This is a genomic window from Enterococcus sulfureus ATCC 49903, from assembly GCF_000407605.1.
GTDB classification, from domain to species: Bacteria; Bacillota; Bacilli; order Lactobacillales; family Enterococcaceae; genus Enterococcus_G; species Enterococcus_G sulfureus.
This window is the reverse complement of the sequence record NZ_ASWO01000006.1, coordinates 1-57,671: the sequence shown is the minus strand read 5'-3', so window position 1 is coordinate 57,671 and position 57,671 is coordinate 1. Positions and strand designations below refer to the sequence as shown.

The 57,671-nt window shown below is 39.2% G+C and carries 50 protein-coding genes, 2 rRNA genes and 1 other RNA gene (1 of these 53 running past the window's edge); 40 read left to right on the top strand and 13 right to left on the bottom strand.

Annotated features, from left to right (window positions below; all coding sequences use genetic code 11):
- From I573_RS09855 to I573_RS09840, 4 genes are all read left to right on the top strand, one after another.
- Positions 1-589: the end of a beta-galactosidase gene (locus I573_RS09855; RefSeq protein WP_016186545.1), read on the top strand. 1,457 nt of this gene lie to the left of the window's left edge; only the last 589 of its 2,046 coding nucleotides appear in the window; its start codon lies beyond the left edge, outside the window; it ends in the stop codon at positions 587-589.
- A gap of 85 nt (positions 590-674) precedes the next feature.
- Positions 675-1,415, top strand: a complete 741-nt coding sequence (locus tag I573_RS09850; protein WP_016186544.1) for an alpha/beta fold hydrolase — start codon at positions 675-677, stop codon at positions 1,413-1,415.
- Positions 1,416-1,521: 106 nt separating this feature from the next.
- A complete protein-coding gene (gene trhO / locus I573_RS09845; RefSeq protein WP_016186543.1) occupies positions 1,522-2,475 on the top strand; it encodes an oxygen-dependent tRNA uridine(34) hydroxylase TrhO in 954 nt (317 codons plus the stop codon).
- 90 nt (positions 2,476-2,565) lie between these two features.
- Entirely contained in the window at positions 2,566-3,444 is an 879-nt protein-coding gene (locus tag I573_RS09840) for an SPFH domain-containing protein (protein WP_016186542.1), read from the top strand.
- A 25-nt stretch (positions 3,445-3,469) separates the two neighbouring features.
- Here I573_RS09840 and I573_RS09835 read toward each other — a convergent pair whose 3' ends face one another.
- Both I573_RS09835 and I573_RS09830 read right to left on the bottom strand, forming a co-directional pair.
- Complete coding sequence (locus tag I573_RS09835) at positions 3,470-5,164, bottom strand: sensor histidine kinase (RefSeq protein ID WP_016186541.1); 1,695 nt, start codon at positions 5,162-5,164, stop codon at positions 3,470-3,472.
- A 1-nt stretch (position 5,165) separates the two neighbouring features.
- Complete coding sequence (locus I573_RS09830) at positions 5,166-6,635, bottom strand: response regulator (RefSeq protein WP_016186540.1); 1,470 nt, start codon at positions 6,633-6,635, stop codon at positions 5,166-5,168.
- A gap of 134 nt (positions 6,636-6,769) precedes the next feature.
- Between I573_RS09830 and I573_RS09825 the strand changes: the two genes are divergently transcribed.
- From I573_RS09825 to I573_RS09810, 4 genes are all read left to right on the top strand, one after another.
- On the top strand, positions 6,770-8,059 hold the full coding sequence (locus tag I573_RS09825) for an ABC transporter substrate-binding protein (RefSeq protein ID WP_016186539.1): 1,290 nt from the start codon (positions 6,770-6,772) through the stop codon (positions 8,057-8,059).
- A gap of 61 nt (positions 8,060-8,120) precedes the next feature.
- Positions 8,121-8,993, top strand: a complete 873-nt coding sequence (locus I573_RS09820) for a carbohydrate ABC transporter permease (RefSeq protein ID WP_016186538.1) — start codon at positions 8,121-8,123, stop codon at positions 8,991-8,993.
- Position 8,994: 1 nt separating this feature from the next.
- Positions 8,995-9,825, top strand: coding sequence for a carbohydrate ABC transporter permease (locus tag I573_RS09815; protein WP_016186537.1), 831 nt, complete (start codon positions 8,995-8,997; stop codon positions 9,823-9,825).
- Between the two features lie 22 nt (positions 9,826-9,847).
- Positions 9,848-12,031 carry an alpha-galactosidase gene (locus I573_RS09810; RefSeq protein WP_016186536.1) on the top strand — a complete coding sequence of 728 codons (2,184 nt, stop codon included), beginning with the start codon at positions 9,848-9,850 and terminating at the stop codon, positions 12,029-12,031.
- A 32-nt stretch (positions 12,032-12,063) separates the two neighbouring features.
- Here I573_RS09810 and I573_RS09805 read toward each other — a convergent pair whose 3' ends face one another.
- Together I573_RS09805 and I573_RS09800 are read right to left on the bottom strand one after the other, a co-directional pair.
- Entirely contained in the window at positions 12,064-13,041 is a 978-nt protein-coding gene (locus I573_RS09805) for a LacI family DNA-binding transcriptional regulator (protein WP_016186535.1), read from the bottom strand.
- A 15-nt stretch (positions 13,042-13,056) separates the two neighbouring features.
- Positions 13,057-14,532, bottom strand: coding sequence for a sucrose-6-phosphate hydrolase (locus tag I573_RS09800; protein ID WP_016186534.1), 1,476 nt, complete (start codon positions 14,530-14,532; stop codon positions 13,057-13,059).
- A 215-nt stretch (positions 14,533-14,747) separates the two neighbouring features.
- Between I573_RS09800 and I573_RS09795 the strand changes: the two genes are divergently transcribed.
- From I573_RS09795 to pcp, 7 genes are all read left to right on the top strand, one after another.
- Positions 14,748-16,697 (top strand): sucrose-specific PTS transporter subunit IIBC, encoded by a 1,950-nt coding sequence (locus tag I573_RS09795; RefSeq protein WP_016186533.1) that lies wholly within the window; start codon positions 14,748-14,750, stop codon positions 16,695-16,697.
- Between the two features lie 142 nt (positions 16,698-16,839).
- A complete protein-coding gene (serC, locus tag I573_RS09790; RefSeq protein ID WP_016186532.1) occupies positions 16,840-17,925 on the top strand; it encodes a 3-phosphoserine/phosphohydroxythreonine transaminase in 1,086 nt (361 codons plus the stop codon).
- Entirely contained in the window at positions 17,926-19,107 is a 1,182-nt protein-coding gene (locus tag I573_RS09785) for a phosphoglycerate dehydrogenase (RefSeq protein WP_016186531.1), read from the top strand.
- 2 nt (positions 19,108-19,109) lie between these two features.
- Complete coding sequence (locus I573_RS09780; RefSeq protein WP_016186530.1) at positions 19,110-20,333, top strand: DUF1015 domain-containing protein; 1,224 nt, start codon at positions 19,110-19,112, stop codon at positions 20,331-20,333.
- 140 nt (positions 20,334-20,473) lie between these two features.
- Complete coding sequence (locus tag I573_RS09775) at positions 20,474-21,160, top strand: DUF969 domain-containing protein (RefSeq protein ID WP_016186529.1); 687 nt, start codon at positions 20,474-20,476, stop codon at positions 21,158-21,160.
- Complete coding sequence (locus I573_RS09770) at positions 21,160-22,089, top strand: DUF979 domain-containing protein (RefSeq protein WP_016186528.1); 930 nt, start codon at positions 21,160-21,162, stop codon at positions 22,087-22,089. The genes I573_RS09775 and I573_RS09770 overlap by 1 nt, the downstream gene beginning before the upstream one ends.
- Before the next feature lie 18 nt (positions 22,090-22,107).
- On the top strand, positions 22,108-22,755 hold the full coding sequence (gene pcp / locus I573_RS09765) for a pyroglutamyl-peptidase I (RefSeq protein ID WP_016186527.1): 648 nt from the start codon (positions 22,108-22,110) through the stop codon (positions 22,753-22,755).
- Positions 22,756-22,795: 40 nt separating this feature from the next.
- Here pcp and I573_RS09760 read toward each other — a convergent pair whose 3' ends face one another.
- The 4 genes from I573_RS09760 to I573_RS09745 form a co-directional block, all read right to left on the bottom strand.
- Positions 22,796-25,126 carry an ABC transporter ATP-binding protein/permease gene (locus I573_RS09760; RefSeq protein ID WP_016186526.1) on the bottom strand — a complete coding sequence of 777 codons (2,331 nt, stop codon included), beginning with the start codon at positions 25,124-25,126 and terminating at the stop codon, positions 22,796-22,798.
- A 120-nt stretch (positions 25,127-25,246) separates the two neighbouring features.
- Positions 25,247-26,107 carry a sugar ABC transporter permease gene (locus tag I573_RS09755; RefSeq protein ID WP_016186525.1) on the bottom strand — a complete coding sequence of 287 codons (861 nt, stop codon included), beginning with the start codon at positions 26,105-26,107 and terminating at the stop codon, positions 25,247-25,249.
- A gap of 4 nt (positions 26,108-26,111) precedes the next feature.
- Entirely contained in the window at positions 26,112-27,461 is a 1,350-nt protein-coding gene (locus tag I573_RS09750) for a carbohydrate ABC transporter permease (RefSeq protein ID WP_016186524.1), read from the bottom strand.
- 109 nt (positions 27,462-27,570) lie between these two features.
- A complete protein-coding gene (locus I573_RS09745) occupies positions 27,571-28,833 on the bottom strand; it encodes an extracellular solute-binding protein (protein WP_016186523.1) in 1,263 nt (420 codons plus the stop codon).
- A gap of 261 nt (positions 28,834-29,094) precedes the next feature.
- Between I573_RS09745 and I573_RS09740 the strand changes: the two genes are divergently transcribed.
- From I573_RS09740 to I573_RS09705, 8 genes are all read left to right on the top strand, one after another.
- The gene (locus I573_RS09740) at positions 29,095-30,873 is read left to right on the top strand and encodes a glycoside hydrolase family 13 protein (RefSeq protein ID WP_016186522.1); all 1,779 of its coding nucleotides are present in this window, start codon (positions 29,095-29,097) and stop codon (positions 30,871-30,873) included.
- Positions 30,866-32,491, top strand: a complete 1,626-nt coding sequence (locus I573_RS09735; RefSeq protein WP_016186521.1) for an alpha-glucosidase — start codon at positions 30,866-30,868, stop codon at positions 32,489-32,491. Before I573_RS09740 ends, I573_RS09735 begins: the two co-directional genes overlap by 8 nt.
- Positions 32,492-32,594: 103 nt before the next feature.
- On the top strand, positions 32,595-33,650 hold the full coding sequence (locus I573_RS09730; RefSeq protein WP_016186520.1) for an aspartate-semialdehyde dehydrogenase: 1,056 nt from the start codon (positions 32,595-32,597) through the stop codon (positions 33,648-33,650).
- A 122-nt stretch (positions 33,651-33,772) separates the two neighbouring features.
- Positions 33,773-35,452 (top strand): ribonuclease J, encoded by a 1,680-nt coding sequence (locus tag I573_RS09725; protein WP_016186519.1) that lies wholly within the window; start codon positions 33,773-33,775, stop codon positions 35,450-35,452.
- Positions 35,453-35,570: 118 nt separating this feature from the next.
- A complete protein-coding gene (locus I573_RS09720) occupies positions 35,571-36,257 on the top strand; it encodes a metal-dependent hydrolase (protein ID WP_016186518.1) in 687 nt (228 codons plus the stop codon).
- Complete coding sequence (locus I573_RS09715; protein ID WP_016186517.1) at positions 36,257-37,588, top strand: DRTGG domain-containing protein; 1,332 nt, start codon at positions 36,257-36,259, stop codon at positions 37,586-37,588. The genes I573_RS09720 and I573_RS09715 overlap by 1 nt, the downstream gene beginning before the upstream one ends.
- Positions 37,589-37,601: 13 nt before the next feature.
- Complete coding sequence (locus I573_RS09710; protein ID WP_016186516.1) at positions 37,602-38,558, top strand: DHH family phosphoesterase; 957 nt, start codon at positions 37,602-37,604, stop codon at positions 38,556-38,558.
- A 15-nt stretch (positions 38,559-38,573) separates the two neighbouring features.
- Positions 38,574-39,224 (top strand): DUF1361 domain-containing protein, encoded by a 651-nt coding sequence (locus I573_RS09705; RefSeq protein ID WP_016186515.1) that lies wholly within the window; start codon positions 38,574-38,576, stop codon positions 39,222-39,224.
- 12 nt (positions 39,225-39,236) lie between these two features.
- Here the strand turns inward: I573_RS09705 and dapD are convergent, their stop codons facing one another.
- Genes dapD through dapA form a run of 3 tightly spaced genes read right to left on the bottom strand, consistent with a single transcriptional unit; the run spans position 39,237 to position 41,619 of the window.
- The gene (gene dapD, locus I573_RS09700; protein WP_016186514.1) at positions 39,237-39,953 is read right to left on the bottom strand and encodes a 2,3,4,5-tetrahydropyridine-2,6-dicarboxylate N-acetyltransferase; all 717 of its coding nucleotides are present in this window, start codon (positions 39,951-39,953) and stop codon (positions 39,237-39,239) included.
- Positions 39,954-39,968: 15 nt separating this feature from the next.
- Positions 39,969-40,727, bottom strand: coding sequence for a 4-hydroxy-tetrahydrodipicolinate reductase (gene dapB, locus I573_RS09695; RefSeq protein ID WP_016186513.1), 759 nt, complete (start codon positions 40,725-40,727; stop codon positions 39,969-39,971).
- Positions 40,728-40,737: 10 nt separating this feature from the next.
- The gene (gene dapA, locus I573_RS09690) at positions 40,738-41,619 is read right to left on the bottom strand and encodes a 4-hydroxy-tetrahydrodipicolinate synthase (protein WP_016186512.1); all 882 of its coding nucleotides are present in this window, start codon (positions 41,617-41,619) and stop codon (positions 40,738-40,740) included.
- 168 nt (positions 41,620-41,787) lie between these two features.
- Here dapA and I573_RS09685 point away from each other — a divergent pair, with 168 nt between their 5' ends.
- The 11 genes from I573_RS09685 (at position 41,788) to I573_RS09640 (ending at position 50,433) form a co-directional block, all read left to right on the top strand.
- Entirely contained in the window at positions 41,788-42,942 is a 1,155-nt protein-coding gene (locus tag I573_RS09685) for a M20 metallopeptidase family protein (RefSeq protein WP_016186511.1), read from the top strand.
- A 12-nt stretch (positions 42,943-42,954) separates the two neighbouring features.
- Positions 42,955-44,253, top strand: coding sequence for a diaminopimelate decarboxylase (lysA, locus tag I573_RS09680; RefSeq protein ID WP_016186510.1), 1,299 nt, complete (start codon positions 42,955-42,957; stop codon positions 44,251-44,253).
- Positions 44,250-45,068: a diaminopimelate epimerase gene (dapF, locus tag I573_RS09675; protein ID WP_016186509.1), complete on the top strand. Its 819-nt coding sequence runs from the start codon at positions 44,250-44,252 to the stop codon at positions 45,066-45,068. The genes lysA and dapF overlap by 4 nt, the downstream gene beginning before the upstream one ends.
- Positions 45,069-45,153: 85 nt before the next feature.
- Positions 45,154-45,846: a zinc metallopeptidase gene (locus tag I573_RS09670; protein ID WP_016186508.1), complete on the top strand. Its 693-nt coding sequence runs from the start codon at positions 45,154-45,156 to the stop codon at positions 45,844-45,846.
- Between the two features lie 79 nt (positions 45,847-45,925).
- Positions 45,926-46,240 (top strand): hypothetical protein, encoded by a 315-nt coding sequence (locus I573_RS09665; RefSeq protein WP_016186507.1) that lies wholly within the window; start codon positions 45,926-45,928, stop codon positions 46,238-46,240.
- Positions 46,241-46,287: 47 nt separating this feature from the next.
- The gene (tadA, locus tag I573_RS09660; protein WP_016186506.1) at positions 46,288-46,812 is read left to right on the top strand and encodes a tRNA adenosine(34) deaminase TadA; all 525 of its coding nucleotides are present in this window, start codon (positions 46,288-46,290) and stop codon (positions 46,810-46,812) included.
- 14 nt (positions 46,813-46,826) lie between these two features.
- Positions 46,827-46,913, top strand: an RNA gene (gene ffs / locus I573_RS11425) — signal recognition particle sRNA small type.
- A gap of 111 nt (positions 46,914-47,024) precedes the next feature.
- A complete protein-coding gene (locus tag I573_RS09655; protein WP_016186505.1) occupies positions 47,025-48,401 on the top strand; it encodes a bifunctional metallophosphatase/5'-nucleotidase in 1,377 nt (458 codons plus the stop codon).
- Between the two features lie 23 nt (positions 48,402-48,424).
- Positions 48,425-49,033 carry a YutD family protein gene (locus I573_RS09650; protein WP_016186504.1) on the top strand — a complete coding sequence of 203 codons (609 nt, stop codon included), beginning with the start codon at positions 48,425-48,427 and terminating at the stop codon, positions 49,031-49,033.
- 3 nt (positions 49,034-49,036) lie between these two features.
- Entirely contained in the window at positions 49,037-49,804 is a 768-nt protein-coding gene (locus I573_RS09645) for a TIGR01457 family HAD-type hydrolase (protein ID WP_016186503.1), read from the top strand.
- Positions 49,801-50,433 (top strand): TIGR01906 family membrane protein, encoded by a 633-nt coding sequence (locus I573_RS09640; RefSeq protein ID WP_016186502.1) that lies wholly within the window; start codon positions 49,801-49,803, stop codon positions 50,431-50,433. Before I573_RS09645 ends, I573_RS09640 begins: the two co-directional genes overlap by 4 nt.
- Before the next feature lie 55 nt (positions 50,434-50,488).
- On the opposite strand, the gene I573_RS09635 is transcribed toward I573_RS09640, so the two are convergent.
- Complete coding sequence (locus I573_RS09635) at positions 50,489-50,977, bottom strand: phosphatidylglycerophosphatase A family protein (RefSeq protein WP_016186501.1); 489 nt, start codon at positions 50,975-50,977, stop codon at positions 50,489-50,491.
- Positions 50,978-51,064: 87 nt separating this feature from the next.
- Between I573_RS09635 and I573_RS09630 the strand changes: the two genes are divergently transcribed.
- Positions 51,065-51,307, top strand: coding sequence for a DUF1450 domain-containing protein (locus I573_RS09630; RefSeq protein ID WP_016186500.1), 243 nt, complete (start codon positions 51,065-51,067; stop codon positions 51,305-51,307).
- Positions 51,308-51,349: 42 nt separating this feature from the next.
- On the opposite strand, the gene I573_RS09625 is transcribed toward I573_RS09630, so the two are convergent.
- The gene (locus tag I573_RS09625) at positions 51,350-52,327 is read right to left on the bottom strand and encodes an NAD(P)/FAD-dependent oxidoreductase (RefSeq protein WP_016186499.1); all 978 of its coding nucleotides are present in this window, start codon (positions 52,325-52,327) and stop codon (positions 51,350-51,352) included.
- Positions 52,328-52,449: 122 nt separating this feature from the next.
- Between I573_RS09625 and I573_RS09620 the strand changes: the two genes are divergently transcribed.
- The 5 genes from I573_RS09620 to I573_RS09600 all read left to right on the top strand — a co-directional run.
- The gene (locus I573_RS09620) at positions 52,450-53,037 is read left to right on the top strand and encodes a peptidylprolyl isomerase (protein WP_016186498.1); all 588 of its coding nucleotides are present in this window, start codon (positions 52,450-52,452) and stop codon (positions 53,035-53,037) included.
- 104 nt (positions 53,038-53,141) lie between these two features.
- Positions 53,142-53,507, top strand: coding sequence for a CvfD/Ygs/GSP13 family RNA-binding post-transcriptional regulator (locus I573_RS09615; protein WP_016186497.1), 366 nt, complete (start codon positions 53,142-53,144; stop codon positions 53,505-53,507).
- Positions 53,508-53,539: 32 nt separating this feature from the next.
- Positions 53,540-53,902, top strand: coding sequence for a hypothetical protein (locus I573_RS09610; protein WP_016186496.1), 363 nt, complete (start codon positions 53,540-53,542; stop codon positions 53,900-53,902).
- 359 nt (positions 53,903-54,261) lie between these two features.
- Positions 54,262-55,818 (top strand): 16S ribosomal RNA (locus I573_RS09605).
- A gap of 227 nt (positions 55,819-56,045) precedes the next feature.
- Positions 56,046-57,671 (top strand): 23S ribosomal RNA (locus I573_RS09600); the annotation flags it as partial.

Sequence of the window (57,671 nt, the reverse complement as noted above, 5' to 3'; positions counted from 1 at the left end):
CAACGGTGGAAAATTAGTGGGGACGTATTTGACAGGATGTGTGAATGAGTATGATTTGACTTACTTAGGAGGCTGGCCAAAAGAATTAGCAGAATTATTTGGCATTCAAGTCCTTGAAACCGATACCTACTATCCAACCCAACGTAATGAAGTCGTATTTTGCAATCAATTATTTGAAACCAAAGACTATCAGACACGGATCCAACTTGATACTGCAGCTACATTAGGAACCTATACTCAAGATTTTTATGCACAAGAACCTGCGTGTACAGTGAATGATTATCAACAAGGAACTGCCTATTTTATTGGTGCAAGAACCGAACCACGTTTTTTAAAAGAATTTTATGAACTTTTGATTCGAGAATGTCAGTTAAAGAATCCTTTTATTTTAGAATCTTCACCTGTAGTGTCTGTTCAGACGAGAGAAAATGAAGAGGCTATCTACGTTTTTTTATTAAACTTTTCAGAACAACCATCAGACGTTACGTTGATGAAATCAGGATATGAGTTACTGTCTAGTCGTGAAATCGATAAAAAAGTATCTTTAGCTCCGTATGAGACAAAAGTCATTAAATATCCGCGCACGTAGCTTGTCTACGTGTGTTTTTTTATTGGGCGTATTGTTTGTACTTTTATTAACTTCAGTGTTAAATGAGTTTGAGGAGTTGATTGCAATGAAAATTGCTGTGCGAAAACGAAAAATTGGAAATATCCCGATATTAGAAGTGGTACAAGAAACTAAGATTTATGAAGCATTACCTATGATTGTATACTATCATGGATGGCAAACAGCTAAAGAATTAGTATTGACGCAAGGAAGAAAATTAGCCACAGCAGGATTTCGTGTGATTTTACCTGATGCGATGAATCATGGTGAACGCAAAACAGAGCGTTCTAAAATTCCATCCTTGACCTTTTGGCAAAGTATTCATACCAATCTATTTGAATTTGATACGATCATCGCTTACTTTGAAAAATTAAACCTAACTACTGGAGTATACGGAGTTGGAGGTGTATCGATGGGAGGGATGACCACAACAGCACTTGTGACTCAACACCCAGAAATCAAAGCGGCCGCGTGTATTATGGGGTCACCAGATCTATCGATGTATAAAAAAAGAATTGCTGCAAATGCTAAAAAATACGGATTGATGTTGCCTAAAGATTATGAAGCCTTATTAAGTTGGACAGATCATTATGACTTGATGCAACGTTTTGATACCTTAGGGACACGCCCAATGTTATTTTGGCATGGAACAGAAGATGAGAAAATTCCTTTTGAAGATGTCGAACAGTTTATCAAATCCCATCCGGAGTTAAGGCTTGAGTTTATTCAAAAAGAGGAACGTCATTTAGTGAAAACAGAGACGATGGATCTCGTCACAAATTTCTTTGTGAAACATTTATTAGATTAAAACGGAATCTATAAAGAAAACGAAAAAAATTGAACAAAAAACTAGTTTTTCATTAGACTCTTCTATATAATGGACAAGGTATAAATTTAAGGAGGAGACACTATATATGGACTATCGTGTTTTACTATACTACAATTATACAACTATTGAAGACCCAGAGGCTTTTGCTGCAGAGCACTTAGCATTTTGTAAGTCACTGGATCTAAAAGGACGTATTTTAGTAGCAAATGAAGGAATCAACGGCACACTATCAGGAACAATCGCACAAACAGAGGCATACATGGAACACATGTTACAAGACCTTCGTTTTGCTGATACTATGTTTAAAATCGACGAGTCAGAAGGTCATGCATTTAGAAAAATGTTTGTTCGCCCTCGCCCTGAATTGGTGTCATTAAACTTAGAACAAGATATTGACCCGCATGAATTAACTGGAAAATATCTAAAACCAACTGAATTTAAAGAAGCATTATTAGATGAAGATACAATCGTAATCGATGCCCGTAATGACTATGAATACGATTTAGGTCATTTCCGTGGCGCGATTCGCCCAGACATTCGCAATTTCCGTGAATTGCCACAATGGATCCAAGACAATAAAGAACAATTTATGGATAAAAAAGTGGTTACATATTGTACAGGTGGAATTCGTTGTGAAAAATTCTCTGGCTGGTTATTAAGAGAAGGAATCGAAGATGTAGCTCAACTTCATGGTGGAATTGCAACGTATGGTAAAGATCCTGAAGTACGTGGCGAATTGTGGGATGGTCAAATGTATGTTTTTGATGATCGTATCGCAGTTGAAATCAATCAAGTCGACAAACAAATCGTTGGGAAAGATTGGTTTGATGGTACACCTTGTGAGCGTTATATCAACTGTGCCAATCCTGAGTGTAACCGCCAAATCTTAACTTCTGAAGAAAATGAAGCGAAACATTTAGGCGGCTGTAGCTATGACTGTGCAGCAAGTGAGCATAATCGTTATATCGTCAAACACAATATTTCTGCTGAAGAACGTGTCGCACGTCTAGCGGCTATTCAAGAAGAAGTCACTGCATAAAAAAGAACTCGCACATTGCGAGTTCTTTTTTTGTATTTTTGTCAGCATAGTGAAAATGTGCGATACTAGATAAAAAGGGAGGTAGAGTATATGAACGAAAAACAAACATTCCATATCAATGGATATCTTGGATTACTCTTTTTATTCATTGTGTTAGTAGGCGATGCATTTTTAGTGTATACGGGGGTAACGAATGACAATCCAACATTAGTGATCCTAAGTATTCTGATTGCCATCATTATTTGCTTATTTGCTAGCTCACTGACAATCGTCAGTCCAAATCAAGCAAAAGCGATCTTATTTTTTGGACAATACTTAGGAACCATCAAAGACAATGGATTATTTATCACGACGCCATTGACACAAAAAATCAATGTATCATTAAAAGTACGAAACTTTAATAGTGCCACGTTGAAAGTCAATGATTTAGATGGAAATCCAATCGAAATTTCTGCAGTTGTGGTATTTAAAGTAGTCGATACTGCTAAGGCATTATTTGATGTAGATTATTACAAAGAATTTGTAGAGATTCAAAGTGAGACAGCGATTCGTCATATTGCATCTCAATATCCGTACGATACATTTAATGAGGATGATCTAACTCTTCGTGGCAATACTAGTGAAATTTCCGCAGAACTGGCAAAAGAATTACAAGAACGTTTAGCCGTTGCAGGTGTTGAAGTAATCGAAACACGATTAAATCATTTAGCGTATGCGACTGAGATTGCGAGTGCGATGCTACAGCGTCAACAAGCACGTGCGATTTTAGCTGCGCGTCAAACGATTGTTGAAGGAGCTGTTTCCATGACACAAATGGCTCTAGAGCAAATCCAAGATGGACAAGATATCGTCTTTACCGATGATCGTAAAGTCCATTTGATCAATAATTTACTGGTGTCGATCATTACCGATAAAGGAACGCAGCCAGTTATCAATACCGGAGATATCCAAGAGCGATCTGGGCGATAAAAAAAGAGGGAGTGACAGAAGTCTGTCACCCCCTCTTTTTTGGTAAGATCAATAACACGATTGTTCCTTGATTTGGGATGCTAGTAAGGGAAAAACTTGCTCTTTCTTTATACGCTAACCATAAGCGCTCTTTGATATTTGTAAGCCCGATCCCAGAAAAGCGTTTATGGGGATCTGTTTTTTCTTTCATTCCGATTCCGTCATCAATGATCTCGATTTTAAGCTGCGTATCGGTTTCCGATAACAAGAGATTGATTTGTCCAACGCGTTCATTAGGAAAGGCATGGATAAAGGCATTTTCAACGATTGGTTGTAGTAAAAGTTTTGGTACGATCAATTGGTCACTGACAAGATCTTGATATACATGAACATGAACATGCGTACCAAAACGCATTTGTAAAATTTTAATATAGTCTGCTAATATGGCTAATTCTTCTGCTAATGGAATCATTTCAGCGCTTTGACCGATCGTGTATTGCAATAGGCGAGTAAATGCCTCGATCGCATCTACAGCAGTGTCATTTTCCTGTTTCATAATCTGAAATTTAATCGCAGTGAGTGTGTTGTAAATAAAATGCGGTTGGATTTGCAGTTGTAATGCACGCATTTCCATTTCCCGTTTTATTTCTTCTTGCGCCATAATCTCTGTTAACGAATCGTTTAAATCATCGAGCATTTTGTTGTAAGCCATTTGTAGGGAACGGATTTCTTGTGTTCCAGATACCGGTATTTTGGCAGGTAAATCTCCATAAGCTACAGATTGCAAGTGATCTTTTAGCTCATACAACGGTTGAATTCGTTTTTTGATCAACCAAAAAGCCATTCCAGCACTCAAGCTGATCATTAAGGCGAGCAAGCTATAAATCAAGGGTTGTAAAAATAATTCATTTGCTACGACCTGATTATTGGTGACTAATTTCAAGGTATATCCAAATGTAGCAATGGGGAAATTTTGGATCGTCAAGCTTGCGTCAGATATCATTGAGTTTAAATCGATTAACTTTGTTGCTTTTTGGTTAGATTGATTGCTTGTAATCATTGTTTTTTTTGTATCATAGATAACGATTTGATCGACATCTTCATTGAAAATCGAACGATAAAATTTAGAAAAATCAGAAGAGGAAACAAATAGTAAAGCAACCCCAACAATATGATCTTGGTCATCAAAAATTGCTTTTGAAACGACTAATCCATCTTCATTTTTGACATAAGAAAAGTAACCACGATCAATTTTTTGATAATGTATCTGATACGGCTTGGCAAGTGTGGCCTCAAAAAAAGAACGTGTTTGTAACTCATTCGCAGAGTCGATTGGGTAGACACCATTTTGGGAAAAGAACTTTCCTTTTAAATTGACCAATAATAAGTTAGTAGGGATTTTATCATAGAGATAATTACTTGTCTGAAGACTTTTGGTCAATTCAAATAACAATTGATACTTAGCAACCGGATCTAAAGGATTATCCACTAAATAAGTAGCGATATAGGGATTTTTTTGGAGTTCCAAAAATTGATTGGTGATGCTATCGTTTAATTTAGTGTAATCTTCTTGTACTCTTTTGATACTATTGGTTACGCTTTTCGTATGTGCTTGAACATAGACTTTTTCAGCGCTTTTTAATGTAATGAGGACACTGATCAGTGCAACGACTAAAATACTAACTAAAAAAAGCAGAAAGAACTGAACGAATAATTCATTTTTTTTATACCATTGGACCATATTAAATTCCCCGTTTATATTGACTAGGTGTTTGACCTGTTCGTTTTTTAAATACTTTAGAAAAATAACTAATATCTGAAAATCCGACTGCTTCAGCTACTTCAGAAATCGTTAAACTTGCTTGATCAAGTAGATCTTTTGCACGTTTAATACGAAGCTCTGTCAAATACTCGGTAAAATTCATATGAACGACTTGAGCGAAAAGTGACGATAGGTAGCTGTAATTGTAATGAAATTGCTCGGCTAATTCCTTCAAGGTGACTTGACGATGTGTATTGCGATATAGATAATCTGAAATTTCGTGAAAAGGTAAGTTGGCTTCTTGTTCTCTTGAACGAAAAATGTCTATTAGTTGACGTAATCGTGTTGAAAAACCATCGATCATTGTCAGTTTTGTTTGAGCTAGATTCATTTCTTGTAAAAATTCTAATTTTATTAAGGCCAACTCTTGAGAAGTGAAATTGAGTTGTTCTAATTCATTGATGAGTGCAAATAGTAAATACGAAAAATGTTCTTTTACTTGCATCTCAGATAGTACAAGATGTCGTAAATGCAACAGATGATCAAGTAAAAATTCAATTCCCCCAATAGGATCATCTACAGCAAAATAATGTTTAAAGGTTTGCTTAGGAAAATTTGGAATCGCGTCAAATGCTACAGAATCGTCAACAAATAATAGTTGAGTGTCTTCTAAAGCGAAACCAAAATCAAGCTTAGGTTGAATTTTTTCCATTAAAAGAATCGAGAGTTGCGTTGAGTCTGAAATAAAATCAGCTACAAAGAATAGCTGTTTTTGACAAGTGAAATTCGTATTGATGACTCGTTTGATCGCAGTGGAATCAGCTGGTGTATCAATGAAAAAAAGATACATTTTTTGAAAGAGTACTGAAACGATCAATGTATTTGGAAAAAGTTGTGCGAAGTATTCTTTCAACGGTTGCTTGAATTTTTCCGGTTGTTTGGTTACTTTTGCTACAAGTAATAAAGGACGTTTGGTTTGGAACCTCGAAAAAAAAGCATGTTGATCACTATTGACAGCACTTGTCGTCAACAATAATTTCACTTGCATTTCTGCGGAATGTGAGACGAGTAAGTTAGGTGTGTCTTGATTAAAACGCGTCAATAAAGGTGCGATTTCTTTTTCTGAGAAAGAAGCCTTAAGCAAGTAATCTGATGCGCCTAATTGTAGGGCTTGTTTGACATAATCAAACTCACTATAGTTGCTTAAAATCAAAATATGTAAGGTTGGTTGGATGCGCTTTGCCTGCTGAATCAATTGTAATCCATCCATTTTTGGCATAATTAAGTCTGTAATCAGTAAATCAATCGGGTGTTGTTCGAGTAAGTCTACTGCTTGTTCACCATTTTCGACAGCTCCGATTACATTATAGCCGTATTGTTCCCAAGGAATTAAATCAATCATTGCGTTGCGTAATTCATTTTCATCGTCTACAATCAATAGTCGCTTCACAAAGCATCCTTCTTTCTGTTCAAATTGGTAAATATTTTATGTTTTTGTATTATTTTTGAAAGCGTTAACAAAAGTATTAAAAATGTGTGTTATTTAGTATATCATGAATTCACAAAGTAAAGGGGGAAGTAAGCATGAAAAATTTTATTAAGTGGTCGCTGCTAGGAAGTTCAGTATTTTTACTAGCCGCTTGTAGCAATGGGGATGACAAAACAAGTGATAGTGGCAAAAAAGACAATTCTGAATTAGTGGCTTGGGCGTGGGATCCAACGTATAATATTAAAGCATTAGAAGAAGCAGATAAAGTCTATGAACCAGATAAAGAAAATCTAAAAATCGTCTCTAGTTCGCAAGAAGATGTTGTACAAAAATTAAATACCGCATTGAGTGCAAATAATAAAGATGGGTTACCAAGTATTGTTTTGATTGAAGATTATCGTGCACAAGGATTTTTGAAATCGTATCCAGATGCTTTTGAAGATCTAAGTGATATTGTGAAAAAAGACGATTTTGCAGAATATAAATTCCCATCGATCTCAAATGATGGCAAAGTATATGGAATTCCATTTGATAGTGGTGTAACAGGAATGTACTATCGTTCGGACTTATTAAAAGAAGCGGGATATGAAGAAGATGCGTTGAAAGATATCACGTGGGATGACTACATTAAAATCGCAAAAGATGTGAAAGAAAAAACAGGAAAAGCGATGCTAACGGTTGACCCAAGTGATCTAGGATTAGTTCGTGTCATGATGCAATCAGCAGGCTCTTGGTATACCGATAAAGATGGTAAAGTCGATATCGAAAATAACGATGCACTAAAAGCTGGGTTAAAAGTTTTTGCTTCTTTAATCAAAGATGGCATTTCTGAACCAGTAGCTGGATGGGATGCTGGAGTTGAAGCAGTGAATACTGGAAAAGTAGCCTCTACAGTAACAGGTTCTTGGTACTCTAGCTCGATCAAACAAGCTGAAGATCAAACTGGAAAATGGCATATTGCACCAACACCAAAATTAAGTGATATTAAAGGTTCAGCTAATGCCTCTAACTTAGGTGGTTCAAGCTGGTATGTACTAAAAGGTGTGGGTGACACAGAAAAAGCAAAAGCCTTTATGAAAGATACTTTTGCAAGTAGCAAACCATTGATGGAAACATTGACAAAAGAAATCGGATTAGTAAGTACCTTAAAAGCTGCGAAAGAAACACCGATTTACCAAGAGCCAGTAGAATTTTATGGGGATCAAAAAGTATATGCTGACTTCTCAACTTGGATGAATGATGTACCTGCAGTCAACTATGGTCAAGATACGTATGCGATCGAAACAGTGATGTCAGAATATGCCCAACAAATCATCAATGGCGATGATATCGATAAAGTCTTAAAAGATGCACAAAAACAAGTGGAAGCAAGTGTAAAACAATAAACTTTTGAGAGTAGGCTTGCCTACTCTCTTATACATATAGGGGATAATAGGGGGATATATCATGGAACAAAAAACCACACGTAAAAGTAACGGCCGCAGTTTTATTTTACTACCGATTATTTTGATTTCATTAGTTGTCTTTGTACCAATGATTTTTGCATTGATTCGCTCGTTTCAAACGGGTGCACCGACTGCGATGACCTTTAACGGCATCGACAATTACAAACGGATGTTTACCGATACAACGTTTCGAAAGGCATTTGTGAATACGTTTATTTATTTAATCATTCAAGTACCGATTATGCTATTTTTAGGATTGATTTTTGCACAATTACTGAATGATCGTAAATTAAAGTTTAAAGGTTTTTTTAGAACGGCTTTATTCTTACCTGCGATTACGTCGTTGGTCTCGTATTCATTGATTATCAAAAGCTTATTTGCAACCAATGGATTTGTAAATAATATGTTGTTAAGCCTAGGCTGGATCGACCAAGCAATTCCTTGGTTAACCGATTCTTTATGGGCTAAGATTTTGATCATTGTCTCGATTACATGGCGCTGGACAGGATACAACATGATTTTTTATATTTCTGGGATGCAAAATATCGACAATGAGATTTATGAAGCAGCTGAAATCGATGGTGCGTCAAAAATCCAACAATTCTTTAAAATTACGATTCCGAATTTAAAACCCATTATTTTATTTACGACGATTACCTCAACGATTGGAACATTGCAATTATTTGATGAAGTTCAAAATATTACCAAAGGTGGACCAGCAAACGGAACGACTACGTTATCACAATATATTTATAATTTGAGCTTCCGCTTTACGCCAGACTTTGGCTATGCAGCAGCGGTTTCATTTGTAATCGTCTTCTTTATTGTTTTATTATCACTAATTCAACGTATGGTTTTAAAGGAGGAGAAATAACATGAAAAAATTCGGCTCGATTGTAAAATATATTGTCCTCATTTTTGCTTCGATTATTTCATTATTTCCATTTTTATGGATGATTTTGAGTACGACCAATAAAGCGGTTGATATCAATGCAGGGAAATTTATGCTAGGCGACCAGTTGATGGTCAATATTCAAAATATGTTGACCAATGATGTGGGTTTTTTAAATTCATTGAAAAACTCAGCGATTATTGCGCTCATCACCACGATTTTTGCTTTGATCTTATCTTCAGCCGCAGGGTATGGATTTGAGATTTTTAAAAGTAAACGTAAAGAATTTATTTTTAATATTTTATTATTGTCAATGATGGTCCCATTTTCTGCTTTGATGATCCCATTGTACACGATGTTTAGCAAATTAAATGGAACACCGTTTAAATTTTTAGGACTGGATTCTTTAGCATCTGTGATCATTCCAAGTATCTGTACCGCCTTTTTAATTTTCTTTTTCCGTCAAAATATTAAGGCATTTCCTAAAGATTTAGTTGAAGCGGCACGAATCGATGGACTAAATGAGTGGCAAATTTTCTTTCGTATTTATATGCCAGCTGCAAAAAATACCTATGCAGCAGCAGCCATTATTACATTTATGAATAGCTGGAACAATTATTTATGGCCATTGGTTGCGTTACAATCACCAACGAAACGTACAGTACCACTCGCCTTATCGGTGATGGGCGCATCCTATACACCAGATTATGGTATGATGATGACGAGTATTGTCGTAGCCACAATTCCAACTGCAATCATTTTCTTTGTCTTACAAAAACAATTCGTACAAGGGATGCTAGGTGCAGTTAAATAAAAATAAGGGTAGGAGTATGAGTATGGTGATGATTACAGAACAAAATAACACATTTCATTTAACAAATGGCCGAATCAGTTATCTTTTTCAGGTCGAAGAATTTGGACAATTGGCACAAATTTATTATGGAAAAGCAATCAAACATTACTCAGGACACTTTCGCTACCCTAGACTTGACCGCTCATTTTCACCAAATCCAGCGGAAACGACAGATCGTTTCTTTTCTTTAGATACTTTATTACAAGAGTATCCAACAAATGGTAGCGGTGATTTTAGGGAACCAGCGTTAGCGCTAGAATTCGCAGATGGTAGTCAAGTCACGCAATTGGTGTTTGATCGTTATGAAATAGTAACAACAAAACCAGAGTTGATGGGATTGCCACAATCTTTTGCACAAAAAGATGAAGCAAAAACACTCGTGATCTATCTCAAAGATCCCGTTAAAGAAATTGACATTGCATTAATGTATACCGTGTTTCAACATATGGATGTGATTGCACGTTCAGTGAAAATCACTAATCGTAGTCAAGCTGTTGTAAAACTACAACAAGCGGCAAGTCTAGCATTTGATTTTGCGACTTCACCAGGACAGTTGCAGCATCTAAGTGGAGCTTGGGCACGTGAACGTATGATTATTCGTGAAACCATTACAAGTGGAGTCAAAAAAATTGCGAGTACAAGAGGTGCTAGTAGTCACTTTCATCATCCTTCTTTTACCTTGTTAACGCCACAAACAACCGAATTTCAAGGTGAAGCATTTGGATTTTGTTTACTCTATAGCGGGAATCATCAATCGATGATTGAAAAAGACGCGTATGATCAGGTGCGTGTTACCATGGGAATCAATCCAGATAAATTTTTGTGGACACTACAACCTGAAGAAACGTTTACTACACCAGAAGCCATTATGGCCTATAGTGCTCAAGGGTTAAACGAGTTGTCGCAGCAATTTCATCGCTTTTTTGAAGAACATGTGATTCGTTCACCATTTAAAAAAACACCACGTCCGGTTTTGATCAATAATTGGGAAGCCACGTACTTTGATTTTAATCAGGAGCGCTTAGAGACCTTAATTGATGAAGCGAGCCTACTTGGTGTCGAATTGTTTGTTTTAGACGATGGGTGGTTTGGCAAGCGTGAAGATGATCAGACTTCACTTGGCGACTGGCAAGTGAATACTACGAAATTGACTAAAGGCTTAGCTGGAGTATCCGATTATGCACATGCTCATGAGATGCAATTTGGCTTATGGTTTGAACCTGAAATGATTTCTGAGAAAAGCGAGTTGTTTGCACACCATCCAAATTGGGCGATTCAAACACCACAACGCAAACGTTCATTAAGTCGTAGTCAATATGTACTAGACTTGGCCAATCCTGAAGTGCAAGATTATTTATTTGATGCGATTGCGGCTATCTTAGATCAAACGCAAATCGACTATATCAAATGGGATATGAACCGAAATATTACTGAAGCGTACAGCACAAGTTTAGCATATGATCGTCAAGGTGAGTTTTTCCATCGCTATATTCTAGGAGTGTATGCATTATTAGAACGATTGTGTGTAGCCTATCCTGAGGTCATGATTGAAGGCTGCTCTGGCGGTGGAGGTCGATTTGATGCTGGGATGTTGTATTATACGCCTCAAATTTGGACAAGTGATGATACGGATGCGTATGAACGATTAAAAATCCAATATGGAACAAGTCAACTTTTTCCACCATCCACAATGGGCGCTCATATTTCAGCAGTTCCGAATCATCAAACGGGTCGTTATACATCGCTTGCGTTTCGTCGGGATGTCGCGATGTGTGGGATTTTTGGACTAGAACTAGATTTAACGGCTTTAGCACAATCTGAAAAAGCAGAATTAGCTGAAGCCATCGCATTTTATAAAGAGCATCGTCAATTATTACAATACGGAGCTTTTTATCGGTTAGTGAGTCCATTTGAACAAAAAGATGCAGCGTTTATGGTCGTAAATCAAGAGAAGACTGAAGCAATCGCGTATTATTATAGAGGGTTGATCGAACCTTCAGAACCGTTGCATGTTCTAAAATTTACGGCATTGGATCCAACCAAACGCTATCAAGTCAATAATGAACAAATACTCTATGGAGATGAATTGATGCAGATGGGACTTTATGTACCACTACCACAAATTGGCGATTTTCAAAGTATTTTATTTCATATTAAAGCAATATAAAAAAGGAAAGACTCGATCGAGTCTTTCCTTTTTTATATTTGATGGATAAGTTTACCAGGTAAAACATAGAGTGAATCCAAAGGTTTTTCAGGTGTTAAAATACGACAAAGCAATAACTCGATCAACAAGTCGGCCATTTCTTCCATCGGTTGAGCAATCGTCATAAGATGGGGGAAATAGGTTTGGATCATTTTCGTTCCATCATATCCAATCAAACGTAGATCTTCTGGAATCGAAAGGTGTAGTTCACGACAAAGGTTGGCAACGAGTAGTGCGGTAAGGTCATCCGTACAAAAAAGTGCATCAAAATCGCGATTGAGTAAGATTGTTCTTAGCTTTCTTAACTTTAAGGCAGGTGAAGATTCAAATTCAGCAAAACGATAAACGTGTTCAGTCAAATCGTACTTTTCAATAAATTCTTGATAGCCAAGCAGACGGTCATTTGTTGGTGAATTAGAAGAAAGACTACCTGTAACGATTGCAATCTCTTTAGCCCCTTGCTGATAAAGGGTTTCTGTTGCAAGATAACCACCATATAAATTGTCACTACCTACAATAGGAATCCCATCTGCTAAATAGCGATCAAAAGATACAACGGGTAAATCGAGTTCTTTATATTCTTCGATCCCTAAATTATGCGCGCCTGCAATGATTCCATCTACTTTATTGGCATGAAGCATATTTAAATAGCTTCGTTCTTTTTCACTATTGTGTGCACAATCGCATAAGATTGTTTTATAACCACGTGTAAATAACTTTGTCTCTAGTAATTCGACCAATTCTCCAAAAAAAGGATTGGCGACAGTGGGGAAAACTAACCCAATTAATTGGGTTTTTTTTCCTTGTAAAGAACGTGCTAAAGAGTTTGGTTGATAATTTAGTTCTTTCATCGCTTCGTGTACTTTTTGGATCGTTTTTTGACTTAATGAGCCATAATTATTGATGACTCTAGATACTGTTGTTGGTGAAACACCGGCTTTTTTTGCAACGTCGGTTAGTTTTACTACCATATGAACTCCCTCATTTTAATTCATTGATCGTAGAGGCCAAAACGCGATGTCTTGAGCTAGACCATTTAAAAAGAGCGTTCGCTGATCTTCAAGAGGGAAGATTCGACCACTTAGTACGGCTTCACCATGATTGATAAAGAGTTCAAACACAGATTGGTCAACGAACAGTTGTAAATGGATCTCACCAGGATTTGTTTGGTATTGGCGTGTGGTGCCATATTCTGCATTAATGACATGAGACATTTGACCACGATCTACGGTTATCATACCACGAGTTGTATCGTAGGCAATGACTAAACCGTTATTTTTATCTAGATCACTTGCAATAACTAATTCTCCTGTTTGCTCTGCCGGTAAGGTCAGTTGTAATTCATAACTATTGGTAGAAACAGTCACCTTGTCTTGTAAGTCTTCTAAAGTATAAGTAGATTGTTGTTGACGTAGTGCAGTCGTTTCAGCAGCTGGAACTTGATACAATCGATTTTGTTTCATGTGTAATTCACGAACTAAGGACAGTCCATGCGCCCAATTTTCTTGATCAGTAGGATACGTCAATTCAGGTAGCCCGATCCAACCGATAGTTAGTGCACGGCCATCTGGTGCTTGAAAGCCTTGTGTAGCATAAACATCAAATCCTTCGTCGATATGAGAAAGAGCAGAAGGCGAACGTAAAGTGGCCGTTGTCGTATCAAAGCTTTCTGCAGTGATATACGTATTCGGATAAATATTTTGATAAGAACGAACTTCTTTTGGCATTCCTTGTGGGCAAAAAATCAAAACAGGTGTGCCATCGACAAATAAAAGATTCGGACATTCAATCATGTAGCCCATATCTTCAGACGTAAAGTCCAATTCACCAAGTAATGTCCAATCACTTAGTGTATCTGATTGATAACACAATACTTTTCCTTTTTCATCAGTAGTTTGCGCACCAATAATCATATAATAAGTATCCTGATACCAAATCACCTGAGGGTCACGAAAATGGTGTGTATAGCCTTGAGGTGGGTCAGGAATCAAAGGGGTATCCCATTTTTTTACCGTAAAGTCTGTATCCATCATGGCACCTAATTGATACGCATGGCGGTCCCACTGTTCATTACGAACATTACCAGTATAGGCTAAAAATAATTGATCACCTACAGGTAGTGCCGAACCTGAGTAGACACCATGTGAGTCATAAGGGGTATCTGCTTCTAAGCGAATACCATCTTTTTTCCAATCGATCAAGTTATCTGAATACAGATGGTACCAAGATTTCAGACCATGAACGGGTCCAAATGGATACGCTTGATAAAAGACATGCCATTGGCCATTAAAATATGAAAAGCCATTGGGATCGTTTAACAGACCTGTATCTGGTTGGATGTGATAATGAAAACGCCAAATAGATTGATCGACTTGTTGTTGCAATGCTGCTACGTATTCTTTGGACCACTGTCCGTAAGGTTGATACCGCAAGGGAGTCGTCCAGTTCTTAATAATCTTCATTTTTTTCTCCTTTTAGAAACCGTATTCTTTATAGATATAAAATAGACGATTTTCAACTTTTTGTCAAACGTATAACAAATGATAAGGTTACCAAATGCTTTCAAAACAACTTTTTTATTTTTTTAAATATTTTTTTGATAAACGTTTGACATTTTTTAAAAATCAGGTATGATAAAGATGAAAAAACGGTTTCACAAAAAAGGAGGAACGTTCATATGAACCACAAAGAAGTCGCAAAACGAATCGTTCAAGCAGTTGGGAAAGAAAATTTTGTTGCTGCCGCACATTGTGCGACACGGTTGCGTTTAGTGCTTAAAGACACCAAAGCGATCGACCAAGCTGCACTTGATAATGATCCAGATGTAAAAGGGACTTTTGAGACAAACGGTCAATATCAAATCATTATTGGACCAGGGGATGTCAATAAGGTATACGCAGAATTAGTCAACATCGTACCTGTAAAAGAAGCGTCAACGGAAGAATTAAAAGCAGTCGCGCAAGAAGGCAAACGTAAAAATCCAATTATGGATTTGATTAAGGTATTATCTGATATTTTTGTTTCTATTATTCCAGCTTTAGTTGCCGGCGGTTTGTTGATGGCGTTAAACAATGTATTGACGTCACCAAAATTATTTGGACCAGAATCACTTGTTCAAATGTTTCCAGCGATTGCTGATTTGGCCTCGATCATTAACTTGCTAGCTTCAGCACCATTTGCTTTCTTACCAATTTTAGTTGGGTTTTCTGCAACGAAACGGTTTGGAGGAAATCCTTATCTAGGGGCTGCGATGGCGATGTCCATGGTTATGCCAATGTTGGTCAATGGATACGATGTTGCAAAAACCATCGCGGATGGTTCGATGCCGTTTTGGAATCTATTTGGCTTACAAGTAGCCCAAGCTGGTTATCAAGGATCTGTACTACCTGTTTTAGCAGTATCGTATATTTTGGCAACGATCGAAAAGTATTTGCATAAAAAAATGCCATCTGTATTAGATTTTACATTTACGCCAATGCTGTCTATTATTGCAACTGGATTTTTGACTTTTATTGCAGTAGGACCGATTATGCGTGCCTTTTCTGATGGATTAACAAATGGTTTAGTTTGGTTGTATGATACAACAGGACCTTTTGGGTTAGCGATTTTTGGTGCATTTTACTCACCAATCGTGATTACTGGGCTTCATCAAAGTTTTCCAGCAATCGAAACAACATTATTAGCTGATATTGCGAAAACGGGTGGAAGTTTTATCTTCCCAATTGCATCGATGGCAAATATTGCCCAAGGTGCTGCTACATTAGCGATTTTTGTGGTAACAAAAAATGAAAAACAAAAAGGGTTAGCCTCTAGTGCGAGTATCTCAGCGTTATTAGGGATTACGGAACCAGCGATTTTTGGGGTCAATTTAAAATTAAAATTCCCATTCTTTTGTGCCATGATCGCCTCAGGTATCGCAAGTGCCTTTATTGGAATCTTCCATGTATTAGCGAGTTCATTAGGTTCTGCTGGCGTGATCGGATTCATCTCGATCGCACCAGGAGGATACGCAGGATTTGCCATCTCAGCATTGATTAGTTTTGGGATTGCATTTACCCTAACATTTGTCTACGCTAAGAAAAAAATGGTTGAACCATTAACGGATGCAACAGATAATGTAGCAGTTGAGATCAACGAAGATCCAATGCACGATGTAGCGGGTGTTCAAGATGAAACCGTTACGTCACCAGTTGCTGGTCGTGTGGTAGCGTTAAAAGAAGTGAACGATCCAGTCTTTTCTACAGAAATGATGGGGAAAGGATTTGCTGTGATTCCCGAAAGCAATGAAGTGACAGCACCTGTTAGCGGAGTGTTGACGGTCGTGTATGATTCCAAACACGCATTTGGTATTCAATCTGATCATGGAGCAGAAGTATTGGTCCATATTGGTATCGATACGGTCAATTTAGCCGGAGAACATTTTGATACTAAGTTGACTCAAGGTGCGATCGTGAAACAAGGTCAAGTTTTAGGAACGTTTGATAGAGCGGCGATTGTAGAAAAAGGATACGATCCAACAGTCATGACGATCATCACCAATACAACGGCCTATGCGAATGTCGAGATGACTGCAACTGGTCCAGTAGCAGAAAATGCTCCAGTATTATTGCTTACACAGCCAAGTTAACGTATATATGCATAAAAAATGAATGTTATTTAAATTTTGTAAGAGAATTTCCTAGGAAATTCTCTTTTTTTCATAATAGCTTTATCATCTGACATTCTTTTGTTATAATGATTTTCACATAAAGGAAAAAGGAGCGAACTACATGACAATCTATAATTTTTCAGCTGGACCTGCAATTTTACCACAAGAGGTATTACAAAAAGCCCAAGCATCCTTATTAAATTACGAGGATAGTGGGATGTCCATAATGGAACTGAGTCACCGGTCCTCCTTATTCCTAGACGTGATCAACCAAGCAGAGCAGTTATTACGCGATCTAATGAAAATTCCAGAAAACTATCGCGTGCTTTTCATGCAAGGTGGTGCAAGTTTGCAATTTTCAATGATCCCGTTGAATTTTGCCCAACATAAAAAAGCGTTGTATGTCCATACAGGAGCATGGGCGAAAAAAGCGATCCAAGCAGCTCAAATGGTGCCAAATGTCGAAGTCGAGGTGATCGCAACTGGGGAAGCGACGAATTTCACAGCGATCCCTACGATCCCAGAAGAAGCCTTTGATCAAGAGGCAGCCTATATTCATATTACAACTAATGAAACGATTGGTGGGGTCGCATTTCAAACGATCCCAGACACGAAAACGATCCCGTTGATCGCCGACATGTCATCAAATATTTTAAGCAATGACTACCAAGTTGAAGATTTTGCGATGATCTATGCTGGTGCACAAAAAAATATTGGACCTGCTGGATTAACTGTTGTGATTATTCGCGAAGATTTTTTAAATGATACCCCAATATTTTCACCAATGTTAGATTATGCGGTACAAGCCAAAAATGAGTCGATGTATAATACACCACCGACGTTTGCGATCTATATGGCTGGTTTAGTATTCGAGTGGCTAAAAGAACAAGGCGGCGTACCGGCCATTTTGAAAAAAAATCAAGAAAAAGCCAATGTCTTATATGACGCTTTAGAAGCATCGAACTTATTTTCAAGTCCAGTCGATCCAGCTTCTCGTTCACTAACGAATATTCCATTTGTGACAGGAGATGACGCAATCGACAAATTATTTGTCAAAGAAGCAACTGCAGCTGGATTTGAAAACTTAAAAGGGCACCGTTCCGTTGGGGGCATGCGTGCGAGTCTTTACAACGCCTTTCCGCTTGAAGGGGTTCAAGCGCTAGTCGAATTTATGCACACATTTGAGCAAAAACAGGGGGAAAAGTAAATGTTTCAAATTAAAACATTCAATGCCATTGCTTCAGAAGGAATGGAGCGTTTTGAAAAAGAACGTTATGCGATCAATGAGAGTGAACAACCAGATGGAATTATTTTACGCAGTCAAAAATTACATGAATATGCCTTTCCTGAAAGTGTAGTCGCTGTCGCTCGTGCTGGAGCTGGGACCAACAATATTCCAGTTGAAGAATGTACGAAAAATGGTGTGGTCGTCTTTAATACTCCTGGTGCAAATGCCAATGCGGTAAAAGAGTTAGTGTTAACGAGTTTGTTTATCGCAGTGCGTCCTGTAGTCCAAGGGATTGAATGGGTGCAACAACAAACAGAAACAGACCTTGCGAGTCATGTAGAAGCCAATAAAAAACAATTTGCTGGTCATGAATTAGTCGGAAAAAAATTAGGTGTTATCGGTCTAGGGGCGATCGGTGCGATGGTCGCAAATGATGCGTATCGTTTAGGTATGGAAGTGATGGGATACGATCCTTATGTTTCTGTGGATACTGCTTGGAGCATCTCACGTCGCGTCAAACGCGCACAAGAAATGGATGAAATCTTAAAAACCTGTGATTTTATTACCGTCCATGTCCCGTTGATTGACAGTACACGCAATATGATCGGCACAAAAGAGATCGCGGCAATGAAAAAAACCGCACGATTATTAAACTTTTCTCGTGGTGAAATCGTAGATACGGATGCTGTATTGGCAGCAATTGAAGCGGGTGAAATCGGAGGCTTTACAACCGACTTTGCCGAAGAGCGTTTGTTGCATCATCCTAATATCACCGTCTTGCCACACTTAGGTGCATCGACGGAAGAAGCGGAAATCAACTGTGCGAAAATGGCCGCTAGAACATTGAAACGTTATCTAGAAACAGGCGTTATCAAAAATTCAGTTAATTTTCCAACGGTTGAGATGTCCTTTCATTCACCATATCGTATTACGGTCATTCATAAAAATATTCCTAATATGCTTGGACGTATTTCTTCAGCAATTGCGGAATTTTCAATCAATATCGACAATATGATCAATCGTGGACGTGGTGAGTTTGCTTATACTTTAGTTGATGTGACAGAAACCGATGAAGCTGTCTTACAAGATGTATTGGCCCGTTTAGAAAGTAGCGAAGATGTCGTTCGGGTGCGCATTATCAAAAATCAGGAGGTCATCTAACTATGGTTCAAGTTCGTCCGTTTCGTGCGATTCGTCCGAAAGAAGAATTAGCAAAAGAAGTAGCAGTACTGCCGTATGATGTAGTAGATAGCAAAGAAGCAAAGGAATATGCGAAAGACAATCCGTATAGTTATTTTCATATCGACCGTGCAGAAATCGATCTAGAAGATTTAGAGAGTCCTTACGAAGCGCGAGTGTATCAAAAAGCAGCTGAAAATCTAGCGAAATTTTTAGAAAATGGCTGGTTAAAACAAGAAGCTAAAGCCGCGTATTATTTGTATCGTCTGACAATGAATGGACGTAAACAAACAGGGATCGTAGCGACAACCTCGATCCAAGAATATTTAGATGGTAAAATCAAGAAACATGAATACACTCGTCCAGAAAAAGAAGTGGACCGAATGAACCATATCCGCGCGTGTAACGCTGATACTAGTCCGATCTTTTTAAGTTACCGTCAAACAAAACCTTTAGAAACGATCATGAAAGAATGGCCTCAAACACATGTGCCGTTGTATCGGTTTACAAGTTTTTACGACGTAACACATGAAGTGTGGGCGATCGATGATGCGAGTGTAATCGCACAAATTGAAGCAGCCTTCACAGAAGTTCCAGCGTTGTATATCGCAGATGGTCATCATCGTACGGAATCAGCAGTAAAAATTGGATTGGAAAAACGCGAACAACAACTCGCAACGCCTGAAGGTGAAGCTTTTCTATCGATTTTATTCCCAGAAACGGAACTTGCGATCTATGAGTACAATCGCATCGTCAATGTTCCTGTTGAAAAAACACAGTTATTCGAGCAGTTAGCTAAAGTCTTTGAAATCAATGAAATTGGGTATCAAAAACCAAGTAAAAAAGGCGAAATCAATTTATTTCTTGAGGATACGTGGTACCAATTAGTAGTCAAAGAAGAACTACGATCAACTGATCCAGCAGCAAGTCTTGATGTGGCTTATTTACAAGAACACGTCTTAACCCCGTTATTTGGGATCGAAGATGTCCGTACGGATAAACGCATCGATTTTGTCGGTGGGATCCGTGGTGAAAAAGAGTTAGAGAAAAAAGTTTCAAGCCCAGATTGGGTATTGGCGTTTGAAATGTATCCGACACAAATGAGTGATTTATTAGGCGTCGCGGATGCTGGTGAAATCATGCCGCCAAAATCAACGTGGTTTGAGCCAAAATTATTGAGTGGGTTATTTATTTATAGTCTAGCTTAATCTAAACAGAAGTGAGGAATCCTCACTTCTGTTTTTTTATTTGGATTTGCACTCGCTTTTAGAATATAGTATTCTACTATTTAAGTGGTCTAGATCGAAAAAAAGAAATAGTTCACAAAAGTATAAAGGAGTGTGTTCACTTGGAATGGATTAAGTTAATTGGAATTTTGATTATTGTCGTAGGATTTATTTTAAAACTTGATACGATTGCAGTCGTTATTGTAGCAGGTTTGGCCACAGCACTAGTATCCGGTTTAACACCGATTGAATTTTTGGAAACACTAGGGCAAGCCTTTATTGATCAACGATTGGTGACAATCTTTTTTATTACCTTACCGTTGATCGGCTTATCCGAAGCGCATGGCTTAAAAGAACAAGCTGTACGTTTGATCAAAGGGATCAAAGGGCTCACCACAGGTTCATTTTTAACGATCTATTTAGCGATTCGTGAAGTTGCAGGCTTATTTTCGATTCGTCTTGGAGGACAACCTCAATTTGTCCGTCCTTTGGTCCAACCGATGGCAGAAGCCGCAGCTGAAGCAAAATACGGCGAGATCACAGAAGAAGAAAAAGAAGTCATCAAAGGAAAATCCGCTGCCATGGATAATTACGGAAATTTCTACGGTCAAAATACCTTTTTAGCTGCTTCTGGAGTGTTATTGATCGTAAGTACATTAGACTCGTTAGGCTATAAAATTACGGGTTGGGATATCGCGAAAGCGTCGATGCCAGTTGCGATCATTGCCTTTATTTTTGTGGGGATCAGCAATTATCTATACGATCGTAAATTAGCGCGTACCTATAAAGAGCAAAAGGGGGATAACTAGTGGAAACAGTGACGTTTTGGGATCAATTACTCGAATGGTTCTACATTTTGATTGGCTTACAGTTAATGTATACTGGTGTGAAAGTATTTCAACAAAAAGAAAATGCAAAACGTGTTGGAAGTGCCTTGTTTTGGTTTGATCTAGGTATTTTATTCACATTTGGTAAAGTGATTCCACCTGTTGCAGCAGGAGTATTGGTTGTCTTATTAGGTGTGATTACGATCTTTAAACAGTTTAGTATTACAAAATTTCCTGATTTTTCAGTTGCAACGTTAGAAAAATCAGCGAAAAAATATGGCAATCGCTTGTTTATCCCGGTATTATGCTTAGCTGTGATTTCAATGGTGTTAGCTAAATTCATTCCGCAATCAGGTAAAGTGGCAATTGGGGTCGCAGCGGTAATTGGTACACTCTTTGCTTGGATTATTTTTAAAGGTTCAGCAAAACAAACGATGCGCGAAAGTGATCGAATGATCCAAGCGATGGGGACTTCAGGGATTTTACCACAATTATTAGCCGCTTTAGGTGTGATCTTTACTGTTTCTGGGGTAGGAACAGTGATTTCAACGTTGATTAGCGGTGTGGTACCAGAAGGGAGTAAATTCTTTGGTGTTTTAGCCTATGTATTGGGCATGGTCTTTTTTACCATGATTATGGGAAATGCTTTTGCGGCCTTTACGGTCATTACAGCAGGTATTGGTATTCCATTTGTTATTTCTCAAGGAGCAGATCCTGCGATTGCTGGAGCCTTGGCGATGACAGCTGGCTATTGTGGCACGTTATTGACCCCGATGGCAGCCAATTTTAATGCATTACCTGCTTCATTAATGGATATGAAGAGTCCATATGGGGTAATTAAAGAGCAAGCTGTGATTGCATTCTTGATGATCGTGGTGCATATTGTCTTGATGTATTTTTGGGCATTTTAAATTTAGGAGGAAAATTATATGCGTATTTTAGTAACTGGATTTGATCCATTTGGCGAAGATATTACAAATCCTGCCATTGAAGCGGTGAAGAAATTACCAGATGAAATTGCTGGTGCTACGATTACAAAATTAGAGATTCCGACGGTGTTTCATAAAAGTGCCGCAGTTGTCAAAGAGGCTTTGTTAAAAGAAGAATATGACTATGTCTTATCAGTAGGGCAAGCCGGTGGGCGTTTTGATCTGTCATTTGAGCGAGTAGGGATCAACGTCGACGATGCACGAATCCCAGATAATGAAGGGCAACAACCAATCGATGTTGCAATCCAAGAAGAGGGTCCAGCAGCTTATTTTGCAAAATTACCGGTTAAAGCGATCGTATCAGCGATTCGAGAACACGATTTACCCGCTTCTGTATCCAATTCAGCTGGAACGTTTGTATGTAATCATATTTTATACCAAGTATTGCATTTAGCGGCAACAGAGTTTCCAAATGTCAAAAGTGGATTCGTTCATGTCCCCTTTTTACCAGAACAAGTCGTGACGCGTCCGAATATGCCAGCGATGAGTTTAGAGGATATTGTGAAAGGCTTGACTGTTGCCTTAGAAACAATCGTAGCCTATGACGGAAAAGCGGATGAAAAACAAATTGGTGGAACGACACATTAAAAAAAGCGAAATGACACTAGTGTCATTTCGCTTTTTTTAATTATTCTGCTCGTAAGGCAATAGCAGCATCTTTTTTTGCAGCCATGCGTGCAGGTAAGTGACCACCGAGCATGGTTAAGATCGTGCTGATCACGATTAAAATCACTGCATGAATCGGATTGAGTTGTGCTACATTTTGTAAATCGGTTAGATTTTCTAAAATTTGATTAATTGGGAAAGTAGCCGCATACGCAATAGCGACACCTAATACTCCAGAAGCAACACCTAAAATCGCGGTTTCAGCATCGAATACACGCGTAATATCTTTTTTACGTGCCCCTAAAGCTTTTAAGACCCCAATTTCTTTGGTTCGTTCTAAAACAGAAGTATAGGTCAAAATCCCGATCATGATCATACTAGTGACTAATGAAATCCCAGCAAAGGCAACAAGAACGTAAGTAATTGCATCCATTAAGCCACCAGTTAATTTCGTCATAGTACCCGCTAAATCTGTATACAAGACTTGATCGGCTTTATCTTTTCCTTTGTTGTAATCATCTAAATAGGTTAAAATCTTTTCTTTTGTTTTAAAGTTATTTGGATAGATATAAATACTGCTTGGTGTTGCATTTGCACCCAAGTAAGTTAACACTGCAGCTTTTTTGGTTTCATCTAACGTTTCATTCGTTAACACGTTCGTCTTGCTTTGATCTTGTGCTTTCACGATCTCAGAGTCTTTGTTTTGTTTGATAACTTCTTGCGTTAACGAATCGCTATAGGCGATCCCAGGAGCGAGTAGATCCATTGTCGCTGAGCTTTTCGCTTTTAAGATTCCGACAATTTTTAAGGTTTGATTTTGACTATTATCATAAACTTTTGTCAAATCTTGATTGGGAATAAAGTTTCCAGTTGGTAGTTTCGTATAATAGGCATTATTGAAGGCTAATTTAATAGTCGTTCCTAAAATGTCTTGATAAGAAATCGATTCTCCGTTTTTGACATCAAAGCCTAAGTTATTTAAGGCATTGACGTTTGTTGTGCCGTTTTCATCTACGATTAAAACTAAATCATTTGGATTACTTGGATACTGGCCATCTACGACTTGGTAATTTTGTTTTAAGAAGTTGTCTTTTGATGGATCTAATTGGTCAGGGAAAACAGAAATTCCAACACCAGTAGAGGTTGCAAAACTTGCAGCATTTTGACCTTCAGCTTTTGCATTAGAAAATTGAACTTGTTTGATCGTTCCGTCTACGTCACGTAATAAATTTAAGTTGGTGGAACGACTAAAGCTGACATTATTGCTCCAGTCTGGGTTGATTTTTTTAATGTAGTCGACATACTCTGTAGAAAGATCATTGGTATGTTGAGCAAGATCTTGTTCACTCGTTTTTGCTAGAACTTGATCTTTAGCAGCTTTTTCTTGTTTTTTTGTGTTAGCGTTACTAAATAGTTCGGTATTGTCTTGTGTGATCTGTGAAATTGTCACCGGAAATTGAGCAAGTGTTTCAGATTGAGTTTTGTCGATTTGCTTTTGAAATCCATTGGACAAAGACAATACGATCGCGATACCAATGATTCCGATACTTGAAGCAAATGACGTTAAAAATGTCCGCCCCTTTTTGGTACGAATATTATTGAACGACAAGCGCAAAGCCGTCAAAAAAGACATCCGCGTACGTTTTAATTCAAAATCGTTATCTGGTTTTTCTTCGATATAAGGATTGGAGTCTGTTAGGATCTTCCCATCTGAAAATTCAATAATACGATCGGCATATTCTCTAGCAAGATCAGGATTATGTGTTACCATAATGACTAATTTTTCTTGAGATAATTCTTGGATCAAATTCATGATCTGTACACTAGTTTCAGAATCTAGAGCACCGGTTGGTTCATCACAAAGTAAGATTTCCGGATCATTTGCTAATGCCCGTGCGATAGCGACACGTTGCATTTGACCACCAGATAATTGGCTAGGTTTTTTGTTGAGATGATCTTTTAGTCCAACACGTTCTAATGCTTCTTGTGCGCGTTTGCGACGTTCTTCTTTAGGGATTCCACTTAATGTCATTCCTAGTTCGACGTTATCTAAAATTCCTTGATGCCCAATCAAATTGTAACTTTGGAAAACAAAGCCGATAGAGTTATTACGATAAGCATCCCAGTCTGTCAATTTGAAATGTTTCGTAGACTGTCCATTGATGATCAAATCACCACTATCGTATTGATCTAATCCGCCGATGACATTTAGCATCGTGGTTTTCCCTGAACCACTTGGACCTAAAATGGCCACGAATTCTTTTTTGCGAAAAGCAACCGTGACACCATCCAATGCACGTGTCTCTGTCCCACCTACGTTATAATATTTTTTAATATCTTTAAGATTTAACATACGCATACCCTTTTCTGTAGTCAGATTTTTAATCATTCATTAACGTGATTGTAACGAATTTGAAAAGTTTATGCAAAAAAAAGCATCCTTTTCTTTAAAAAGAAAGGGATGCTTAATTATTTAGCCTTTAACCGAACCAGAAGTGATTCCTTCTACATAAAAACGTTGTAAATAAATGAAAAGAAGAGTGATTGGAATGGCGATCAAGACACAACCTGCTGTAAACGCCATGAAGAGTGAGTTCGCAGTCGACTTGGTCATCATGGTAAACAATCCAATCGCGATTGTATAACTTTCGACTTTGTCGCCCATAATGATTTTGGCAAAGATGAAGTCCATCCAAGGTGCAGTAAACGCACCTAAAGCTGTAAATACGATGATTGGTTTTGATAAGGGTAAGGTGATCTTAGTGAAAATCTGCCACTTGTTTGCTCCGTCGATCATCGCCGATTCATCTAATGCCATCGGTACAGTATCAAAAAATCCTTTAGCAATATAAAAGCCTAAAGCCGCCCCAGATGAGTAAACTAAGATCAAAGCGAATAAACTACCCGTTAGATTCATTGCTTTTAAAATATAATAGATCGCGATCATACTCATAAATCCAGGGAACATGTTCAATACCAACGCTACTTTTAAAAACGGTTTGCGTAATTTAAAGCGCAAGCGAGATAAGGCGTAAGCCATCGCGATCGTGATCAGAGTCGAGAAGAGACAACTGAAAACCGATACGAATAACGTATTGAAAAACCAACGCACAAATGGGAAATTGCCACTTGCATTCGTTAATAAGACTTTATAATTGTCTAAGGTAAATTGTTTTGGAATGATGTAGGGAACAAACGCACCACCTTCGGCACGAAAACTTGTTAATACGATCCAAACAATTGGAAATAGCCAGATGATCGCCAATACAGTCAATAAGACGTAAACGAAGGTCAATGTACCACGTTCTTGTTTTTGATAACTCGTTTTCTTCATCTTTTTACGCCTCCTTAAATGAATTGGTTCGTGTATATGCGACTAGACTAAATACAGCAGATAGGATAAAGATCAAGATTCCGATAACAGAAGCTAAGTTGTAATCGAGTGTTTTAACAGTCAAATTGTATAACCACGTTACCAAAAGATCCGTTGACCCGGCTCCGTAGTAATTAGAATTTGATGGTCCGCCGCCAGTTAATAAGTAAATCACATTGAAGTTATTGACATTGCCGATAAATTGTTGGATCAAAGCAGGTGTCATGATAAAAAGAATTTGTGGGAACGTAATATTTCTGAAAATTTGGAATTTATTTGCTCCGTCGATTCGCGCCGCTTCGATTTGGTCTTGCGGTAAGTTTTGAATTACACTAGTCGCAACTAGCATTGTAGCGGGAATCCCGATCCACATATTCACTAAAATAATCGAAATTTTTGCCATCGTTGGATCTGTTAAAAAGGGGATAGCAGAGTCAATAATGCCCATTTTTAATAACAGTGCATTGATTGGTCCAGCACCATTTAATAGATTACGGACGATTAAAAGGGAGATGAATTGGGGAACAGCCATCGTTAAAACGAAAATCGTGCGCCATCCTTTTTTAAACTTCAAACCTTTAGTGTTGATCAATAAAGCTAAAATGATTCCGAAAAAGAAACAGGTAGCAGTCGCAGAAACTGCCCAGATCAACGTCCAACCTAAAACAGGAAAGAAGGTTGAGGCCATATCACCAGTGATGACATTGCCAAAGTTTTGTAAGCCGACCCAATGAAAAAGATTTTTAGGTGGCAAGTGATTGTGATCGTAATTTGTAAAAGCAATCGAAATCATATACAGCAATGGTAAAATCGTAAAGAATAAAACACCTAATAATGGTAGAGCCATCAGTGTAATATGGAAACGTTCGTTTAATAAGCTGGCTAAATCTTGTTTTGTTGTTGGAATGGCTTCGCCTGCTTGTTTTAACTCGTATAAATGGCGTGTGCTCTTTAAATTGACGATATACAAGATAATAATGATTGCACAGACTAAAACGGCCGCAATCCCAAATAAGAGCAGTAACATTGAATTATCGCCTTCTTGTAAGACGCGGATCCCTAAAGCTTCATCATAGACTAGTCCTTGTTTTTTCGTTCCCAAAGTCACAAGCATCGCTAGAGCGTGAATTCCATTACGAATCAACCAATAAATAAATCCAACTTCTGCTACTAAAAATAAGCACCCTTTTAACCATTGTTTATTGGCTAAGTTTGCCGCACCCATGATCAAGAAAGATAATTTTGTTGGCCAATCGCCTTTTGCAAATACCTCTTTAAAGGTTGCATGTTGTTCATATCTGTTCTTTTTGAACATCGCCTTTTCACTCACTTTCTTTTAATATCGATCACTGGGTTACGTTAGCCAGTAATCCAAATTTGAAAAAAAGATTGACGCAAGGGGAATACTTGCGTCAACTCTTGATTTATTCAGTCGTTTTTGAAATATCAGACACAAGTTTGTCTAATTTATTCATATATTGGTCTTCTTTGATTGATCCTTTGTACGTATCGTTGATCAATGCATCCATTGCTGGCCAGAAGGTATTCATTTCTGGAAGTTTTGGCATAACGACAGAATGTTCGCTATCTGACATTTCGATTACCGCAGCCGTTACCGCATCAGAAGCGACTTTTGAGTCAGTTTGTAATGTTTTATTAGAAGGGACAATTCCGAATCCTTCAAATTCTTTCATTTGAGACGTTTCGTTTGAAAGGTAATCTGCTAGTGTCAATGCAGCAACAGGAGATTTTGTTTGTTGGTTGACTGCAAATAATTTTACACCTAAGAATGCTTTCATTTGTTTTTCACCACTGCCAAAATCAACTTTTGGATAAGCAGCCACTGCCATGTTTTCACCTAATGCTTTTTCCACGTCATTCTTAGACCAAGGACCAGATAAGAACGCATCTGTTACACCAGATTCTAAGTTTGAAAGTGCTTCTGCTGAAGACTGTACCACACCAGGGTTATTTTTTTGCGCCGCGATCCATTTTAAGACTTCGACACCGTTTTCATTATTAAAGTCAGTTCCTTTAACATCTTCACCAGTTTTTCCATATAAGACATCACCGTTACTCATAAATAGTGGAGAGAAGATATAGTTGGCACCGGCATCACCGAAGTTTGTACCGATTTTTCCTTTAGCAGTCATCTCACTCCATGTTTTGACATCAGCTTCTGAAAGTTTTGCTTTATTGTAGTATAGAACTTGAGATTCGACACCATAAGGGAAGCCATATAATTCTTCTTTCCAAGTGGCCCCTTCAACAGCTGAGTCGACGTTATCTTTTTTGACGTTTTCAGCAAATTTAGTTTCAGTAAATGGATAAAGTAATCCTGCATCCGCCATTTGGCCGATTTGGTCATGAGGCATCATAAAGACATCAGCTGCAGCGCCTGGATCTTTTGATACATCTTGTTTTGCATCTGCAGATGATCCAGCTGCGATTTCCACTTTGACATCAGGATATTCTTTTTCAAAATCAGCAACAATTCCTTTGAACATGTCGACTTGTTCTGTATCTACCCATAATTTGATATCGCCTTCAGGTTTAGCTGTTGATCCTTTATCTGAAGAAGCGGTATCTTTTTTGTCAGAAGATGAATCCCCGCACGCAGCAAGCAATAATGCGGAAGCGCTTAATATTACACCCGTAGTCAAGTACTTTTTCCAATTTGTCTTCATTTTCTCTGCCTCCAAAACTTGTTTTTTGTTTACACACATATTATGCAACCGTTTGCGAAAATAGTCAAGACGAATTCGATAAAAAAACAGCGATATTTTTCTTTAGAACTAGAATTATTTATTTTATTTCTATTTATTGGGCTTTTTTAATGCTTATAAATTTTAAAATATACGCAACCGATTGCTGTTATTTGTTGAAAAAAAACAAAAGCTATGGCATAATTTAGCCAAAACTTACTGAAATAGAATGGAGACTCGTTTATGAATACAGCTGCGATTTATCATCGTCCAGAAAGTGAATATGCCTACCTTTACAAAAAAGACCACATGCACATTCGCTTGCGAACTGCTAAAGGGGATATGAAACACGTTTATTTGATTAGTGGTGATCCTTATCTTTTAGATAAAGAAGCTTGGTATAACGAACGTGAAGAAATGAAAAAAATCGGATCCACTTCTTTATACGATTATTGGTTTATTGAAAAAACAGCACCATTTCATCGTCTAAGTTATGGGTTTGAAGTCGAAGGTGTGGAAGGTATTAAAGCGTTCTATGGCGACCACGGTGTATATGCGGCTACTGAACCATTTATTAGTATGCCAAATAATTATTTTCGCTTGCCGTATTTCCACGAAATCGATCGGGTCAAACCAATTGAATGGGTAAAAGAAACCGTTTGGTATCAAATTTTTCCAGAGCGTTTTGCCAACGGTGATCACACGAATGATCCAGATGGAACGTTGCCTTGGGGAAGTAAGAATCCAGATCGAGATGATTTCTTTGGTGGCGATCTACAAGGAATTATTGACCATTTGGATTATTTAGAAGATTTAGGGATCAATGGACTGTATCTGTGTCCGATTTTCAAAGCGCACTCTAATCACAAATACGATACAATCGATTATTTAAAAGTCGATCCAGCTTTTGGTGATGAAGCTACATTAAAAGAATTGATTGCAAAGTGTCATGAACGTGGAATCAAAATCATGCTCGATGCGGTATTCAATCATATCGGTGATACCTCACCTCAATGGCAAGATGTACTAGAAAATGGCGCAAACTCAAAATATGCTAAATGGTTCCATATTCATGAATTTCCAGCGACCTATACACCAGGTGATCACGATGAAGACGCGCGCGATTTAACTTATGATGTCTTTGCGTTTACCCCTCATATGCCGAAATTAAATACAGCAAATCCAGAAGTACAAGCGTACTTGTTAAATATTGCGACGTATTGGATCAAGGAATTTGATATCGATGCGTGGCGCTTAGATGTAGCCAATGAAGTCGACCATGCATTTTGGAAGAAATTTCGTGAAGCTTGCACAGCAGTCAAAGATGATTTTTATATTCTAGGTGAGATTTGGCATTCTTCACAAAGTTGGTTACAAGGTGATGAATTTAGCGCCGTGATGAATTATGCCTATACCGATTCAATCAAAGATTATATGATCGAACATACGATTGATAGTACAAAATTAGTCTCTGAATTAACAGATCAATTGATGCTTTACCGTAGTCAAATCAATCAAATGCAATTTAATGTCCTTGATTCTCACGATACGCCACGAATTTTAACGGAAACGAGGGGAGACAAAGATTTAATGCGCCAAGTCATGGCCTTTACGTATCTCCAACCTGGCGTGCCTTGTATCTATTATGGCGATGAAATCGGGATGACGGGGGAAATGGATCCAGATTGCCGTAAATGTATGGTGTGGGATGAGCAAGAACAAGATTTAGCGCTAAAAGAATTTGTCAAACAACTGATTGCACTACGTAAAACACATATTCCAACGTTATCTGAGGGAAGTCTAGTATGGCAAATCGATGAAGCGTGTGAAGACCATCTATGTCTAATCCGTCGCAATCAAGGGACAATTATCAAAAGCTATTTCAATTGTGGAACAACAGCTAAAACGATCTCACAAACTGAAATTTTGATGCAAAACTTAGCTTATGAAAAAGAAGGAACTATTATGATTGAACCAAAAGGATTTGTCGTGACAGTCGAAGAAGAGGCGTCAGATGAATAATACTTGGTTTAAAGAAGCAGTAGGGTATCAAATTTATCCCAGAAGTTTTCAAGATAGCAATCAAGATGGCATTGGGGATTTGCGAGGGATTATGCAAAGAATCCCGGAATTAAAAGCATTGGGAATCGATTTTATTTGGCTGAATCCAGTCTATGCTTCACCAAATGTGGACAATGGATATGACATTTCAGATTTTCGAGCGATTCATCCTGACTTTGGCACAATGGAGGATATGGATGAACTGATCAACTTAGCCCATGAATATGAAATCAAGTTGATCATGGATTTGGTCGTCAATCATACAAGTGATCAACATCCCTGGTTTCAAGAAGCTCAAAAAAGTAAAGACAATCCTTATCGTGAGTTTTATCATTTTGTCGATGCGACAAAAGATACTCCCCCAAATGATTGGCAAAGTTTTTTTGGTGGCTCGACTTGGACTTACCAAGAACAAACCAAGCAAGCCTATTTCCATATTTTCGCTCCAGAACAACCGGATCTTAATTGGAAGAATGAAACGATGCGTAAAGAAATTTATGCGATGATTCGTTGGTGGTTAGATAAGGGGATCGATGGGTTTCGTTTAGATGCGATCAGTCATATTCAAAAAGAAAAATGGTCTTTCAAAATTACCGATAATCCTTGGGCACCGTTTATGAATGTTGACGGAATCGATGTCTATATGAAAGAAATGAAGACTATTTTTGATGACTATTCATGTATGACCGTGGGTGAAGCCAGTGGGGTTAGTAGTCAAAAAGCAAAAGAATGGACCGATGATACAGGTTATTTAGATATGATCTTTGAATTGGAGCACATGGTTAGAAAAGGTAAAAAAGGCGAGGAACGCGTCGATCCCTTTGGTTTCAAACAAGTGATGATGCGCTGGCAAGAAGATTTACAGCCGATCGGATGGAATGCGTTGTATTTAGAAAATCATGATCTACCAAGAAGCATCTCGATTTTTGGCGATGGTTCAATTCATTCTGCTAAGGCTTTAGCGATGGGGTATTTCTTTTTACGTGGTACCCCATTTATTTATCAAGGCCAAGAGTTAGGAATTGAAAATTATCCATTTACAGACATTCAGCAAGTCAATGGACAAGACACGATCGCTTTTTATCACCGTTTACTAAAGACAGAATCTAAAAAAGAGGCATTAAAACAAGCCTTAAATTTTTCACGCGACCATTCTCGTACCCCGATGCAGTGGGATGAGACAAAATATAGTGGATTTTCCACCGTAGCTCCTTGGTTAGCGGTCAATCCTGATTATCTAGAACGCAATCAAAAAAAAGAAGCCAGTGATCCAACCAGTCTATGGCAGTTTTATCGTGAAATGATTGCATTACGTAAACGTGAATCTGCTTTTTTAGGCGGCGAAATCAACTTTTTACTACCAGAAGATAAAGCGTTGTTCGTCTATCTCCGAAAAGCAAATGATCAACGATTTGTTGTGTGTGTGAACTTAACCGATCAAAAAATAACCGCTACCTTACTAGCTGAAATTTGTGAAGCGGGACGATGTCTCTTGACCAATCAAACGAAATATGATCAATTGCATCAGGAAATGGAGTTTGCACCATTTGATGGCTATGTGATTCAATTAAACGATTAAAAAAGTAGAAAGGAAACTTTCTGCTTTTTTTCGTATTTTTGACTTATGTGAAAAGAAAATGTGATAGAATGATTAAAAAGTTTTCATCTTAAGGAGTGTCCATATGAGTAAAAGTTATACTGTAGCCGTTGTCGGAGCAACTGGTGCTGTAGGAACACAAATGATTCAAATGCTAGAGTTATCCACTCTACCGATCAAAGAAGTGATCTTATTGGCATCAAAACGTTCAGCCGGCCAAACAAGAACCTTCCGAGGCGAGGAATTAACGATCCAAGAATTAGTCGCGGAGTCATTTTCAGGTGTGGATCTAGCTTTGTTTAGTGCTGGTGGAGGCATTTCAAAACAATTTGCACCAGAAGCTGTAAAACATGGCGCTGTTGTCGTCGATAATACAAGCTTCTTTAGAATGGATCCTACTGTTCCTTTAGTCGTGCCTGAAGTCAATGCGCATGCGTTAAGCGCGCATCAAGGAATCATTGCCAACCCAAATTGCTCAACGATTCAAATGATGGTGGCACTAGAACCAATCCGCCAACAAGTAGGGTTAAAACGAATTATTGTATCGACGTATCAAGCCGTTTCAGGTGCTGGTGCACGCGCGATCGAGGAATTAAAAATACAAGCACAATCGTATTTGAATGAAGAACCCGTCGACCAATGGCAAACTGAAATTTTACCAAGTGGTGGCGATAAAAAACATTATCCGATTGCATTTAACGCTTTACCCCAAATCGACGTCTTTACAGATAACGATTATACGTATGAAGAGATGAAGATGGTCAACGAAACGAAAAAAATCATGGAAGACGATACGATTCAAGTTGTCGCGACTTGTGTACGCATTCCAGTCGTTCAAGGACACTCAGAGTCTGTATATATTGAAACGGATGTTCCAGCAGACGTTGCAGACATTCGCCAATGGCTAACGAATGCACCAGGTGTCGTATTACAAGATGATCCAAGTCAACAACTTTATCCACAAGCGATTTTTTCAGCAGATCAAACAGAAACCTTTGTCGGTCGAATTCGAAAAGATCTAGATGTAGCAAACGGCCTTCATCTTTGGGTCGTTTCAGATAACTTATTAAAGGGAGCGGCAGCGAACAGTGTACAAATCGCTGAAGCGCTTCACGAAATGGATTTAGTTCGTGTCCCTTAAATTTTTTAGAAAAGTGTCGGGAAAACCGCGCTTTTCTTTTTTTTGTTGTATAATGGATGTGATAGACTCATGGGACCAAGTTGAACATGAAGTAGATAAAAAGATAGAAGAGGTGAACTTTTTTGAGTGAAATCAAAATCATCCCGCTAAGTGGTGTCCGTGAGAACGGGAAAAATCTATACATCGCCGAAGTGGAAAACGATATTTTTGTACTGGATTGTGGATTACGTTATCCAGAAAATGAATTACTAGGAATCGATACTGTGATTCCAGACTTTACGTATCTTGAAGAAAACAGCGACCGTGTGGCGGGAGTCTTTTTAACCCATGGACATGCAGATGCCATTGGGGCGTTACCTTACTTACTAGAACGTGTACCAGTACCGGTTTTTGGAACAGAACTTACGATTGAATTAGCAAAATTGAATGTCCATCGTCAAGCATCAACGAAAAAATTCAAAGAATTTCATGTGATCGATGCCCATACTGAAATTGATTTTGGTAGTACGGTAGTGAGTTTCTTTAAGACAACTCACTCGATTCCAGATTCTGTCGGGATCAGTTTGAAGACTAAAGAAGGTTCGATTGTATATACTGGCGATTTTAAATTCGATCAAGCGGCATTGCCGATGTATCAAACCGATTTTGCTCGCTTGGCTGAAATTGGACGCGAGCATGTCTTGGCGTTACTTAGCACATCAAGTAATGCTGAAAATCCAACTCAAGTGGCTTCAGAAGCACAAATCGCAGAAGAAGTTTATGATACGATCAAGTATTGGGAAGGACGAATTATCGTCGCTTGTGTCGCAAGTAATTTACAACGAGTGCAACAAGTATTAGACGCAGCAGCAAAATCAGATCGTAAAGTCGTTTTGACAGGTCAAGATTTTGGGAAGATCATTCGTACCGCGATTAAATTAGGGCGTTTGCATGTGCCGCAAGAAGACATTTTTGTTACCCAAAAAGAAATGAAGAAATATGCTCCAGAACAATTGTTGATCCTAGAAACTGGTCGCATGGGTGAACCAATCAAAGCGTTGCAAAAAATGGCCAATAGCACACATCGCACGTTGCGTATTACAGAAGGTGATCTTGTGTTTATCACAACAACACCAACGATCGCCATGGAAACCATCGTGGCCAAAACAGAAGATATGATTTATCGTTCTGGCGCAACTGTAAAAAATATTTCGGAAAATTTCCGTGTATCGGGCCATGCCAATCCAAGCGATCTGCAACTGTTATTGAATTTATTAAAACCTGATTACTTGATCCCAGTTCAGGGAGAATACCGCCAAATGATCGCGCATAAAGAAGTCGCTATGGCTGTTGGAATCAAAGAATCGCATATCTTCTTACCAGCTAAAGGAGATATTTTGGAGTATGCACATCATGAGATGCGTTTAGCAGGATCGATTCCTTCAGACAATATCATGATCGATGGTATCGGTGTAGGAGATATTGGAAATATTGTTTTACGCGACCGCAAAGTATTATCAGAAGATGGAATCTTTATCGCTGTCGTGACGATCAACCGACGCGAAAAGAAAATCGTATCCGAACCTCAAATCACTTCTCGTGGTTTTGTCTATGTCAAAGCTAGTCGTGACTTGATTCGCGAAAGTGCAGAGATGGTCGAAGAGATTGTAGAAAAACATTTACACGACGAAGAGTTTGAATGGAGTAAATTGAAACAAGACATCAGAGATCAATTGAGTCGTTATTTATTCGAACAAACGAAACGTCGACCAGTGATTTTACCTGTTATTATGGAAGCAAGCGGGCGTCATCGTCGCAAATAGAAAAAAAGATCGCCTGATTAGGCGGTCTTTTTCGTTGCAATGGATCTTGTTGTTCGAAAAATTAATTATCTGTTATAATCGAGACAATTAACTGTAGTAAAAAATGGAGGCGTCTTTTATGAAAATCACTTATCTTGGACATTCGGCTTTAGAAGTTCAATTAAATGATGATACAAATTTATTGATTGATCCGTTTATTAGCGGGAATCCGGCGGTCGAGATTGAACTCGATATGCTACATCCAGACTATATTTTGTTGACACATGGTCATTATGATCATTTAGGCGATACGGTTGAATTAGCGAAAGCAAATCAATCGACAGTAGTTGCCATGATGGAATTAACAAAATATATTGCGAAAAAAGGAATCAAACAAGTACATGGCTTAAATCTAGGTGGAGGATATGACTTTCCTTTTGGACGAGTTACGCTAACACCGGCTTTACATAGTTCTGGGATCGAAGAAGAGGGTCAATTGATTTATTTAGGTGAAGCTGCAGGAATTATTTTACAAGCAGATGGCAAAACGATTTATCATGCGGGAGATACAGCCGATTTTAGTGATCTGGCTTTGATTGGAGAACGTTACGAAATCGATATTGCATTTTTACCGATCGGGGATAATTTTACAATGGGGCCAAAAGAAGCGTTGAGTGCAGCTAAACGCCTACATGCAAAAAAAGTAGTACCAGTTCATTACAATACATTTCCAGCTATTCAACAAGATCCGGATGCGTTTATTGCAAGCTTATCTGATCAAAATGGAATCGTGATGCATATTGGTGATACGATCGAGGTGTCCTAATGGCGACCAAACATGATTTGATTTTAACGCATATTGAAGGATTGCCTGTGGGCGAACGGATCTCAGTTCGCCGAATTGCTAAAGATCTATCGGTTAGCGAAGGGACTGCGTATCGTGCAATTAAAGATGCAGAAAATATCGGATTGGTCTCTACGATCCAACGTGTAGGTACGATTCGGATCGAGCGTAAGTTAAAGAAAAATATTGAACGCTTAACGTTTGAAGAAGTGGTTCAAATTACAGAAGCCGACATTATTGGTGGTATTTCTGGACTAGACAAACATTTAAATAAATTTGTTATTGGTGCGATGCAGATCGATGCAATGAAACGCTACGTCACGCCAGGATCCTTGATGATCGTCGGAAATCGCATCAATGCTCAAGAATTGGCTTTAAATCAAGGCGCTGCGGTATTGATTACTGGGGGATTTGATACGACGCCAGAAATTGCGCGCTTAGCTGATGAGCATGCATTACCGGTATTGCGTACGACATACGATACGTTTACAGTAGCTACGATGATCAACCGGGCGTTAAGCGATCAAATGATCAAAAAAGAGATTTTATTGGTAAGCGATATTTATATGCCATTAGAAAAAACACAATATCTATCGATTCATGATACAGTGGAAGAATACCATCAACTTTCACAAGACGGCCATCATTCTCGTTTTCCGGTGGTCAATAAAAACATGCGTGTCGTCGGTATCGTAACGGCTAAAGATATTTTGGGGAAAAATCCACAACAATCGATCGAACGTTTGATGACGAAAGAACCACGCATCGTCAAAAAAGAAATGAGTGTGGCTTCTGTTAGCCATCAAATGATTTGGGACGGCTTAGAAGTGATGCCGGTCGTAGCCGATGATTTCACGTTACTTGGGATCGTGACACGACAAGACATTATGAAGGCGATGCAATTGATTCAACGCCAACCGCAAGTTTCAGATACGATTTCAGATCAAATCAATGGACAAATCCAAGTTTTGGAAATCGATAGTGACAATAAGCGATATGATCAACCAGAATTTCGCTTTACCGTAACCCCACAAATGGTCGATGAAATGGGAACTATTTCATTTGGTGTACTCAGTGAGATTATTGCCAATGCGGCAAAACGAACAATGAAAGCCAACCAACGAAAAAATATTTGGATCGAACAAGTCAATCTACATTATTTCCGCTTGATTCAACTAGAAAGTGAATTTGTATTACGTCCTAAAATTTTAGACTTAGGACGTCGTTCGGCAAAAATCGATATGGAAATTGAAATCGAAAATTCGCTTGTTGCCAAAGCGATGGTCGTCTGCCAAGTGATGGAACGACCATAAGAAAGGAAGAACTATGAGCCAAGAAGCTATTTTACAAAAAATTACGGAGTACGATACAATCGTGATCCATCGTCATATGCGACCAGATCCAGACGCGATTGGATCACAAGTCGGCTTAGCTGAAATTTTACGCGCCTCTTTTCCTGAAAAAACGATCTATCATGTTGGCGGAGAAGTAGGTGATCTAGATTTTCTAGCCACAATGCAAGAAATCCCAGATGAAACGTATCAAGAAGCGTTAGTGATCGTGACAGATACAGCTAACGCGCCACGCATCAGTGACGAACGCTATACTCTAGGAAAAGAACTGATTAAAATTGACCACCATCCAAATGACGAGCCATATGGTGATTTGATATGGGTCAATGATCAAGCGAGTAGTTGTAGTGAGATGATTGCACAATTTTGTTTTGCGCATGAAAGTTTGAAGATGACCGATAATGCCGCGCGTTTGTTATATGCAGGAATCGTTGGCGATACTGGACGCTTTTTATATCCAGCCACAACGGACCAAACCTTTATGACAGCAGGTCGATTGCGTTGTTATGATTTTGATGCTTCCAAACTAAATCGTACGTTACAACAAGTTCCATTAAAAGTGGCACGGTTGTCTGGTTTTGTCTATTCCAATCTAGAAGTCGATAAAACGGGTGCTGCAAAAGTGATCTTAACCAAAGAACTACTCGCAAAATTTGGTGTTCAAGATGGCGAAACTTCTGGTTTAGTTCCTTTACCAGGTGATGTAGAAGAAGTATTGGCTTGGGCATTATTTGTTGAACAACCAGAAGGATACTACCGAGTACGAATCCGTTCTAAAGGTCCAATCATTAATGAAATCGCCAAGCGTCATCATGGTGGAGGACATCCTTTAGCAAGTGGGGCAAATGCAAAAGATTTAACCGAAGTTGATACTATTTATCAAGAGATCTTGGCTGCATGTACAACGTATCGTGCGCAAGGAAATAAGTAGAGGAGATGGTCTAACGTGACGAAACATAGATGGATCATTCGCTTAGTAATGGTCGTTTATCTTGCTGTCGTTGCCTATTTTTATCTTCAGCGATTGCCGATTCGTTTTTTATTACTGGATAGTGCGTTGGGTTATGTTCCGATTGAACTCTACTTTTGGATCAATTGGGTCAAACATAAAAAAAGTAAACTCGTCTTATTCTTATTTTATGTGCTTTTTTTACCGAATAATGCGTATTTACTGACCGATTTAATCCATCTTAGTCGTATTGAATTTTATCCGACTTCACATGTGATTATGACCGACGCCATTGAAGTTTGGCTGATGTACTTTTTAGTCGTTGGAGGGATTTTTAGTTTAGTCGCTCTAGGATTTAGAAGTATTCGAGGGATTTGGAAACGTCTAAGTTTGCGTTATGATCTTACGAGAACACAACAAAAAAGCTACTTAGTGATCATGTTTATCTTAACCAGTATTGGAGTTTTTCTTGGCCGCTTTATTCGCTTAAATAGTGTTACGCTATTTTCTCATCCATTAAAAGTATTGAAAACTTTTCAAGAATTAGTGTCACTTCGAGCATTCTTTTTTATTGCGATGTTTACTAGCTTGCAAGTACTTTTATATTATTGGACTGCTTATCAACGAAAAAACAGCGAAGTCGATTGACTTCGCTGTTTTTTATTTACGTAGATCATCTAAGAACTCTGTTTTCGCGACAGTTTTTTCATCTTTCATTTTGATGATACGAGCAGGGGAGCCAGCCACAACAGCTCCAGCAGGGACATCTTCTGTCACGATGGCTCCAGCAGCCACTACCGCGCCTTCACCGATACGCACACCTTCTAAAACGACAGCATTCGCGCCGACTAAAACATTGTCTTCTACAATAACAGGACTTGCTGAAGGTGGCTCTAGAACACCGGCCAAGACGGCACCAGCTCCGATGTGTGCACGTTTACCCACAGTAGCACGTGCGCCTAAAATCGCACCCATGTCGATCATGGTTTCTTCACCAATCACTGCACCGATGTTGATCACAGCACCCATCATAATCACTGCATTTTTCCCAATGATCGCTTGATCACGAATAAAAGCTCCTGGTTCGATTCGTGCGTCGACTTTAGTGATATCTAGCATAGGGACAGCTGAATTTCGACGATCGTTTTCTAAATAATAATCGGTAATTTCTGTTTCATGTTGTGCCAAGAAAGCATCGATATCTTTCGCATCACCAATGGCTAAATGAAAGGCATCTTGACCGAATAATTGAATTTCTTTTGGTGTATCTTGTACTACTAATTTTCCTGAAATATAGGCTTTGACTGGCGTTTTCTTTGTGGATTGTTGAATAAATTTGGCTAATGCATAAGCATCTGTAAATTGTAAATCTGACATAAGGTCACCTCTTGTTTAAGATTGAGTTGCAATAAGTTCTTCCATAGAATAGCGTCCTGGTGCTTGTGTAGCTAAAAATTGTGCGGCTTTCAATGCACCGTTTGCAAAAATATCACGTGATAGTGCGGTATGTTTTAGCTCGATCAATTCGTCAAGACCAGCATATAAAACCGTATGCTCACCAGGGATCGTACCACCACGTACAGCATGAATACCAAGTTCATGACGAGGATTTTCATTTTCAGTACCTGAACGACCATAGATATAGGTTTTTTTCTCACGACAAGTTTCATTGATCGAATCGGCAAGAAGTAATGCTGTTCCGCTCGGTGCATCTTTTTTCTGATTATGATGTTTTTCGATAATCTCGATATCAAAATCCGCTTCTAAAATAGGGGTAATGGTCTTTAGTGCTTGAATCAACGCATTGATCCCTAAGGACATATTCGCTGAATAAAAAACCGGAATTTTTGTTGCTGCGTGATCGATCGCTTGAAACTGTTCACTTGTTAACCCAGTCGTCGCGACGACGATCGGCAACTGTTTTTCCACACTAGCATCAAGCAAGGTGTCGACATTGCTATAATGTGAAAAATCGATCACGACATCGGCCGTTTCGTTTACTTCGCTGAGCGTTTGGTAAATTGGGAAATCAGTTTTGCCCGTATGGCGATCCACGCCGGCAACGATGGTAAGAGCTTCGTGATGTGTCACCATCTCTTGAATCACACGACCCATTCGGCCATTGGCACCACTTAAAATAATCGATAACATATCTGTCCTCCTAAAGAATGCCGTAAGCTTCCATTTCTTGTTTAAGGCTAGTAAGTGTTGCTGTTTCAGGTGGTCCTAGTGGTAAACGATAGGTCAACTGACAGTTGTCCATCAAAGCAACACCGGCTTTTACTGGAACCGGATTGACTTCTGCAAATAAAGCATCGATCAATGGTTTTTGTGCCAGTTGCATTTCTTTTGCTTTGTTCAGTTCCCCATTTAAATAGGCATGGACCATTTCAGATGTCTGCGTCGGTGCAATATTGCTGATTGTCGAAATGACACCTGTTCCACCAACAGATAAAAATGGTAACACTTGGTCGTCATTTCCTGAATAAAGTGCGAAATCTTCATCGACTTCACGTGCGATCGAGACAACTTGTGAGATATCACCACTAGCTTCTTTGATTCCGACGATATTTGGGATTTTTTTCAATTCCTTGACCGCTTCCACATCTAAATTCATTCCAGTTCGAGCATGTACAGAGTAAAGTAAAATCGGTAACTCAACGCTCTCAGCAATCGCTTTGTAATGCGCGACTAAACTCGATTTTGTGGCTTTATTGTAATAAGGAGTGACGACTAATAATCCATCTGCACCTACACGTTGGGCTTCTTTAGATAAGTGGATCCCGTGTTGCGTGTTATTTGAACCTGTTCCACCAATTACAGGTACGCGACCTGCAGCTTTTTTTACTACAGCTTCGATTACTGCGATATGCTCTTCATCGATTAATGTTGAGGCTTCACCTGTGGTTCCGCAAGCTACAATAGCGTCGATCCCAGATTGGATCTGCCATTCGACTAAGTTTTCTAAGCTTTTATAATCCACGCTTCCGTCTTCATGCATCGGGGTGATCAGTGCGACAGCTGCACCTTCAAAAATTGTCATATCTACACATCCTATTCCACTCTTTTTTGTTATTTTCAATTTTTGTATAAAAAATCAAAAATAATGATAGATTATTGGAATTATAACCTGTATTATGAGAAAATATCAATGATTAAACGAAAAAACAACGAGAATCCTATGAGAAATTCGGTTTTAAGGAGAGAATAGATGAAAATTAGTCCAAATATCCAAAAATTAGCCCCTTTCGTTACCAATTGGCGTCGTACCTTACATCAAATTCCTGAATTAGGTCTAGTCGAATATCAAACGCGCGATTATTTAAAAGCACAGTTGGAAGAAATGGGGGTAAATGAAATCCATCAACGTTTAGATACCGCATTAGTCGCCGTTTTTCGTTCAGATAAACCAGGGAAAACACTAGCGTTTCGTACAGATATCGATGCGTTACCTGTCACTGAAGAAACGGGTGTAGCCTTTGCATCAAAAACAGAAGGAAGAATGCATGCGTGTGGTCATGATGGTCATATGGCAACTATGCTAGGCTTTGCGAAATATCTAACTTTGTATCCAGAAACGATCGTTGGAACGATCGTTTTGATCTTTCAGCCTGCAGAAGAAGGACCAGGTGGAGCACAATTACTGATTGATGCAGGTGTATTAGATGAATTTGGTGTCGAACAGATCGTAGGCTTACATGTTTTTCCAGAATTTGAAGAAGGAGTCATTGCGTGTCGAGAACATGCGATGATGGCACGTAATGGAGAAGTTAAATTAGTCGTTACCGGTCAAAGTGCACATGGAGCACAACCACAACAAGGGGCAGATGCAATTTTAGCGACTTCAGCTATTTTGCAAGGAATCCACACGATTTTAGCACGCAATATTAGTCCAATGGAAGCTGGTGTGATTACGTTTGGAAAAATCACAGGTGGGGAAGCGATGAATATCATCCCTGGAAAAGTCGAAGTGGAAGGGACGATGCGCGCGTTTAGCGATGAAGTGTATGAGCAAATGACCACACGGATTACCCAACTTGCCACGCAAATCGCGCTAGGCTATGGTTGTGAGTGTGAGGTGATTTTCAATCATATGTATCGCGTAGTAGATAATGCTCCTGAAATGGTCCATGCATTACAACGTGTAGCAAAAGAAGCCTACCGTGAAACACCACCGTATATGTTAGCAGAAGATTTTTCGATGTATCAAACGAAGATCCCAGGTCTATTCTTTTTTGTAGGGATTCGCAATGAAGCGTGTGGTTATACATGGCCTTTGCACAGTAATAAACTAAATTTTAATGAAGAAAATTTATTAGGCGGCATCGAGTGTTATGTAGGCTTGATTGCAGCCTTAAACGAATAAGGAGCAAAGTAGATGAGTGAACATTTTATTTTTGATGGTTGTGATACCGTCGAGTTAGCTAAAACATTTCAAACCCCGCTTTATGTATTTTCAGAAACGAAAATCAAAGAAGCTTGCCAAGAATTGCGTGAAGACTTTATCGAAAAATATGATCGAGTACGTGTCGCTTATGCGTCAAAGGCTTTTAATACATTAGCGATGTTACGTTTAGTTGAAAAAGAAGGATTATGTTTAGATGTAGTCAGCGGGGGCGAATTATACACCGCGATTAAAGCAGGTTTTGAAGCAGAAAAAATCGAATTTAACGGCAATAATAAATCCATTGAAGAATTAGAGATGGCACTAGACTATGGTGTTGGACGGATCATCGTCGATGGTTTGCAAGAATTAGAGCTGATTCAAGCCATTTGTAAAGAAAAACAGACAACAGCCAACATTCTATTTCGTATCACACCGGAAATCAGTGTCCATACGCATGAATATATTTCAACTGGGCAAAAAGATTCTAAGTTTGGGATTCCGCTAGATGAATCGATTTTACTTCCTTTGATCCAACAAGCGATCGAAGCGCCAGAACTTGATTTTTATGGAATCCATTTTCATATTGGCAGTCAGCTTGCGGAAAATCAAACCCATTTGGCTGCAGCACAAGTTGCCTTGGATTTGGTAAAAAAAATCTATGATACATTTGGGTATACGGTGAAAGAACTAAATTACGGTGGTGGCTTTGGTGTACGGTATACAACAGACGATATTCGCCAACCTTTTGCCTACTTTTTAGATCCGTTGATGGAAAAAACCATTGCTTTTTGTCAGGAACATAAATTGTATCGTCCAACGATCGTAATCGAACCTGGACGTAGCATTGTCGCTGAAGCCGGGATCAGTTTGCATACGATTGGGGCCATCAAAACTTTACCGGGTATTCGTACTTATGCGTCGATCGATGGCGGGATGACAGATAATATTCGACCAGGTTTGTATCATGCCGAATACGAAGGGATTCTTGCAAATAAATACGATCAAGCAGCGACAGAGAAGGTAACAATCTCAGGTAAAATTTGTGAGAGCACAGATATTTTAGTGAAAGATATCGTTTTACCCCCTGTAGAAACAGGTGATATTTTTGCCACGTTTACTACTGGCGCATATGGCTATTCGATGGCGAGCAATTACAATAAAATTCAAATCCCAGCTGCTGTTTTTGTTCAAGATGGGCAAGCAGAACTTGTTGTAGAACGCCAAAGCTATGCGCAAATCATTCAAAACGAACGTATTCCGAAACACTTACAGTCAGGAGAAACTAGATGAAGATTCCATTTGAAAAATATCAAGGTACTGGAAATGATTTTATTATTTTAAATAATATTGAGCTAAACTATACGATGGATCAACTCGTGATGCTCACTAAACAAGTGTGTCAGCGTCGACTTTCGGTTGGTTCAGATGCTGTAATGGTCGTCGATCGTGCGCAACACGGTGGTGATTTTCGGATGATCTTCTTTAATGCAGATGGGACAGAAGCTGAAATGTGTGGAAATGGAGCACGTTGTCTGGCTCGATATGCTTATGAACATCAGCTTGTTGGAGAAAAAATGGTTATCGAAACTGTTGCTGGCGACGTGCCGGCATGGCGTTTAGATCAACGTACCTATAAAGTGCAGTTGAATACGGCGACAAAAGAAGTTTACGATTGGACGTTTCCAGAGGTGAAAGAATTATCTTATATTGAATTAGGTGATCCTGCATTGCCACACCTAGTCGTTGAATTGCCTGGATTGGTTGATCGCAAACTAGAGGAATTGATGCCTTTAGCGAAAACGCTACGTCACTGGGATCGTTTACCAAAAGGAGCGAATGTTAATTTTTACGAGGAAACGAGCGATGGGAAACTCGTGATCCGAACGTTCGAACGTGGAGTAGAAGGGTTTACTCTCGCTTGTGGGACCGGTTCTGGAGCTACGGCATTAACGCTAGTCAAAAGACAAAAACAAAGCCAAGAGGTCACACTACATACATTAGGTGGCGTATTACACGTTGAAGTAGATGGAACGGATTTGTTTTTAAGTGGTGAAACTACTCAAATCGTGGTAGGGGTTATTTGTGATGAAGCGCTAAATTTCTAAAATTTTCCTTAGTCTAGTGTAAAATGACAGTGAATGTGTAAAGTCATGCTAAAATAAAGGAAATAACTAGAAGGAGAGAGATGCCATGATCTATTGGTTAGATAATTGGTTTACGCTATCGTTGGTCTTTATTGGGATGGCGATTTCACTAGCCTCATCCGCTTATGTGAATAGTACATTTAAAAAATATGATAAAATCAAAAGTCAACATCATGTAACAGGAACGGATGCGGCAGAGTATATTTTACAAAATCAACACATCCATAATGTCGGTGTCCAAAGTATTTCAGGTGAGTTGACAGATAATTACAATTCGGGAAACAAGATGCTTAGCTTATCTCAATCAACCGCACGTTCAACTTCTGTTGCGGCCATTGGGGTAGCAGCGCATGAATGCGGGCATGCGGTACAAGATGCCGTAGATTACAAACCGATGCGTATTCGAGCAGCGATCGTGCCTGCAGCAAACCTAGGTTCCAGTATTTCTATTCCGATGATCATGTTTGGATTGATTTTTAGTTTTCCTTTATTGATCAACTTAGGGATTGTCGCCTTTTCGATTGCATTTTTATTTCAAATCGTGACGTTGCCAGTAGAATTTGATGCCTCAAGACGTGCATTAAAAATTTTAGGCGAAGGTGGACTATTGACCCAAGAGGAATTGCCAATGGCACGTAAAGTATTATTTGCTGCAGCATTAACGTATGTCGCCGCAGCGATTACGACATTGTTGCAATTGATTCGCTTGATCATGATTGCAAACAATCGTCGGAATTGATCGAATCGTTAGAGCTTTTGGGGTATTCATGTTATGATAAATACAGGAATCAAGCACGAAACAGGGAGGATGAAACAAGATGAAAGCAGCAACTAAAGTATCTTTAGGCTTAGGACTTGTGGCAATCGCTGGGGTAGCTACTGCAGCAATTGCTTCAGAAAAACTACTAACAAAAGGTCGTTATATGACGAACCGTTGTAAAGTGAAAAAATTCGTTTCGGATAAATTTGGTGGCAATGAAACGTTATTAAATGTTGTCGATAAATTAGATGACGAAGAACTAGATTATGTCATGCAATTAAGTAAAAAAGTGAAATCAGGTAAACAAGAAGTCGCTTCTCATGCAGAAGATGCAAAAGATAAATTGCAAGATTTCTTCAATCAAGTATTTTAGCCCTACTGAGATGCACGCGTGCATCTCAGTTTTTTTAGGAGTAGAGGATGGAAAAAACAAGTACGTTAACAAAGGTGCAAAAAGAAGTATTTATGAACGAGGCTATTTTAGAAGCACGAAAAGCACAAATGCTACAAGAAGTCCCCATTGGTGCTATTGTGGTGTTAGATGGACAGATTATTGGTCGAGGCCATAATTTAAGAGAAACCACACAAGATGCTACGATGCATGCAGAGATGATCGCAATCAAAGAAGCTTGTCAACGCGTGGGAAGTTGGCGTTTAGAACAAGCCCAGCTATTTGTAACACTTGAACCATGTCCAATGTGTGCGGGCGCTTCCATGCTCGCACGAATTGATGAAATCTATTTTGGTGCCTTTGATCCAAAAGGCGGTGCTAGTGGAAGTTTACTGAATCTCTCGACAGATGAGCGCTTCAACCACTGGAGTTATGTTGAGGCAGGGGTTTTAGGGGAAACGTGTGGTGCATTATTGACCGATTTTTTCCGCGAATTACGTCAACGTAAAAAAAAGCTAAAAAAGACTAGTAATTCACCAGAGCTTCCGTTATAATAAGTAGTGCCGAAAGGCTAGGACAATGGAGGCCTTGTGAATTGTGTCAGGTCTGGAAGGAAGCAGCACTAAGCAGGTGTCTTCATGTGTCTGATTACATAACGAAAAACTGGGAGCAATCATTGATTGTTCCCAGTTTTTTTATTCTTTTGACTTTAGATAAAGGATGTGCCAAAATTTAAGCAGTACGAACTAGAAAGTAGGCGGAAAGTATGCCTGATACATTACGTATTTTACATACGAATGATCTCCATTCACATTTTGAAAACTGGCCGAAAGTCAGTCGATTTTTAAAACAAAAACAAAAAAAACGAGTAAATGAAGCCGTACTGACGGTCGATTTAGGAGATTTTTTAGATCGGTGGCACCCGCTGACCGAAGCGACAGATGGACAAGCGAATATCGAATTGATGAATACGATTGGGTATGATGCGGTTACGATAGGCAATAATGAAGGGATTGGCAATAGTCGCGCGGTGTTAGACCATCTATACGACGATGCAAATTTTCCAGTAGTGTTGGCAAACCTAGTCGACTTAAACACACAAACCCGTCCAGGATGGGTCAAACCATTTTTGATCGTTCCAACAGAAATTGGCATTAAAGTGGGGATTATTGGCTTAACTGCACCATTTCCGTTGACGTATAATCCGAATAACTGGGATGTGAAAGATCCGATCGCCATACTAAATGAAGTAGTTCCAGATGTTCAAAAAGAAGCGGACTATATTATTTTATTAAGCCATTTAGGCATTAACGCAGATGATCAAATTGCAGCTGAATTTCCGCAAATCAATTTGATTTTAGGTTCGCATACGCATCATTTGTTTAAAGAAGGAAAAAAAATAAACACCACACAACTTGCTGCAGCGGGGAAATTCGGCTATTATGTGGGCGAAGTTACCGTCACGTTTGAAAATAATCAAATTCATAAATCAGTAGCAAAGACATTTTTAACTGAATCTTTACCCGAAGAACCAAAAGATACTGCACAAATTAATTCTTGGCTAGAACAAGGGACACACTTGTTGCAGCAAGTACCGCTAGCAGTACTTCCTTTTGATTTACCTGTCGTTTCAACTACCGGTCCATCGCTAAGTGAATATGCTTTAAATGCAATGGCTCTACGCGGCAATACGACGATTAGCCTTGTCAATACAGGCTTGTTTTTAGATGGGTTACCCAAAGGAATGGTCACAACAGCTGATCTTCATCAACTACTACCGCATCCAATGCGCTTGATCAAAGTTCGATTGAACGGTTCGGATCTTTTACGTTTGGTCGGTGAAATCGAACGAAATCGCTTGTTTTTAAAACACTATCCGATCAAGGGGATGGGATTTCGAGGGAAAATCTTTGGGGAGATCATCTATTACGGATTACGCTATGATTCGGATACACGACAAGTCTTCGTAGGAGAAGAACTCGTTGATCCAACGCAAGATTATGAATTGACTACAGTCGATCATCTGATGTTTATTCCTTTTTTTCCAACGATCGAGCTTGCGGGTATAACAACATTTTTATTTCCAGAATTTTTACGAACGATCGTAGGCCAAGGGTTAGCACAAGCATTTCCAATTGAATGAAAATTAAAAAGAGGTGACAACACATGTCAGAAGAAAATCAATTAACGGATGACTTGACTGCGATCTTAGAAGAAATCGTAGAAGAGCCAACTCCGGAGCAAAAAACAGCGAAAGGAACGACCTTTGAACGTGTAAATGAAACAGATATTTTGCTTTCTGGTCGTTTGTATCGAGTAGTAGCAGACTATCGTCAAGCCTTTGATTTAGAAAAGGTAGCCAATCGATACAGTGAAGTGTTATCACGCTATGACTTTATTGTAGGAGATTGGGGATATGATCAACTCCGTTTAAAAGGATTCTTTGATGTAACCAATAAACGTGCGTTACCAGACCAACGGATTGATACGCTAGAAGATTACTTATATGAGTATTGTAATTTTGGTTGTGCGTATTTTGTGATTGAACGTGTGGGACATCGAAAACAAAAAAACACAGCGAAAAAACAAAAGAAAAAACAAACAAAATCGCAAGCACATGTTGCAGAGAAAAAAGCTCCAGTGAAAAAAACAACGCCTAAAATAAAAAATACAACGAAAAAAACAGGAAAACAATCGCCTGGGACAACTGAAGCTGTGAAACAAAAACCCAAAGAAGCGACAAAAAAATTTACGATTCGAAAACGGGAGGAGTAATCGATGGCATATAAAGGATATTTGATTGATTTAGATGGTACGATTTATTTAGGGAAAGCACCGATTGACGCTGGCAAACGATTTATTGATCGTTTACAACATGCTAAAATCCCCTTCATGTTCGTCACCAATAACACAACAAAAACACCAGAGACCGTAGCGGCACGTTTGAAAAATGAATTTGATATCCATGTGTCAAGCGACCTAGTATATACGGCTACTTTGGCAACAATCGATTTTATGAATGAACAAGCAAAACCCAAAACAGCTTATGTGGTGGGGGAAAGTGGTTTAAAAGATGCGATTATTCAAGCTGGGTATACGATTGACGAAATAGCACCCTCTTTTGTCGTTGTAGGTCTGGATTCCAATGTGACGTACGATCAATTGGCAACGGCTGTTTTAGCGATCCAACAAGGAGCATGCTTTATTGGAACGAATCCAGATAAAAATATTCCAACTGAAAAAGGGTTGATGCCAGGAGCCGGGGCACTCATTTCATTTGTTGAGACAGCTACGCAAACAAAACCGGTATTTATCGGCAAACCCGAAGCGATTATTATGGAGAAAGCATTAGCGAAACTAGGGTGTCACAAAGCTGAAGCGATTATGGTTGGTGATAATTATGAAACAGATATCCGTGCAGGATTAAACAATGGCATCGATACTTTACTCGTACTATCTGGTTTTACACCTAAATCAGCAGTACCTACATTGCCGCAAGCTCCAACTTATATAGTTGATTCTTTAGATGAATGGCAACTAAAATGAGACGGGGCATTCGTTTTTTTCAATGGGTTTCCCTTTTTTTAACACTTGTTTCTAGTGCAATCTTAATTACGATCAATAGCACATGGCTGTATCGTCTTTTTATCGATAGGGAACATCTGACACAATTTACGACACTTTCAAAAACGGAACTATTGGCACAATATAAAGAGTTATTGGCTTATTTAAATTTCCCTTGGATTCAGACACTTCACTTAGCAGATTTTCCAATGTCTGAAAGTGGGATGAAGCATTTTGTCGATGTCAAACAGTTGTTTTTAGTGAATCATCTTGTGTTCTTGATTACATTGATTCCAACGATTTGGTTTATTTACGGCTTAGTAGCACATCACGAACAGTGGCGGATGATTCGTCCTATGCAAGTCGCGCTGTTTGTACCGATCGTAGTAGGCTTTGTCATGGTTGCTGGATTTGATCGCTTTTTTATTACTTTTCATGAAGTATTATTTCGTAATGCTGATTGGGTATTTAATCCAGCTACGGATCCAATTATTAACGTGTTACCAGAAATATTCTTTTTTGCCTGTTTTGGTTTATTCTTTTGTTGTCTAGAACTTTTTTTCTTTCTGTTTTATCTTTATGGACGTTGGTCACTTCGTCAAACTAAATAACATTAAAAACGCCAAGATCGAGTATTCTCACGATTTTGGCGTTATGTTGTGTAGATTAAAATGGATGTTGATGTGCGATGCGACTAGCTGCTGCTGCGGCGATCGCACCGATAATATCATCTAAAAACGTATGGACGTGTGGTGCAGTGTGGTCATTTAATTTCGCTAAAATACCTGGTTTTACTTTGTCGATGTACCCATAATTAGTAAACCCGATCGATCCATATACATTGACGATCGAAAAGGCTAAAATTTCATCGATGCCATACAGACCTTCATCTTTTTCAACGATTTCTTGTAAAGGGTCCATCAGTTGTTTTTGTTCAGCGAGCAAATCTAGCTGAATACCTGTCAAAATAGCATTTTGGACTTCACGTTTACCAAGTACAGCATCTACGCTTAACGCACACATCTCAAGCGTGAGATCAGGAATATAGGCTTGTTGTAAAAAAAGTACAAGTTCAGCAATATCGTTAACGCAGACACCTCGTTCAGTAAGTAAAGTACGTGCTTTTTGTTCTAATTGACTTGGGGTTACAGTCATGAAAACCATCCTCTCAAATTTTCGAATATTTTCTTCTTTCATGGTATACTACTTTTGGAAATCCTTCAAAGAATTGTGGTGAAACCGATGTTACCTTTAGTTGAATTTTGTGAATCAAACATCAATCAGGGCAATCAGAGTACTGTTGAGGCATTAACAGCGCGGGATGATGTCGAAGTGATGACGTATGGCTGTATGAGTGAGTGTAGTATTTGCGCCCAAGTTCTCTTTTGTATGTTTGAAGGTGAACGAATCAGCGCATCAACTCCTGAGGCGTTACTAACAAAAATCGAGCAAGCAATTAATGAATGGCACGCTGAATTTTTATAGATAAAAAGAGGGGATGACAGAATTTTGTCATCCCTTCTTTTTTTATTTTTGGAAAAGGCTAGTACTATGCATAGGTTGTGTTCGATTTTTAGGATCGATGTAATGTAGTGCATTATTGACAGCAGTAGGTGCTTCTCCAAATCCGGTAGCAATCAATTTTACTTTTCCGTCGTAAATCGAGACGTCACCACAAGCGTAAACACCTGGTAGCGTCGTTTGCATATCAGAAGAGACAGTGATTCCTTGACGTGTACTGCTCATGCCCCAGTCTTTAACATTTAAAGAAGAGCTAAATCCATAATTGACAATCAAATGATCAACAGAAAGCGTGACGTGCTCTTCACCCTTAACTTCAGCAAGTTCAATGGTTTCTAATGTACGGTTTCCTGCGATGCTTTCTACTATATAAGGAGTGAGTAGTCGTACATTTGACTCCATCAATTTCGTCACACTATGTTCATGTGCACGAAATTCTTTCCGACGATGGACCAAATAAACTTCAGATGCGATCGGCTCTAACATTAAGGCCCAGTCGATCGCTGAATCCCCACCACCGGCAATCGCGACTTTTTTTCCAGCATATTTCATGATATCTGGTACATAATAATCGATTCCCAAGTTTTCAAAAGTTTCAGCGTTTGGTAATGCTAATTTTCGAGGTTGAAAAGAACCATTTCCCAATGCTAAAATGACAGCTTTAGAATAATGAGTCGTTTTATTTGTGACGATCTCGATATAGTCCTCTTCTTTATTTAATGTCAAAACTTCTTCTTCTAAACAATAGGTTTGATTGAATGTTTGAAGTTGTTTTTCCAAATTTTCAACAAGATCTCCCGCTTTTACTTTAGGGAATCCTGGAATATCATAGATATATTTTTCAGGATATAATGTAGCAAGTTGTCCTCCCAATTGAGGTAGTGTATCGATAATTTTTGTTTTGGCATTTCTCATCCCAGCGTAGAATGCAGCAAACATTCCAACAGGGCCGGCACCAACGATAGTCAAATCGTAAATTTCCATAAAATGCGTCCAGCTCCTTTCAAGTGCAGTAACTGGATTATAACAAAGAATTTCATTAGTGGCATTTTTTTCGTTTTCTGATATGATAGAAGCATATTTGAAAATTCAAGGAGGCAACTATTTTGGCACAATTTCCACAATTACATTTAGCTGAACAAAAAGGACCAAAAGCAACGATTCACACCAATAAAGGAGACATCACGATTCAATTATTCCCAGAGCTTGCTCCTAAAACGGTGCAAAACTTTGTTGAATTAGCCAAAAAAGGCTTTTATGATGGTGTAATCTTTCACCGTGTGATTCCAGACTTCATGATTCAAGGTGGCGATCCTACTGGAACAGGTATGGGTGGCGAAAGTATTTATGGTGAAAAATTTGAAGATGAATTTACACCAGAACTTTTTAATTTGCGTGGCGCTTTATCAATGGCCAATGCTGGACCAAATACAAACGGAAGTCAATTTTTCGTTGTAAGTAACAAATCTGTTCCTTCAAATATGATGAGCCAAATGGAAAATGCTGGCTACCCAGCAGAAGTCGTTGAAGCGTATCAAAATGGTGGAACACCATGGTTAGATTTTCGTCATACTGTTTTTGGACATGTGATCGATGGAATGGACACTGTTGAAGCGATTGAAGGTGTACAACGTGGACCTCAAGATCGTCCGGTTTATGATGTTGTCATTGAAGGCGTAGAAATCAGCGAGTAAACAAGGATATAGACAGTTGAAAAGTAAACGTCAAATTTTCATCGACGTTTACTTTTTTTTTTCATATTATGCGGTATAATATAAAACGATGATGAGGTGAGACAATGACATATAAAATTGGTCAAATCGTAAGTGGAAAAGTAACCGGGATTCAGCCTTATGGTGCGTTTGTTGCGCTAGATGCCCAAACACAAGGGTTGATTCATGTATCCGAAATTCAATCGGGTTTTACGAAAAATATTCATGAAGTATTGCAAGTAGGAGAAGAGATTCAAGTTCAAGTCATTGATATCGATTTTTATACGAAAAAAATCAGTTTATCAAGAAGAACATTAGAAGATCAGTTTGTTCAAGTGTTAAATCGTAGAAAACGTTACTTTACAAATAAAAATAAAAAAATTGGATTTTATTCAATTGAAATGACGTTGCCTATTTGGATTGAAGAAGCATTAGAGATGTTGGAAGAATAAATAGAAATCGTAAAAGAGATGGAGTGGACCAGATGTCAGAAAAAATCATTGCCGGTACAATTATGTTAACGATGCTTGATGGAACGAAAAAATTTTTAGTCAATAAATGCCAAAATGAACAACATTTAGTTTCCGCAATTGCCCAACCTGAAAGAACAGGGCTGGCAAGTATCTTAGAACGATTAAAAGAAGAAGTGAATCTAGACGTGACCCACTTAGAATTATTGGAATTGACGAATGGTGTAATCAAAGGACAAAGCGTGCCGTTGTTTGTTTTTGAAGCAGTAGAAAAAAACGTACCTTTGGATTTGCCACATGAATATGTTTGGGAAGATTTTAAGCATTTTCAACAAATCGTGCAAAAATTCAATATTGAGGGAATGCCTTCATTTTAGCGAAATCCAATGTTTTTTTTAATAACACAAACTTAATTAAAGGAAAGAATAAAAAAATAGTAAAATAAACGAGAAAAAACTATTGACTCAACTTATAAAAGTTGATATGATAATCAAGTCGTTACGTTACATCGCATTTCTTTTTTGAGAATGTTCGAAAAAAGTGTTGACATGATATAACAAACGTGATATGATTTAAGAGTTGCTAAAACAACAATGTAGACCTTTGAAAACTGAACAAAGCAAGCAAACGAACCAATAGTGTAAGGTGTTTCTATTTAATAGAAACAAAAAAACAGCAAGCAATTATTGCTAGCAAAGTCAATTTAGAGCTTAACGATCGTAGATCGTTTCAAATTTTTTATGAGAGTTTGATCCTGGCTCAGGACGAACGCTGGCGGCGTGCCTAATACATGCAAGTCGAACGCTTCTTACTTATCGAACTTCGGTTCACCAAGTAAGAGGAGTGGCGAACGGGTGAGTAACACGTGGGTAACCTGCCCATCAGAGGGGGATAACACTTGGAAACAGGTGCTAATACCGCATAATTCAGTTTACCGCATGGTAGAGTGATGAAAGGCGCTTTTGCGTCACTGATGGATGGACCCGCGGTGCATTAGCTAGTTGGTAGGGTAATGGCCTACCAAGGCAACGATGCATAGCCGACCTGAGAGGGTGATCGGCCACACTGGGACTGAGACACGGCCCAGACTCCTACGGGAGGCAGCAGTAGGGAATCTTCGGCAATGGACGAAAGTCTGACCGAGCAACGCCGCGTGAGTGAAGAAGGTTTTCGGATCGTAAAACTCTGTTGTTAGAGAAGAACAAGGATGAGAGTAAAATGTTCATCCCTTGACGGTATCTAACCAGAAAGCCACGGCTAACTACGTGCCAGCAGCCGCGGTAATACGTAGGTGGCAAGCGTTGTCCGGATTTATTGGGCGTAAAGCGAGCGCAGGCGGTTCTTTAAGTCTGATGTGAAAGCCCCCGGCTCAACCGGGGAGGGTCATTGGAAACTGGAGAACTTGAGTGCAGAAGAGGAGAGTGGAATTCCATGTGTAGCGGTGAAATGCGTAGATATATGGAGGAACACCAGTGGCGAAGGCGACTCTCTGGTCTGTAACTGACGCTGAGGCTCGAAAGCGTGGGGAGCAAACAGGATTAGATACCCTGGTAGTCCACGCCGTAAACGATGAGTGCTAAGTGTTGGAGGGTTTCCGCCCTTCAGTGCTGCAGCTAACGCATTAAGCACTCCGCCTGGGGAGTACGACCGCAAGGTTGAAACTCAAAGGAATTGACGGGGGCCCGCACAAGCGGTGGAGCATGTGGTTTAATTCGAAGCAACGCGAAGAACCTTACCAGGTCTTGACATCCTTTGACCACTCTAGAGATAGAGCTTTCCCTTCGGGGACAAAGTGACAGGTGGTGCATGGTTGTCGTCAGCTCGTGTCGTGAGATGTTGGGTTAAGTCCCGCAACGAGCGCAACCCTTATTGTTAGTTGCCATCATTTAGTTGGGCACTCTAGCGAGACTGCCGGTGACAAACCGGAGGAAGGTGGGGATGACGTCAAATCATCATGCCCCTTATGACCTGGGCTACACACGTGCTACAATGGGAAATACAACGAGTTGCGAAGTCGCGAGGCTAAGCTAATCTCTTAAAGTTTCTCTCAGTTCGGATTGTAGGCTGCAACTCGCCTACATGAAGCCGGAATCGCTAGTAATCGCGGATCAGCACGCCGCGGTGAATACGTTCCCGGGCCTTGTACACACCGCCCGTCACACCACGAGAGTTTGTAACACCCGAAGTCGGTGAGGTAACCTTTTGGAGCCAGCCGCCTAAGGTGGGATAGATGATTGGGGTGAAGTCGTAACAAGGTAGCCGTATCGGAAGGTGCGGCTGGATCACCTCCTTTCTAAGGAATATTACGGAATACACACGTTCGTTTCCACTTTGTTCAGTTTTGAGAGGTTTACTCTCAAATAATTTGTTCATTGAAAACTGGATATTGAAGTAAAGAAATCAAAACAAACCGAGAACACCGCGTTGAATGAGTTTTTTAATACGTTCAATTGCTTATTTTTCTTAATCATCTTCTATCGCTAGAAGACAATGATTAAAACCCAACCGTAAGGTTGATAAGGTTAAGTGAATAAGGGCGCACGGTGGATGCCTTGGCACTAGGAGCCGATGAAGGACGGGACTAACACCGATATGCTTTGGGGAGCTGTAAGTAAGCTATGATCCAGAGATTTCCGAATGGGGGAACCCAACATCTTTTATAGGATGTTACTTTTCAGTGAATACATAGCTGATTAGAGGTAGACGCAGAGAACTGAAACATCTAAGTACCTGCAGGAAGAGAAAGAAAATTCGATTCCCTGAGTAGCGGCGAGCGAAACGGGAAAAGCCCAAACCAAGATGCTTGCATCTTGGGGTTGTAGGACTCCAATATGGTAGTACGATCAGATAGTCGAATGACTTGGAAAAGTCAGTCAAAGAGGGTAAAAACCCCGTAGACGAAATTTGGTATGCACCTAGGAGGATCCTGAGTACGGCGGAACACGAGAAATTCCGTCGGAATCCGGGAGGACCATCTCCCAAGGCTAAATACTCCCTAGTGACCGATAGTGAACCAGTACCGTGAGGGAAAGGTGAAAAGCACCCCGGAAGGGGAGTGAAATAGATCCTGAAACCGTGTGCCTACAACAAGTCAAAGCCCGTTAATGGGTGATGGCGTGCCTTTTGTAGAATGAACCGGCGAGTTACGATTGCATGCGAGGTTAAGCTGAAGAGGCGGAGCCGTAGCGAAAGCGAGTCTGAATAGGGCGTTTTAGTATGTAGTCGTAGACCCGAAACCATGTGATCTACCCATGTCCAGGTTGAAGGTGCGGTAAAACGCACTGGAGGACCGAACCCACGTACGTTGAAAAGTGCGGGGATGAGGTGTGGGTAGCGGAGAAATTCCAATCGAACTTGGAGATAGCTGGTTCTCTCCGAAATAGCTTTAGGGCTAGCCTCGGATTTAAGAATGATGGAGGTAGAGCACTGTTTGGACTAGGGGCCCATCTCGGGTTACCGAATTCAGATAAACTCCGAATGCCATTCATTTATATCCGGGAGTCAGACTGTGAGTGATAAGATCCATAGTCGAAAGGGAAACAGCCCAGACCACCAGCTAAGGTCCCAAAATATATGTTAAGTGGAAAAGGATGTGGGGTTGCACAGACAACTAGGATGTTGGCTCAGAAGCAGCCACCATTTAAAGAGTGCGTAATAGCTCACTAGTCGAGTGACCCTGCGCCGAAAATGTACCGGGGCTAAACATATTACCGAAGCTGTGGAGTGTACCTTTGGTACACTGGTAGGAGAGCGTTCTAAGGGCGTTGAAGGTAGACCGTGAGGACTACTGGAGCGCTTAGAAGTGAGAATGCCGGTATGAGTAGCGAAAGACAGGTGAGAATCCTGTCCACCGAATGACTAAGGTTTCCTGGGGAAGGCTCGTCCGCCCAGGGTTAGTCGGGACCTAAGCCGAGGCCGACAGGCGTAGGCGATGGACAACAGGTTGATATTCCTGTACTCGTTGTTTTTGTTTGAGCAATGGAGGGACGCAGGAGGCTAAGGAATGCAGACGATCGGAAATGTCTGTCCAAGCAACAAGTCTTAGTGAGAGTCAAATGCTTTCACTTTCAAGGACAAGTTGTGATGGGGAGGGAAATAATAGTACCGAAGTTCCTGATGTCACACTGCCAAGAAAAGCTTCTAGTG

Bases quoted from the DNA above. Each gene is read 5' to 3' on its own strand.
- I573_RS09800 (WP_016186534.1), bottom strand. From the start codon at position 14,532: ATGAAGATTATTAAGAACTGGACGACTCCCTTGCGGTATCAACCTTAC.
- I573_RS09735 (WP_016186521.1), top strand. From the start codon at position 30,866: ATGAATAATACTTGGTTTAAAGAAGCAGTAGGGTATCAAATTTATCCC.
- I573_RS09670 (WP_016186508.1), top strand. From the start codon at position 45,154: ATGATCTATTGGTTAGATAATTGGTTTACGCTATCGTTGGTCTTTATT.
- dapF (WP_016186509.1), top strand. From the start codon at position 44,250: ATGAAGATTCCATTTGAAAAATATCAAGGTACTGGAAATGATTTTATT.
- I573_RS09615 (WP_016186497.1), top strand. From the start codon at position 53,142: ATGACATATAAAATTGGTCAAATCGTAAGTGGAAAAGTAACCGGGATT.
- I573_RS09760 (WP_016186526.1), bottom strand. From the start codon at position 25,126: ATGTTAAATCTTAAAGATATTAAAAAATATTATAACGTAGGTGGGACA.
- I573_RS09825 (WP_016186539.1), top strand. From the start codon at position 6,770: ATGAAAAATTTTATTAAGTGGTCGCTGCTAGGAAGTTCAGTATTTTTA.
- I573_RS09840 (WP_016186542.1), top strand. From the start codon at position 2,566: ATGAACGAAAAACAAACATTCCATATCAATGGATATCTTGGATTACTC.
- I573_RS09640 (WP_016186502.1), top strand. From the start codon at position 49,801: ATGAGACGGGGCATTCGTTTTTTTCAATGGGTTTCCCTTTTTTTAACA.
- I573_RS09820 (WP_016186538.1), top strand. From the start codon at position 8,121: ATGGAACAAAAAACCACACGTAAAAGTAACGGCCGCAGTTTTATTTTA.
- I573_RS09630 (WP_016186500.1), top strand. From the start codon at position 51,065: ATGTTACCTTTAGTTGAATTTTGTGAATCAAACATCAATCAGGGCAAT.
- I573_RS09850 (WP_016186544.1), top strand. From the start codon at position 675: ATGAAAATTGCTGTGCGAAAACGAAAAATTGGAAATATCCCGATATTA.
- I573_RS09635 (WP_016186501.1), bottom strand. From the start codon at position 50,977: ATGACTGTAACCCCAAGTCAATTAGAACAAAAAGCACGTACTTTACTT.
- I573_RS09625 (WP_016186499.1), bottom strand. From the start codon at position 52,327: ATGGAAATTTACGATTTGACTATCGTTGGTGCCGGCCCTGTTGGAATG.
- dapB (WP_016186513.1), bottom strand. From the start codon at position 40,727: ATGTTATCGATTATTTTAAGTGGTGCCAATGGCCGAATGGGTCGTGTG.
- trhO (WP_016186543.1), top strand. From the start codon at position 1,522: ATGGACTATCGTGTTTTACTATACTACAATTATACAACTATTGAAGAC.
- I573_RS09655 (WP_016186505.1), top strand. From the start codon at position 47,025: ATGCCTGATACATTACGTATTTTACATACGAATGATCTCCATTCACAT.
- I573_RS09710 (WP_016186516.1), top strand. From the start codon at position 37,602: ATGAGCCAAGAAGCTATTTTACAAAAAATTACGGAGTACGATACAATC.
- I573_RS09740 (WP_016186522.1), top strand. From the start codon at position 29,095: ATGAATACAGCTGCGATTTATCATCGTCCAGAAAGTGAATATGCCTAC.
- dapD (WP_016186514.1), bottom strand. From the start codon at position 39,953: ATGTCAGATTTACAATTTACAGATGCTTATGCATTAGCCAAATTTATT.
- lysA (WP_016186510.1), top strand. From the start codon at position 42,955: ATGAGTGAACATTTTATTTTTGATGGTTGTGATACCGTCGAGTTAGCT.
- I573_RS09745 (WP_016186523.1), bottom strand. From the start codon at position 28,833: ATGAAGACAAATTGGAAAAAGTACTTGACTACGGGTGTAATATTAAGC.
- I573_RS09815 (WP_016186537.1), top strand. From the start codon at position 8,995: ATGAAAAAATTCGGCTCGATTGTAAAATATATTGTCCTCATTTTTGCT.
- I573_RS09795 (WP_016186533.1), top strand. From the start codon at position 14,748: ATGAACCACAAAGAAGTCGCAAAACGAATCGTTCAAGCAGTTGGGAAA.
- I573_RS09685 (WP_016186511.1), top strand. From the start codon at position 41,788: ATGAAAATTAGTCCAAATATCCAAAAATTAGCCCCTTTCGTTACCAAT.
- I573_RS09780 (WP_016186530.1), top strand. From the start codon at position 19,110: ATGGTTCAAGTTCGTCCGTTTCGTGCGATTCGTCCGAAAGAAGAATTA.
- I573_RS09835 (WP_016186541.1), bottom strand. From the start codon at position 5,164: ATGGTCCAATGGTATAAAAAAAATGAATTATTCGTTCAGTTCTTTCTG.
- I573_RS09730 (WP_016186520.1), top strand. From the start codon at position 32,595: ATGAGTAAAAGTTATACTGTAGCCGTTGTCGGAGCAACTGGTGCTGTA.
- tadA (WP_016186506.1), top strand. From the start codon at position 46,288: ATGGAAAAAACAAGTACGTTAACAAAGGTGCAAAAAGAAGTATTTATG.
- I573_RS09785 (WP_016186531.1), top strand. From the start codon at position 17,926: ATGTTTCAAATTAAAACATTCAATGCCATTGCTTCAGAAGGAATGGAG.
- I573_RS09665 (WP_016186507.1), top strand. From the start codon at position 45,926: ATGAAAGCAGCAACTAAAGTATCTTTAGGCTTAGGACTTGTGGCAATC.
- I573_RS09720 (WP_016186518.1), top strand. From the start codon at position 35,571: ATGAAAATCACTTATCTTGGACATTCGGCTTTAGAAGTTCAATTAAAT.
- pcp (WP_016186527.1), top strand. From the start codon at position 22,108: ATGCGTATTTTAGTAACTGGATTTGATCCATTTGGCGAAGATATTACA.
- I573_RS09715 (WP_016186517.1), top strand. From the start codon at position 36,257: ATGGCGACCAAACATGATTTGATTTTAACGCATATTGAAGGATTGCCT.
- I573_RS09755 (WP_016186525.1), bottom strand. From the start codon at position 26,107: ATGAAGAAAACGAGTTATCAAAAACAAGAACGTGGTACATTGACCTTC.
- I573_RS09810 (WP_016186536.1), top strand. From the start codon at position 9,848: ATGGTGATGATTACAGAACAAAATAACACATTTCATTTAACAAATGGC.
- I573_RS09650 (WP_016186504.1), top strand. From the start codon at position 48,425: ATGTCAGAAGAAAATCAATTAACGGATGACTTGACTGCGATCTTAGAA.
- I573_RS09645 (WP_016186503.1), top strand. From the start codon at position 49,037: ATGGCATATAAAGGATATTTGATTGATTTAGATGGTACGATTTATTTA.
- serC (WP_016186532.1), top strand. From the start codon at position 16,840: ATGACAATCTATAATTTTTCAGCTGGACCTGCAATTTTACCACAAGAG.
- I573_RS09750 (WP_016186524.1), bottom strand. From the start codon at position 27,461: ATGTTCAAAAAGAACAGATATGAACAACATGCAACCTTTAAAGAGGTA.
- I573_RS09805 (WP_016186535.1), bottom strand. From the start codon at position 13,041: ATGGTAGTAAAACTAACCGACGTTGCAAAAAAAGCCGGTGTTTCACCA.
- dapA (WP_016186512.1), bottom strand. From the start codon at position 41,619: ATGACAATTTTTGAAGGTGCAGCTGTCGCACTGATCACCCCGATGCAT.
- I573_RS09610 (WP_016186496.1), top strand. From the start codon at position 53,540: ATGTCAGAAAAAATCATTGCCGGTACAATTATGTTAACGATGCTTGAT.